Genomic DNA, 57,671 nt, shown 5'->3' with positions numbered 1-57,671 from the left:
CGGACATGACCGGCGTCGCGCGCGGCAAGATCGTGCCGAAGAACCTGTTTCTCGCGGAAGGCAAGATGCATATGTCGAATGCGCTGCTGATGATCACCGTCAACGGCGAATTCGCGAATTTCGAGCGCTTTGTCGGGCCGAGCGACCCCGACATGGTCTGCATTCCCGATCCGAACACCGTGCGGCTAGTGCCGTGGGCGATCGAACAGGTTGCCGTGGTGATCCACGATTGCGTCGGGCTGGACGGCAAGCCGATCGGCATCTCGCCGCGCGCGGTATTGCGCCGCGTGCTGCAGCTTTACGAAGCGCGCGGCTGGCGCCCGGTGGTGGCGCCGGAGATGGAGTTCTACCTGATCGCGCAGAACAAGAATCCACATGAACCGCTGCGCCCGCCGCTCGGCCGCGCGGGGCGCCACGAAGCCGGCCGCCAGTCGTTTTCGATCGACGCGGTCAACGAATTCGATCCGTTCTTCCAGGACCTGTCGCGCTTCTGCGAGATGACGCAGCTCGGCGTCGAGACGCTCGTGCACGAAGTCGGCGCCGGGCAAATGGAGATCAACTTTTCGCACGGCGACGCGCTCGACCTCGCCGACCGCGTGTTCCTGTTCAAGCGCGCGGTGCGCGAAACGGCCTTCCGTCACGGCATTTTCGCCACCTTCATGGCCAAGCCGATGGAGCACGAACCGGGCAGCGCGATGCATATTCATCAAAGCATCGTCGATCGGGAAAGCGGGCAGAACATTTTTTCGTTGCCGGACGGCTCGGCGAGCCCGCTGTTTTTCAACTATATCGGCGGCTTGCAGAAGTACATGCCGCAAGCCATGCCCATGTTCGCGCCGTACGTGAACTCCTACCGGCGCCTGTCGCGCTTCACCGCCGCGCCGATCAACGTGCGCTGGGGTTACGACAACCGCACCTGCGGGATCCGCGTGCCGAACTCCGGGCCGGACGGTAGGCGGCTCGAAAACCGCGTGCCGGGCGTCGACGTCAACCCGTATCTCGCCATGGCGGCCACCCTCGCCTGCGGCTATCTGGGCATGGTGGAGCAGCAGGAAGCGTCGGCGCCGATGATCGAAAGCGCCTACGACCTCGAGTACGAATTGCCGCGCGGTCTCGAAGATGCGCTCAAGGCGCTGTCGAAATGCAGCGAACTCGCCGAGGTGCTCGGCGACAGCTTCGTGCAGGCGTATTGCGCGGTGAAGGAAAAGGAATTCGAGACCTTCTCGCAAGGCATTACCGCGTGGGAACGCGAGCATCTGCAACTACTCGTCTGAACGCGGGACGCGGCCGATAACCTGATTGGAGAGCGTGAAATTGTCATTGAATACCCGTCACGGCATCAACTGGGCGCGCGCGCAAGCGCTTGTCGAGCGCGAACGCCGCGCGTTCGTCGAGGCCATGCCGAAGTCGCGCGCGCTGTCCGAACGCGCGGCGCGCCACCTGCTGTTCGGCGTGCCGCTGCACTGGATGAACGACTGGTCGACACCCTTCTCGCTGTATGTCGACGAAGCGCGCGGCGCTGCGTTCACCGACGTGGACGGTCACCGCTATGCGGACTTCTGCCTCGGCGACACCGGCGCGATGTTCGGCCATTCGCCGGCGCCGGTCGCACGGGCGCTCGCCGCGCAGGCGCAACGCGGCCTGACGACCATGCTGCCGGGCGAAGACGCCGCGTGGGTCGGAGAAGAACTCGCGCGCCGTTTCGGGCTGCCGTACTGGCAGTTCGCGATGACCGCGAGCGACGCCAACCGCTTCGCGCTGCGCTGGGCGCGCGCGGCGACCGGGCGCAAGCAGATCGTGATTTTCAACGGCTGCTATCACGGCACGGTGGACGACGTCTTCGTCGATCTGGTCGACGGCGAGCCGCAACAGCGCGACAGTTTGATCGGCCAGGTGCACGATCTGCTCGGCAGCACACGCGTGATCGAATTCAACGACCTCGCCGCGCTGGAACACGCGCTGAAAGATGGCGACGTGGCGTGCGTGCTCGCCGAACCCGCGATGACCAACATCGGCATGGTATTGCCGGAGGCGCAATATTGGCGCGAGGCGCAGGCGCTGACGCGCCGCTACGGCACGCTGCTCGCCATCGACGAAACACATACGATCAGTTGCGGCCCCGGTGGTTATACGAAGGCGCACGGGCTCGAACCCGATCTGTTCGTTCTCGGCAAACCGGTCGGCGGCGGCTTTCCGTGCGCCGTGTACGGCTTCAGCGCCGAACTCGCCGCGCGTGCGCAACAGGCCAAGCGCAGTGCACCGCCGGGACACTCCGGTATCGGCACGACGCTCACGGCGAACATGCTGGCCATGAGCGCGATCCGCGCCACGCTCGCCGAGGTGATGACCGACGCTGCCTACGAGCATATGTTCGCGCTGGCCGGGCGCATCGAGAGCGGACTGCGGGACGCGATTGCGCGGCACGGCCTCGCATGGTGCGTGACGCGGGTCGGCGCGCGCAACGAATTCCAGTTCATGCCGACGCCGCCGCGCAACGGCAGCGAAGCCGGACGCCAGCTCGATCCGGAACTGGAACTCGTCTTGCACCTTTATTTGCTGAATCGTGGCGTGTTGATCACGCCGTTTCACAACATGATCCTGGTCTGCCCGGACACGTCGGTGCAAGACGTGGACAAGCTGGTTGCCGCGTTCGACGCCTGTCTTGGCGAACTGATCTGAGGTCGCGCCGAAACTTCGGCTTTTTTTGCCCCATTTTCCATGGGGTTTTGCATCGAGCTTTATGAAAACTTCGCGCCATCACACGCTGCAGGACCAGACCTACGACACGCTGCGGCAGTGGCTGACGATCGGACGCTTCGTGCCCGGCGAGCGCATCAAGATCCGCCACGTCGCCGCCGAACTCGGCGTGGGCGAAATGCCGGTGCGCTCCGCCTTGCAGCGCCTCGCAGCCGAATCGGCGCTGGTCAACGTGCCCAATTGCGGCGTGACGGTGCCGCATCTATCGAAGGAACAGTTCGACGATGTGCTGCGCGTGCGTCTGATCCTCGAAGGTCAGGCCGCCGAACTCGGCGTGCCGCATCTCACGGCGCACGACGTCGATACGCTGGAAAAACTGAACGCGCAGATGGCGCAGGCGTTGCGCAGTGCCGACGCCAAAAGCTATCTCGACGCCAACGAGGCATTCCATCTGATTCTGTACCGGGCGGCCGGCTCGCCGCTGCTGCTGGAGCTGATCGAAACCGTGTGGCTGCAGGTTGGGCCGATTTCGAATTTGCTATTCGGCGAGGCGCTATTCGCCGATACGCTCAACGACGCGCACGACGATCTGCTGAATGCCGCGAAAGCGCGCGATGCGGCTGGCGTGCGGCGGGCGATCGAGAATGATTTGAATCATGCGGCGACATGTCTGCGCAAGCAGTGCCTGTGAGCGCATGAAGGGTGATCGAGCGCAATTTGGTAAGGCTGGCGGCGAGGTGGTTGCGGACGCATTGCCCCGAGGCGCTCACTCGGTGGCGCGCGTGCGTGATTGAACGCTAATCCGCCAACCTCTTATCCGCCAAAGCATTCTGACAATCGGCAATGACTTGCCGCACGAGCCTGGCCTGAGGATCGAGTTCATCAGTATCGAGAATCTCCTCGACCGCATCTCTCGCCCAGTCCGCCTCGACAAACTGCGCGTGGCGCCGCGCGATCTCCACTGCGGTAGCAGTCAGCTTGGCGACCGTCAGCCAGTCAGCCTCCCGCGCCCGGCGGTCGAGCCATTTGTGTGCGGCCTGCACGTGGAACGCCGCGTCGGGCCAGTCCTCATTCAGGTAATAAGCGCCAAGACTCCCGCATGTGAGCCAGCACAACAGCTCCAGACGGTCCCGTGGACTCAGATGATGGCGTACATCACTCATGGCGACGCTCGCTGCGGTGGATTGCGTTCCGGTGAGGCCGGCGTGTCGCCGGCCCCCGCTTCGATAGAACAATATCACGCAGAATTCAAGCGCGGCAATTCCTGAGTACCCTGGCGGGGCGGCGCCACAACCGGCGCGGCAGCCCGCTCGCGGACCGCACCACGCCTCGCTCGCGGGTTGGCGCCGCTAGCGGGTAGCGACGATGAACAGGCGCGGAAACGGCAGCAGCACCGTGCCGTCGGCGAGCGCCGGATGAGCCGCGGCGATCGCCTCGCGGTAACGCCCCAGGAAAGCGGCTTGCTCCGCGTCGTCGAGTTCGGCGAGGAACGGCCGCAGCGCGCTGCCCTTGAACCATTCGACCACCGCGTCCGCGCCACCCGCGAGCGGGTGGTGGTAGACGGTGCGCCACACGTCGACCCGCGCACACAGCGGTTCGAGCAACGCGTAATACCAGCCGGCGCCGTAGCGCATGGTGCGCTCGATACCTTTGAGCTTGTGCGCCCACGGGCCGTCGGCAGCAATCTCGCGCAGCAGACGGTGCGCGGGTTCGTCGAGATTGTCCGGCATCTGCACGGCGAGGCTGCCGCCCGGCGCGAGCTTCCCGACGAGCGACGGAAACAGCCGATCGTGGTTGGGCACCCATTGCAACACCGCATTGGCGAGGATCAGGTCGTAGGGTCCCGGCGCGTCCCACGTGGCAATGTCGCTCACGTCGAACTGGAATTGCGGCAGGCGCTGGCGGGCCGCCGCGATCATGTCCGGCGAACTGTCCATGCCGCTGACCGCCGCGCCCGGCACGCGCGCGGCGAGCGTCTCGGTCGAGTTGCCGGGGCCGCAGCCGATGTCCACCGCGGTCTTCACATCCGCCGTCGGCACGGCCGCCAGCAGATCCCTAACCGGACGCGTGCGCTCGTTTTCGAACAACACGTACTGCTTCGCGTGCCAATCCTTGTTCGACGTCATCTGAGACTCCTTGTGTTCGGGGTGGCCGGACCGGTAACGGCCGATCTGAACTGCGCGGCCTCCCAACCGATCCAATCCGCCCATTCTCGGCGGCACGACGCGCGGAGTAAAATGAATTTATCTCTCCGATTCCTCAATTTTTCTAATGAAAATCGACACGCTCGGCGTTCAGGCGTTCGTCGCCATCGCGGATCGCGGCAGCTTCCAGAGCGCCGCCGATTCGTTGCACGTCACGCAAACGGCTATTACGCAGCGTCTGCGCAAGCTCGAAACCTATCTCGGCGTCACGCTGATCGAGCGGACCACGCGCTCCATGGCGCTCACCGAAATCGGGCGCAGTTTTCTGCCGCAAGCGCGCCGATTGCTCGGCGAACTCGCCGATGCGCTGGTCGAAATCCGCGAGACGGGCGTGGCGCGTCGCGGCGATGTGTCCATCGCCTGCGTGCCGACGGTCGGCGTGCAGTATTTGCCACGCATTCTGCAGGCGTATTCGGCGAGTTATCCGCATAACCGCATCAGGATTCTCGATCACGCGTCGTCCGCGGTGGAAGCGGCCGTGCTGCGCCGGGAAGTCGAATTCGGCATCAACATCGCGCGCGAGCATCATCCCGATCTGGCGAGCGTGCCGCTCACGGAGGACCGCTATGTTCTGATCTGCCATCAGGATCATCCACTGGCGAAGCGGCGCCGCATCGCCTGGCAGCAGTTGCAATCGTATCCACTGATCTTTGCCGGCGAGGTGAGCGGCAACCGTGCATTGCTGGACGTCGCGCTGGAGCCGAGCCAACTGGCGCTGCGCTCGTTCTACGAAGTGCAACGCAGTTCGACGGCCGTCGGGTTGGTCGCCCAAGGTGTGGGCGCGGCCGTGGTGCCGGCGCTTGCGTTGCAGAAGGGCGCGTATCCGACGGTGCGCATTGTCGAACTCACGCATCCCGTCGTGTCGCGTACGCTCGTGCTCGTGGCGCGCAAGACCGCGCAGTTGTCACCTGCCGCGCAGGCGCTCTACAACATGATTCTGGAGCAGGCGACGTTCAAAGGGTGATTTCAAAAATTATGCCGCAAGCCCAGAACCACGGAAACCTGCCGATCCGTATCCGAATTCACCACGTTCGGAATCTGCGCCAGGTTCTCACTCGCCCCGGTCACCGGATCAACCCCTAACCCGGCACCAGAAGACTTCTGCCCAATCGCCACAGCATAAACGGCAGTCCGCTTCGACAAGCTATACACCGCGCCGAGATTGATCTGATGCACGCGGGTCGAGCCACTTCCACTCGGCTTAACATCGTTGAAAATATAAGCCAGCCCAAGCTGCAAATCCGGCGCGAGCGCATAGGTGGTGTTCAACTCGGCGATATCGAATGAAACATCAGCGCCAGCAGGCCGCGCCGCGCTCGCAAAGTACTGACTCTGCGACAGCCGCGTATGCGTATAAGTCACCGCTACATTCGCCTTGCCGAATGAATACGAGCCCCCTGCCCCAAATATCCGCACCTTGCTTGCATCCTGCAACAGACAATAGGACGCGTCCGCGTTCGCACAACTGAAGTCACCGATATACCCACTCGTGCCCCCCAGCGCCGCCTGCAATGGCTGATTCAATTCCAGATACCCCGCGCTCAACGACAACGGCCCCTGCGCGTAATTCGCCGCCAACGCCCAGCCCTTGTTCTGCGAAAAATTCCCCGCCACGCCGCCCAGGCTGAACAATCCCCCAACCGTCAATCCACCAAAACTCGGACTGATGTACTTGATCGAATTGTTGAAGTTGAACGCCTCGTTCAGATTGTCGACGTCGCCGAAATGCGAACCGTACAGCGTCGCCCAATTATTGCTCGACGCATACGCACCCATGTAATCCGAGAACGGATCGTATTGACGGCCGAACGTCAGCGCGCCATACGTGGCGTTATTCAAACCGACCCACGCATTGCGATTGAACAGCGTATTCGATTGCAGCATCGCGCCGCTGCCGATCAGAAAACTGTTCTCCAACGCGAAGTTGACCGTCGTGCCGCCGCCGATGTCCTCCGTACCCATCAAGCCCCAGCGCGACGGCACCAGATTGCCGCCCCCGAGTTGATAGTTCGCATGTCCGTTGGTGCTGCCGTTGGCGAGCGTCGTCTGCTGGTTGCTTGTGTAGATGAGGCCGGCGTCGACCGTGCCGTAAAGCGTCACCGAAGATTGCGCGTGCGCGCCCATCGAAAGGCCGAACGCGGCCAGCGCAAGCGCCGAGCGCTTGACGAAAGTGTCTGCCATGATTGTCTTGTCGAGAAGTGAGGTAGGTGGTTGTCGCGCGGTTGGCGCGATTCGCGCGGTTCGCTCTTACTGGCCGAAGCGTGCGTAAATATCCGGGCGTTTCTTGCGCAGGATGAGACCGATCAGCACGCCGACCAGCGCCACCGTGAACACGATCCAGGGAAACGATTTGACGATCGGACTATCGGAGCCGCTGAGCGCGTCGAGGTTGCGCACCAGAATCACGCCGATATACAACAGGCCCAAACCACCCACCAGCGGCGCGACCAACGAATGCCACACGCGCGTGTCCTTACGCGTCTTGTGGAAGTACGCGATCACCGAAAAACTCGTCACCGCCTGCAACATCACAATGCCGATCGTGCCGAGCGCCGAACTCCAGCTAAACACGATGTTGAACACGTCGCTGCCCGCAGCGATAAAGAGGCCGAGCAGCACGCACACGGAGAGCGTCTGCAGATAGCTCGCCATATACGGCGACCGATATTTTTCATGCACACGGTTGAGGACTTGCGGCAGGATGCCTTCAAGACTCAGCGCGTGGATATAACGCACCAGCGTGTTATGAAACGACAACAGGCTCGCGAAGATACTGCTGAGCAGCAGGAAGCTCATCACCGTCGTCACTGCGCCGCCCAGATATTTGCCGGACTGAATGAACCAGAAATCGCCGGGTTGTTTCGTCGCGACCGAGACCACATCGGCGAGGCCGTACGCACAAACAATGGTCCACGTGACGAAGGCGAAGAACACGAGAATCAGCATCACGGATACATACGTGGCGCGCGGCACCGTCACCTTCGGATCGCGACATTCCTTACCGTATATCGCGGTCGCTTCGAAGCCGATGAACGAGGCAAAGGCGAACATCACCGCAATGCCGAGGTGGCCGCTGAACACATGCTGCGGTGTGAACGGCGCGAGCGTGAGGCCGTTCGGTCCGCCGCCATGCACGACGATCGCGATGGCGAGCACCAGCAGAATGCCCAGTTCGAGGCACATCAGCACGCCGAGCAGGCGGCTATTCAGATCGATACCGCGAATGCCGGTGAATTGCACCACGGCCACGCAGATCAGCGAATACCCGTACCAGGGCAACGCGGTATGCAAGAGCGGCGAGAGGATCACCGTGCAGAAGAAACCAAACAGTCCGTACAGCGCGATCTGGATGAAGGTGTACGACATCAGCGCGACGAGCGCGCCAGCCATGCCCAACGGCCGCCCGAGTCCGGCGGTGATGTACGCGTAAAACGCACCGGCGCGCACCACATGCCGGCTCATCGACGCAAAGCCCACGCTAAAAATCAGCAGCACCACGCCGGCAATCACGAACGCGCCCGGAATGCCCGCGCCGTTGCCCAGACTGATCGCGGGCGGAACCGCGCCGAGCATGCCGGTCAGCGGCGCGGCCGCCGAAATCACCAGGAACACGATCTGCCATAAGCCCAGCGTATTGCCTTTTAATTCCACGGGGTTCTCCGCGTCGACCGCTCGGGTCGGAGAATAGGGTTCACTCATCGCTGCCTCTGTTGTGTTGGCTAGTCTGGGACTCGCCTGAACCCTGCACTGCTGATCCAGACGCTCGCTTGACCGATCTCCGATGCTTCGGTGTGAGCGCATGGTAGGTAGCTAAAAAATAAAGCGACTTCGCGAACCGCGCCAAATTTTCGATAATTTGCGCCAATGCGGGGAAGCCCGAATACGGCCGTTTGCGGCAAATATTTAGGAACCTGAACTATTTCCATACGATACTTTCAGGTTGAAAGAAAATGCGACCACGTCACGCCTTATTTTTCTTCCAGCTACGCGTGGCGCGCCACAAGACAGTGGCATCCGCATAACCGACGGCGCGTGCGATCGCGGCATTGGTGAGTTCTTCCCGTTCGAGCAGGCCTTCGACGCTGCGCTGCCGTTCCTCACGCACGATCTGCCGCACAGAAGTGCCCTCTTGCGCGAGGTGCCGTTGCAACGAGCGATGCGAGAGACCGAGATCCTTCGCAATGTCGGCGACGATCAGCTTTTCGTGCGCGAGCCGCCGCGTCACCAGATCGCGAACCTGCTCGGCAATGCTGTGCGGCATCGCATCCCGCGCGATCAGATCGGTGGCGTGGCGCTCCATCATGCGCGCCATTTGCGAGTCGGCGCTTTTTAGCGAAGCGTCGAGATCCTGCGGTCGCAGAATCAAGCCATTGAAAGGCTGCTGAAAGCGCACCGGCACGCGAAAGATGCGCGCATACGGTTTGAGATCGGCGGGCGCGGCATGTTCGAAATGCACTTCGACCGGATTCCACGCCGCGCCGCGCACGAGGCGCACCATGTGGCACATGGTCGAGAGGCTGTATTCCGCATCCTGCCGGCGCGGCCAGATTTGCGGACTAGCGATCTGGTAGGTCCAGATCGGCCACTCGTCGTCGCGCAGCAATTCGCAGGTCGTGGTGTTTTGCCACGACGCTAGCGCGAGCACGAACTTGCGCATGGCCGCGTTCAAAGTGGGCGATGAAAGAAACACCAGACCCGCCGGCCCGAGTTCCGTCAACTGCAATTCACTGCCTAAGCGCAGGCCGAGCGCGGACTCGCCAAGTACCTCGGCGGCACGCTCGAACGCCGCTACGTAGCGCGTAAGCGGCAGAATTTCATACGGATTCGACAGGAGCTTGCGGCTCATCCCGAACTCCTCCAGCAGCGCGTCGCATTGCGCGCCGGATGCATCGAGTGCGCGCACAACCGGCCCCATGACCGCGGCGCGGATCATCGGGAAACTGCCGTTGAGCGTGACTTTTTTCATGCTGAGCGTCTCCTCTCCAGTCTTCGCTGATGGTTGCTCGAGTCAGTGCTCTTGGCGCACTTTATCGTTCATTTGGCGCGATACGCAAGCGCGAAAATATTATTGGGTTCCTACGATTTGCCATCGACTCAGCGTTCGCCGCGCCTCAATGACTTCGCGAGCACGCTGTCCGGTCCAGCAACTCCTTACGGGAATCTTATGAACACGAATGCCACGAAAGCCGCTCACGCCCCCGTTCATCCGCTCGATCCGCTGAGCGGCGCAGAAATGCAGCTTGCGTGCGATCTCGTGAAAGCCGCGGAAAAACTCGACTCGCACGCACGTTTTCCGATGGTCGAATTGCGCGAGCCGCCGAAAGCCGACGTGGTGGCATTCAAGACCGGTGAATATTTTTCGCGCACGGCCTTCGTGCTCGCAATCGATCGTACGAATGGCGCGACGATCGAATTCGAGGTGGACCTGAGAGAAAAGAAAATCGCCGCGCGCCGTGTGATGCCGTTCGGCGAGGCGCCGTACGGTCAGCCGCCGATCATGATCGACGACTTCATGAACGCGGAACAGATCGTCAAGAGCGACGAAGCATGGCGCGTGGCCGTCATGAAGCGCGGCCTCAGCGAAAAAGATCTGGAACGCGTCCAGGTCGATCCGTTCTCGGCAGGCTGCTTCGATCGCGAGAACGAAAACGGCCGGCGTCTCGTGCGTTGCGTGAGCTACTACCGCGAAACGTTGACCGACAACGGCTATGCGCACCCAATTGAAGGCGTGATGGCCGTGGTCGATCTGCTGGAAAAGAAAGTGATCGAACTGGTGGACGACGGCCGCATCATTCCGATTCCGCGCGCCAGGCACAACTACGACACACCGAGTCTCGGCGAGCCGCGCAGCACGCTCAAGCCGCTGTCGATCAACCAGCCCGACGGCCCGAGCTTCACGATCGACGGCTGGCACGTGAACTGGCAGAACTGGAACTTCCGCGTCGGCTTCACGCCGCGCGAAGGGCTGGTGCTGCATCAACTGTCGTGGGACGACGGCAAGAGCACGCGCCCGATCATCTACCGTGCGAGCGTCACGGAAATGTGCGTGCCCTACTCCGACCCGACCACCAACCACTACTGGAAAAGCGCGTTCGACGCGGGCGAATACGGTCTCGGCAAACTGGCGAATCAGCTCGAACTCGGTTGCGATTGCCTCGGCACGATCCGCTATTTCGACATTCCGTCCGCGGACGATTTCGGCAATCCGTTCGTGATGAAGAACGCCGTCTGCATGCACGAAGAAGACTACGGCACGCTGTGGAAGCACTATGAATTCCGCACCGGCGTGTTCGAAATGCGCCGCTCGCGACGCCTCGTGATTTCCTTCTTCGCCACAGTCGGCAACTACGACTACGGCTTCTACTGGTACCTGTATCAGGACGGCACGATTCAACTCGAATGCAAGCTGACCGGCATTGTGCAAACGTCGGCGGTGGCCGATGGCGACACCTATCCGTGGGGCGGCATGATCACCGAGAACCTCGGCGGCCCGACTCACCAGCACTTCTTCAACGCTCGCATGCACATGATGGTGGACGGCGAGCGCAACACGGTGACCGAACACGAATTCGTGCCACGTCCCATGGGCGAGAACAATCCGTACGGCAATGTGTTCGACACGACCAAACGCGTGTTGAAAACGGAAAGCGAAGCGGCACGTAGCGCGAACGGCAGCACGGGACGCTACTGGAAGGTCAGCAACCCGAACGTGAAGAATGCCGTGGGTGCGAATCCGGGCTACAAACTGGTCGTGAACGACTCGCCGCTGATGCTGGCCGACGAACGTTCGAAGGTGCGTCAGCGCGGCGGCTTCGCCACGCGTCACGTGTGGGTCACGCCGTTCGATCCGGCTGAGCGCTATGCGAGCGGCGATTATCCGAATCAGCATTCGGGCGGCGACGGCCTGCCGCGCTATATCGAGGCAAACCGCAACATCGAGAACGAAGATGTCGTGCTGTGGCATAGCTTCGGCCACACGCATGTATGCAAGCCCGAGGACTTCCCGGTCATGCCGGTGGAGTACGCCGGCTTCATGCTCAAGCCGAACAACTTCTTCTCGGCCAACCCGACGATGGACTTGCCGGCCGAGCGTGATCCGAACAGCGTCGAAGACGGCAAGTCCACGGATCATGGCTGCTGCAAGCACTGATCCGGTTATGCCTCGTGCACGGCACGCCGCTCTGGCGCGCAGGCTGTGCGCGAGTGCGGCATGCGTGTGCCTCGCGGGCGGCGGCGCTGCGCTGTTGCTGCAGGCCGGCCTCGGCCGGCACGCCACCGCGTTATGGATGAGCGCACTGATGCTGGCGGCCATGATGAGCGTGCCGCTGCTGTCGCGTTCATCGGGTCGAACCACGATGCTGGCGAGCGCCGCAACGCTCATCGTGACGATCAGCGCAATGAACAGCGTGCCGGCGTATTTGAATGGTTCGGCGCACGGCATCGCAATTGCCGTGCTGATGATCGCGACGGGCGTCGGCATGTTGCTCAATCGGCCGCGCGCCAGCGCCGAATCGCGTCACGATGTGGATCGCGGCAGCACGCACGACTCTGCCCCGGTCAAGGCGGCGACTCCTTCAAGTGCAACGGCTCTCCTCGCCTTGCTCGCGGGACTATCGAGCGGCAGTCTCGCCCGTTTCCAGCTCTTTGCGATTTGCGGCGTCAGCGGCGCACGGCCGTTCTGGCAAATCGCGCTTACGCTTGCCGCCGTCTGCGCGCTGGCATTGATCGCCGATCGCTCGCGCGGCAATCGCATGCTGATGGCGTTGTACATCGCGCGTGCGGTGCTAATCGGCGCGCTCGCGGCGAACGACAATCCCGCGCTCGCGCCGGTCGCGGCCGCGATCTTTCTGATTCTCGACTGCCTGACGATTCCGGCGCTCGTCAACTTGCGCGGCAACTCGACCAGCGTATTGAGCGCGAGCTGCCCCGGCGTCGCGCATCACGTCGGCATGGTGTTAGGCGCGGCGTTGTCGACCACGCCCTATTTTTTCGGCGATGGATTCGTCGTGCTGTACGCGTTAAGCGCGACGGCCAACGTGATCTGCGCCGCGTCGTTAGCCACGCATTGGCGCGCAAGGCAACACGTCCACCCGCACCTGAACCCATACCGCCGTCAGACGAACCCTTCCGGCTAGCGCCACGGCCACTCAACCTCAACGGAGACGAACCACCATGACGGAACACAAGCTAGCGGCCACATTGCCGCACACCATGTTCATCAACGGCGAAAAAACCGGCAGCGCCGCGGGCAAAACCTTTCCGGTCTTCAACCCGGCCACCGCTGAAGAAATCGCACAGATCCCTGACGCATCGGAAGCGGATATCGATCACGCGGTCAGAACCTCGAAGGCAGCCTTCGAATCCGACGCCTGGCGCAGAATGCCGCCGGCCGTCCGCGAGGGCCTGCTGCTGAAACTCGCCGACCTCGTCGAGCGGCATAGCGACGAACTCGCCACGCTGGAAACGCTGAATCAAGGCAAGCTGATCGGCTTCTCGAAGATGCTGGAAGTGGCCGGCAGCGTCCAATGGCTGCGTTATATGGCCGGCTGGGCGACCAAGATCGAAGGCACCACGTTCGATCTGTCGATTCCGTTCCCGCCGGGCACGCGCTACAACGCGTCGACCAGACGCGTGCCGGCCGGCGTGGTCGCCGCGATCGTCCCGTGGAATTTTCCGCTACTGATGGCGGTATGGAAAATTGCCCCGGCGCTGGCCTGCGGCTGCACCGTGGTGCTGAAACCCGCTGAAGAAACGCCGCTGACGGCCATCCGTCTCGCCGAACTGGCGCACGAAGCGGGTTTCCCTGCCGGCGTATTCAACGTGGTAACGGGGCGGGGCGAAACCGCCGGCGCGGCGCTCGTGCGGCATCCGCTGGTGAACAAGGTCACGTTCACGGGATCGACCGAGGTCGGGCGCATCATCGGCCGTCAATGCGCGGACGATCTGAAGCGCGCGTCGCTCGAACTGGGCGGCAAGAGCCCGGTGATCGTGCTCGACGATTGCGACCCGCGCAAGGCGATCGAAGGTGCGGCCGGCGCGATTTTCTTCAACCACGGCCAGGTTTGCACGGCGGGCTCGCGCCTGTATGTCGCGCGCTCCATTTACGACGAAGTCGTGCAAGGCATTGCCGCCATCGCCGACGGCATCACGCTCGGCTCCGGTTTCGACGCGGCGACGCAGATGGGCCCGATGGTCTCCGCGCGGCACCGCGACAAAGTGGCCGGCATGATCGCGCAGGGCAAGGACGAAGGCGGCGAGATCCTGTCGCGTGATACGCGCGTGGAGCGCCAGGGCTACTTCGTGCGCCCGACGGTGATCGCCAATCGCGCCTGCAAGCCGCTTTCCGTCGTCAAGGAAGAGGTGTTCGGCCCGGTGCTGGTCGCCATGCCTTACGACGACCTCGACGAAGTGCTGGCTCAGGCGAACGCCTCCGAGTACGGTCTCGGCGCGAGCGTCTGGACCAACCAGCTCGACAAGGCGCTGCGGCTCGTGGACGGCATCGAGGCCGGAACGGTGTGGGTCAACACGCACAACATGGTCGACCCGGCCATGCCGTTCGGTGGCTTCAAGGCGTCGGGCATCGGCCGCGAACACGGCAAGTCGATCATCGACTCCTATACGGAAAGCAAGTCGGTCTGTATTGCTTATTGACGCTGCAACGCCTGCGCGGCGCATCATGGGCGAGGCGCCGCGCAGGCAAACCAGTAAAATACCGGGACATCGCGCCACCGCGCCTTACCTCCCGGTCGAACATCTTGAAACGCAAAATGCCCGCGCTGAATGCGCTGAAAGCCTTCGAAGTCGCCGGCCGCACGGGCAGCTTCACCCGCGCCGCGGAACTGCTCAACGTCACGCAAAGCGCGGTCAGCCGGCAAGTCCGGCAACTCGAAGCGCAACTGGGCGAGACGCTCCTGCAGCGTCACCATCACCACCTGGAACTATCGGCCGCTGGCCGCATTCTTCTGCAAGCGCTGCAGCAATCCTTCGACCGTATCGAACTCACGGTTCGCGGCTTGCAGGAGAAGACCCATCGTAATCGCCTGCGCATCAATGCGCCGCCCACCTTCACGAGCCGCTGGCTGATGCCGCGTCTTGGCCGCTTGCGTGATGCGCATCCGCAACTCGAACTGAGTCTGTCGACCCGTGTCGACGACAACCTCGCGGAATCCGGCGTGCTCGACTGTGCGATCCGTTTTGGCAATGGCGAGTGGGAAGGGGTCGAAAACCGTCTGTTGATGAGCGAGCGGCATATCGCGGTCTGTTCGCCCGCCTTGCTCGCACGCCAGGCGGGTAGCGCGGCAATCGACTTGAATCAGTTCACGCTGTTGCATGTGCTGGCGAGCGCCGATCAGCGCTACCTCACCTGGCAGCACTGGCTGAAGGCGGCGGGGATTGAGAATGTGGATACGCGCGGCGGTTATGAGTTCGATCTGCTCGATCACGCGATTCGCGCGGCAATCGACGGGCTCGGCGTGACCATCGCCGACCGTCACATGATCGCTCGCGAACTGGCCGAAGGCCAGCTCGTGCAGGTGTTGAACGTGCACGTGGACGGGCACCAGTCGTACTGGTTCGTCACACGCGCGGAACAGGACGAACTGCCGCACGTCGCGTTGTTCCGCGATTGGCTGCAACAGGAAATCTGGTTGAGCGGACGGGCGCTCGATGCGTCGGAATCGGCGCCCCTGAGCGACGCGGGTTGAAGCGCGCGTTACCGCATCAAGCCGCCGCAGCCATCTCCGCGGTCACAGGCCGATACGCAACTTCGCTAGCGGCGTCTTCGAGAATCATGTCGGCGCCCTTCTCCGCCACCATCATGGTCGGCGCATTGATATTGCCCGACGTGATGTTCGGAAAGATCGACGCATCCACCACGCGCAAGCCGCCAATGCCGTGCACCCGCAACCGCGCATCCACCACCGAGGTGCGCGGATCGTCGCCCATCGCGCACGAACCGCACAGGTGATAGATCGAACCCGATTGCTCGCGGAAGTACTGCAGGAAAGCTTCACGCGTATTCACCCGCGGCCCCGGCGAGATTTCCTCGACCGTGACCGCCTTCAATGCCGGCGATGCCATTACCTTGCGCACCAGTTCGCAGCCCTGAATCACTTCGTCGATGTCCTTCTCCGTGGTCAGCGCGTTGATGCGGATCTTCGCGGCGTCTTCGGCGCGATTCGACGCGATCTCGATCGAACCGCGGCTCGTCGGCCGGCACGGATTGAACGCCAGCAGAAAGCCCGAGTACGGTTCCGGTTCGAGATTCGCCTTGTTGCTCTTCGGAATTCGGTACGACAACGGATTGAAATACAACTGCAGGTTCGGCTGCGCTTGCTGATCGTTGCCTTTGAAGAAGCCGCCCGACTGGTTCACGCTCATCGCGAGCGGTCCCTTGCGCGTCAGCAGATATTGCAGCCCGAGCTTGAGCTTGCCGAGCAGCGGCCGCATCTCGTCGTTCAGCGTCTTCATGTTCGCGCGATAGTAGAAGCTCACGCACAAATGGTCTTGCAGATTCTGGCCCACGGCGGGCAGTTCCTTGACCATCGCGATGCGATGCTGCGCCAGCAATGCGCTGTCGCCCACGCCGGAGAGTTGCAGCAGCTTCGGCGAATCGACCGCGCCGGCCGACAGGATCACTTCGCGCGCCGCCATGAATTGCCGCGTGGTGCCGTTCTGCGTCACGCTCACGCCGATCGCGCGTTGGTTGCCGTCGAATAGAACGCGGCTTGCCAGCACGTCGCGCTCGACGGTGAGGTTCTTGCGCGACAGCACCGGATGCAGATACTCGAAGCTGCTCGACGAGCGCTGACCGTTGCGCGTATTCACGTCGTAGATGCCGGCGCCTTCGAATTGCGCGCCATTGAAGTCGTCGCTGCGCTGATAGCCGGCTTGATCGCAGCCTTTCAGAAACACGTGGCAGATCGGATGCACCGCGTCTTTCATCGGCGAGATGCGGATCGGGCCGTCGGCGCCGTGATAGTCCGTGTTGCCGAGCGGATGCGATTCGAGCTTGCGGAAGTACGGCAGCACGTCGCGAAACGCCCAGCCCGTGTTGCCGGCGGCGGCCCAATCGTCGAAATCGTGCGGCTGGCCGCGCACGTAGATCATCGCATTGATCGAGCCCGAGCCGCCCTGCACCTTGCCGCGCGGGCAATAGATCGGCCGGTTGTCGAGTTCCTTTTCCGGCTCGCTGTAGTACATCCAGTTGTAGGTTTCGTTGTAGTACGTCTTGGTGAAACCCACCGGAATCTTGAACCAGAACGAGCTGTCCTTGCCGCCCGCTTCGAGCAGCAGCACCGAATATTGGCCCGACGCCGACAGGCGATTGGCGAGAATGCAGCCCGCCGAACCCGCGCCGACGATGATGTAATCGTAGTTCATGCTCTATATCGCCAGACGGCGCTCAATCCATTGAAACGTAGTGGTGAAACCCGCCAGATGCAAGGCGCACTCAACCCTTGGCCGGCGCGAGGTCCTTCACGTCGGCCGGTTGTGCCGCCATCTGCAGATGCAGACGCTCGCCGGTGTACGGCGTGTGCTGCCTGACGACCTCCATGTTCAACTCGACGCCGAGACCCGGTTCCTGCGACGGAATGATGTAGCCGTCTTCCCATTGAATCGGCTTCTTCAACACGGCCGCATGAAAACCGTCCCACGTGCCGATGCTTTCCTGAATCAGGAAGTTCGGCGTGCACGTCGCGAGCTGAATGCTGGCCGCCGCGCCGATCGGCCCGTTGTACAGATGCGGCGCGATCTGCGCGTAATACACCTCGGCCAGGGTCGCGACTTTCTTCGCTTCGAGCAGGCCGCCCACGCGCGCTACGTTCAATTGCAGAATCGACGCGGCGCCCGCTTCGAGCAGCTTGAAGAATTCGTACTTGGTGGTGAGGCGCTCGCCGGCGGCAATCGGAATGCTGGTGTGCTTAGCGACCTGCGCCATCGCGCTTTCCTGGCCCGGCGGCACCGGCTCTTCGAACCACAGCGGATCGTACTTTTCGAGGCGTTTCGCGAGTCGGATCGCCGACGAAGGCACCATCTGCCCATGTGTGCCGAACAGCAGATCCGCCTTGCTGCCCACTGCTTCGCGCACGCGCCGGCAGAAGGTTTCGCAACGGTCCAGCACTTCCATCGACAGTTGATGGCCCGAGTACGCCGTGTACGGTCCGGCCGGATCGAACTTCACCGCGGTGAAGCCGCGCTTGACGTTTTCAAGCGCGCATTCGGCGGCCAGATCGGGATCGTCGTAGTCGTATTCGCCGCGGCTGTTCTTCGGATACAGATACGTGTACGAACGCAGGCGCTGATTCACCATGCCGCCAAGCAACTCATACACCGGCCTATTAGCCGCCTTGCCGATGATGTCCCAGCATGCCATTTCCAGGCCGCTGACCACGCCCATCATCGTCAGATCGGGGCGTTGCGTGAAACCGCTCGAATACGCTTCGCGCCAGAGCCGCTCGATGTGATGCGGGTCCTTGTCGAGCAGATAGCGGCCGAATACGTCGTCGATGATGGGGGTCATCGCTTTCGGATGGAAGGTCGCCGAATAGATTTCGCCGACGCCTTCAATCCCGCAATCGGTCTTGAGCTTGACGAAGATCCAGTACATGCCGCCCACGTGCGGCGGCGGTACGGCGACGATATGCGTTTCGAGCGAGACGACTTTCATTTACGCACCTTCTTTTCTATTGAGCATGTTTCTCAGCGCGAGCCCGGCAAAACCGCCGAGCGCCGCCATGACGGCCACATAGCCGAAGTAGAGCTGATAGCCGAAGACGCCCGGGAACGTCTGCGTCAAATAGCCGTTGATAAGCGGCAGGAACACGTCCGGCGAATAACCGAGCACCGAGATCAGGCCGATCGCGAGGCCCATCGTGGCAACCGGAATGTTGCAGCGGTCCAGCAGCGACCAGTACAGGCCGCGAATCGCGTAAGTCAGAATGCCGATGAACAGCACGAGGAACACCAGCAGCACGTGGCTCGAAATACGCGGCGCCGCCATCAGGCCCAACAGCGACAGCGCGGCGAGAAAGAGCGCGATCACGAGCACCGACACCTTCGAATAGCGATCGCCGAGAAAGCCGCCGCCGATGCCGCCGATCGGCCGCATCCACAGCTTGAGCGTGGTGATCGTGCCGGCCATCACGACCGTCAGGCCGATCTCGCCCTCATGCAGATACGCGGAGAAACTGTAGGTCGCCCAGAACACCTGGTAGCCGCAGAACACGATGGCGGCGACCAGCCACAGTTCGGGAATCTTCGCGAGCGTCTTCAGATCGACCAGCACGTTGTTGCGTTGGCGCGCGGCGCGATTGGCGGCCGCGTCTTCGGTGCCCTGCGGATCCTTGACGAGCGCGAGCACGACGCCGAGCGCGATGCAAAGAAACGCGTACAGGTAGATCACCAGCTTGAAACCGGCCGCGACCGGTTCGCCTTTGGTCTGCGTCATCCATGCGAACAGCGTGATCGCGATGGTCGCGAGCATGGCTTCGATCAAACCGCGTCCGCCGTCGAGCAGGCCGAAGAAACGGCCCTGCTCATGCGTGCCGGCAATCATGGTCACGCGTTTGATGACCGCGGCCCAGAACGTCAAACCGGTCGACAGACCCCAGCCGCCGAAGATCATCATCAGCATCGGAAACGATGGCGCGGTGGAATACCACAACCCGAGCAGACCGGTGGCGATCAACGAAAAACAGATCAGTAAACGCGGCGCGATGCGGTCCGCGAGCCAGCCGCTCGGCAGATAACTCAACAGAAAAATCGTGCCCAGCGACGAATACAGATAGCCGAGTTGGCTATCGGTGATGTGGAAGACTTCGAGCATCGTCGGCTGATACACCTGCCGCAGATACAGAATTGGGTAGATTGCGCCGGCTGCGATCACCAGCAGGATGAGCTGGATATAACGCTGCGTCTTGTTGCTTTGCAGGGCGGGCTGCTCGTCGCCTAAAGCGAGCGAAGCGTCGGTTCGAACGGGTTGGGATGACACGTGAGCGCTCCTCAGAGACACAGCGCCAGCCCTTCGGGCTGCCCGGTCTCCAATATGTTTTGTTATGGACTGGCAGCAGATTCGCTGCACTTTTCAGGTTGCAAGGGAGACACGCGCCGTCGTTTCAACGTGCGGCGCGTGCCGGTTCACTTCAGTACTTCATGACCACGAGACGGGTCTGGGTGAATTCGAGCATGCCGTGCTTGCCGTCGTCGCCGCCGAGGCCCGAACGTTTCCAGCCGGCGTGAAAGCCCTGATACGGATCGGCGGGCGTACGGTTCACATAGAGTTCGCCAGCTTCGATGCCGTTGGCGATCTTCATCGCGCCGCGATAGTTCTCCGTATACAGCACCGACGAGAGACCGAATTGATGGTCGTTGGCCATCTCCAGCGCTTCGTCGAGCGTGCGGTATTTGACGACCGGCATGATCGGACCGAAGGTTTCTTCCTGGATGATCTCCATGTCCTGACGGCAATTCGACAGCAACGTGGCCGGATAGAAGAAGCCTTTGCCTTGCGGCAGCTTGCCGCCGGTTTCGAGCGTGGCGCCCGCCGCGACCGCGCGTTCCACCATCGCGTGAATCGACTGGCGCGACGCCTCGTTGACGAGCGGACCCATCAGCGACGGCTGCTCGCTGCGATCGCCGCTTTCCACCGCACTCATGTGCTTTTTCAGCAGCGCGACGAAGCGGTCATGCACGCTTTCCTGCACGTAGACGCGTTCGATTGCCGTGCACAGTTGACCGCAATGCGTAGTCTTCGAAGCGACCAGATCGCGTGCGGCTTTCTCCAGATCGGCATCGGCCTCGATGATCGCGGGCGTCTTGCCGCCCAGTTCGAGCGACGGCTTGGCGATGTTCGCCTTGCAATAGTCGAGCACTTTGCGGCCCGCGCCGACGCTGCCCGTCAGCGTGATCATGCCGACCTTGGGATGCGTGCAAAGCGCCTCGGCGGTGGCATGGTTCATCGCGAGAATGTTCACGACGCCCGCGGGCAAACCGGCCTTCTCCACCGCCTTGGCGATTTCGAATGCGGAAGTCGGCGTGTTGTTGCTCGGGCGCACCACCACCGTGTTGCCGGCGATCAGTGCCGGCGCCACTTTGCGCATGAACGTATAGACGGGGTAGTTGAACGGAATCAGACACGCGACCACGCCGATCGGCTCGCGATGCAACACGAGGTTTTCGTCGGGCGTATCGCTCGGAATCACTTCGCCTTCGATGCGGCGCGCCCATTCGGCGTGGTAGCGGGTGATCTGGCCGGCGTAGATCGCCTCGTTGGTGGCGTCGGCCACGCTCTTGCCCGACTCCAGCGCGAGCGCCGCGCCGATGGCGGGCGCGCATTCGGTCAGCGCATCGGCGAGCTTGTGCAGATAGACCGCGCGCTCGGCCGACGGCAGCTTGCGCCAGCCCTTTTGCGCGGCGGCGGCGGCGTCGACCGCGGCGATGGCTTCGGCCTCGGTGGCGCCCGTGACATGGGCGATCTCGGCCTCGGTGGCCGGGTTGTAGACGGCGATGAGCTCGCGGCTAGCGTTGTCAGACGCGGGTTCGATGAACCGGCCGTTAGCAAAATTCCGATCGAGTCGCATGGTCGTCTCCTGAAAAGCATGGTGCGAAAAACGCATTGCCCTCGGCTATGGCCTTCATGCCAAAGGTGCATGAACGGAATTTTTCTCCGGGTCACTGCCCGCCACAAGCGAATAATTCGCGGGACAAACATTCTAAAAAATCACGTTTATCCAGGGATGTGCCTCATTCGCGATTCGCATCTCGAATAGCAGAATCCGGGCTTTGCCAAAAAGCAGCGGGTGTCGAACGCCTTCGGGTTCGTCCGAAGAATTCGGTCCGCTCACTACCAAGGTCTGGAGCTCATGATGAAAAAGAACCGCATTGCTACCGCCGCATTCACCACACTCGCCTCGCTGGCGGCGTCGTCGGCCTTCGCTCAAAGCAGCGTCACGCTGTACGGCGTGCTCGACGAAGGCATCGACTACACCAACAACGCGGGGCACGGCGCGGTCTGGGAAATGGCGAGCGGCTATGCGCAAGGCAGCCGCTGGGGCATGAAGGGTTCGGAGGATCTGGGCGGCGGCCTGAAGGCGGTGTTTCAACTCGAAAACGGCTTCGACGTGAGTTCGGGGCGGCTCGGCCAGGGCGGCCGCATGTTCGGCCGCCAAGCCTATGTGGGACTTAGCGACGGCCGCTTCGGCACGGTCACGCTCGGGCGCCAGTACGATTCGGTGGTCGATTACCTCGCGCAGACCACGGCCAACGGCAACTGGGCCGGCTACCTGTTCGCGCATCCGTATGACAACGACAACACCGACAATTCGTTCCGACTCGGCAACAGCGTGAAATACGCGAGCCCGGAGATGGCGGGCTTCCAGTTCGGCGGCGCTTACGCCTTCAGTAACGACACCAACTTCGCGAACAACCGCGCGTACAGCTTCGGCGGGCAGTACGCGAACGGCGGCCTGCTGGTCGCGGCGGCCTATATGCAGGCGGACAATCCCGGCGTGGGCTCGACCGGCGCGATTACCGCGAACGACGCAAGCTTTATCGCGGGACGTATGCGGGTGTTCGGTGGCGGCATCAACTACACCTTCGGCTCGGCGACGGCCGGTTTTGCCTACACCAACTCGAACTACAAGAATCCGACGGGCAACGGCTATATCGGCATTCCGCTGGCCGCGCCGGGTGTCACGTTGAATACGCTGAAATACCAGAACTTCGAACTGAACGGCAAATACCAGTTCACGCCGGCGTTTTTCGTGGGCGCTCAGTACGTGTACACGATGGAAAACTACGATGCGTCGTCAGGCAGCGTGAAGCCGAAGATTCACTCGGTGGGTTTGATGGCGGATTACAACCTGTCGAAGCGTACCGACGTGTATGTGCAGGGTGAGTATCAGAAGGTGGCGGGCGATACGACTCACTCGATTCTCGACGACGCGTTCATTCCGGGTGTGCAGGCGCCATCGTCGACGGGCACCCAGGTCGCTGTTCGGGTTGCGCTGCGGCATAAGTTTTAAGCGGCGGAGGCTGGCGCGCGTGGATGGTTGTGCGGGCGCCAGTATGCTGAAGTGTTCAGATTTTTTCTTTGTTCACGCTACGTGTACATTCGTTTTTTTTGAACGACCGCATCAGCGTTCCTCGCTCCTCCACGGCCGCCTTCAACCTCGACAACGCGTGATCCCACTGCCGCGAGATCGCGTCGAGCGCGCGGCGCGCTTCGTCGAGATGGGTGGCTTCGAACGCCCACAAGCGCTCACGACCGACCTTGACATCGCGCACCAGACCCGCATTGGCGAGCACCTGCAAGTGCTGCGTGACGGACTGCCGCGTGATGTCCGTTCCCGCAGTGAGCTGCGCGATCGACATCGCGCTGCCCGCGCACAACACCGCGACCAGACGCAGACGTGTCTCATCGCCGAGCGCCGCGAAAATCGACGCGGAACTGCGCAGCGCCGACGCCTTCAGATTCGCTCCGCCAGACGCCTTCTTAACCCTTGGCGACATGCTGTTCGATGTTGGTCATCTGTTCTTCCCACCCGCCGCTATTCATACGGAACGCTTCTTCGCGGCGGCCGGCGGGAAGCTGATCGAAGCCCGACTCGACTACGCGCAACAAGGTGCCCGACTCGACCTCGGTCAGCTCGAAGACGACCAGGGTAGTCGGCTCCGGCGAGTAGTCCACCGTGACGTCGACCGCAGCCGGATGCCAGCGCCACGACAGGTGATGCTCCGGCTCGACGCGCTCGACATGCACGTCCATGACGAGATACTCGTAGCCCGGATAGGTAATATTGCCCTGCACGGACTGGCCGGCCACGAACTGTTTGCCGGTGAGATTCACGCCGAACCAGTTGCCGAATTCCTCGGCATTGGACAACGCGCGCCAGACGCGCGAGCGTGGCGCCTTCAGCAGAATCTGTTTTTCGATGCGATCGGTCGATGAGTTCATATGCAGCCTCCTGACTGCATATTAGAAGTAGCATTGTCAACATGCCAGTAATTGCCTGCATGTTCTCATCGTGGTTTGTCGTAGGATAGAGAGCCCGCCGCGCCCTTACTTCTCTTCCTGTTCGCGGCTCTTGAACAGGCGCGCGCTCGACAGAATAGCCAGCGCGATCGCGACGCTGAGAATCGCCGTGGCCTCGCGTCCGAGCCCCGCCGCCACGCCGACGCCCGCGCTCAGCCACAGGCTTGCCGCAGTCGTCAGACCGCGTACCTCGCGCTCGGCGCTGAGCTTGATGATGGCGCCCGCGCCGAGAAAGCCGACGCCGGACACGAGTCCCTGCAAGACCCGGCTCATGTTGTCCTGCGAGAAACCGGCCTGCAGCGGCACGACCACGAACAAGGCCGCGCCGACCGACACCATCATATGCGTGCGCATGCCGGCATCGCGCCGTGACATCTCACGCTCGAAACCGAGTATGCCGCCGAGTATCAACGCCAGCCCGAGGCGCATCAGGACCTGAGTGACGTCGGCCGCGCTGCCGAGATCGGAAAACTCTGCCCGGGCGGTTGCCCACACCGTGTGCCACCAGTTGTCCATTACATTTGCCCGACGTTCCGGAAAACGCCAAGCATACGGCAATAAGGCCGCACTACGTGGTTCATCCCGCCGACGTTTTCTTCACGAATGCGCTCACCACGTCCTCCAGTTCCTTCGTGATCGACGTCATCACACCGGCTACCACGGCGAACTCGCGACCGGTCACATGCGCGCGGCTCGCCACGATCTGACCGTTGAACGAGACGATGTGCGCTTCTTTCGCGATGGCCTTGATCCGCTCGATCAACAGCTGCTGCTCTTTCTTCTGCAAACGCGCTATGCGCCGGCTTTCCTGTTCATAGACAGCCGTGACGCCGTGCAGATGCGTCAGCAACGGATCGACGGAATCGACCAGAGCCTTGAGCGCATCGGCCGCGCGCGGCGAAGCGCGCCCGATCGCCTCCAACGCCGTCGAAGCCAGCGCGATAAAGTCCGCGATCTTGCTGGCCACATTCTCGCTGCCGTGAAATGCTTCGCGCAACGCCGGCGAGCATAGGCCGGGCAAACCGTCGCGGCCTTGAAGCAGCGCCGTATGACTGTCGGTAAATGTGTTCAGCGTGTCGCGCGCGATCGCCAGCGCGCCGTCGAACTGTTGAAGCGCCAGCATCGCTTTCAACACGATGCGCTGCGAAAGCATCCGCTGCCGCCCCGCCATATTGATCAACGAGCTCAACACCTCGCTGGAGACGTCCGCGTCGGACGGTGGTGCGTGAACCCGTTCTGTCGTGATGCTCATGTCGACTTCTTATGATTTTGATCGGCCCCGTCGCACGATCCGCGCCGCCACGTCAGCGTGGAAGCCGGATCGCGCGCGTTACTGCGTTACTCCATTACTCCGTTGCGTGCGCGTGCATCACACCGGTGTGCATCGACCACGCCATCCACGGACGGCGCAGCGCGACGATTGCGACGAACGCGCATGCAGCCAGCGCGCCGAACGTCGCAAAGCCCATCTGATAGCTGCCCGTGCTTTCCTTCGCGATACCCATCACGACAGGCAGATAGAATCCGCCGATGCCACCCGCGGCGCCGACGATGCCCGACATCAGCCCCGTGCGGCCCGCCCAGCGATGCGGCACCAGTTGGAAGGTCGCGCCGTTGCCAAGACCGAAGGCCACATACAGGCACAGCAGCAGCGTGATGCCACCGGCCATGGCCGGCATAACCGCGGCGAACACGAAGTCGCACAGCGAGATGATCGCGAGCAGCAAGGTCAGCGCGCGCACGCCGGACACCTTGTCGGCGATCAGGCCGCCGAGCGGGCGCACCATCGCGCCGGTCGCGGCGAGCAGCGCCATGAATAGGCCCGCGTCGATCTTCGAGAGCTGATAGAGGTTGGTCAGCAGCAGCGTGACATACGAGGACATGCCGACGAAACCGCCGAACGTAATGCTGTACACCAGCATGATCGCCCACGTGTCACGCTCGGCCAGCACCGCGCGATAACGCTTGGGCAGCACCGCGATCGCGAGCAAAGCGCCGATCACCGGCAACAGCAGCACACCCGTCTTGCCGGAGCCGAACATGCCGGCTTCGACCAGCAGCACCAGCACGATCAATCCGACCAGCGTCACCACGAAGCTGCCGAATGCGCGCAGCACGCTGCCCGTTTTCACGCCGGAATCGTTGGCCCAGAAATACAGCGTGATCGCGGCAATCGCGAGCAACGGCAGAGCGCCGCCAGCGGCCATCTGCCAGCCGTAGTGCGTCGCCAGTTGCGGGAACAGAAAGCCGTCGAGCACCGCGCCGATATTACCGGCCGCGGCGAGGCCCAACACGAGGCCCTGCACCTTCGGCGGATAGTTGCTGCCCGCCATCGGCAGCGCCACGGCGAAACTGGCGCCGCCGACGCCGAGGAATACGCCGAGCACCAGCAACACCGTGTACGACGGCACGGACGGCATCAACGGCAACACGATGGTCGGCACCGCCGACAACAGCACGCCCATCAGCGCAATGCGCTTGCCGTGCGCGGATTGATACAGGTTACCAAGCGTCACGCGCAGAATTGCGGCCGACAGCACCGGCACCGCGACCAGCAAACCCTGTTGCGCGGGCGTCATCGCGATGCTCTTGCTGATGAACGGTGCGAGCGGTCCATACAGGACCCAGACGGTAAAGCCCGTGTCGAAATAGAGGAAACACGCCACTAGCGCGCGCCAGTCCCCACTCTTTAGGGAGCTCATCACGTTTTTCATCAGATATCCTCACAAAACTGATTTTTCGACTATCCGGCAGATCGCGCTATGCATCACGCACCGGAATGATCACGATGTTGAAAACCGGCATAAACATGCAACCTCCATGCCATGCGGCTCCTTCTTTTGAAGCTGTATTGCGTACTCTTTGAAACCTTGAAATGGCGAGCGCACTCGTGGCGCTGAAAACCGCGTGACTATCAATAAACGTCGCGTGCGTAGCGCTTTTCCTGCGCGAGGCGGTTCACGTATTCGATGGATTTTTCATCGCTCATGCCGCCGTGGCGGCCCACCACTTCCTTGAGCGCCGCGTCGACATCTTTCGCCATCCGGTTGGCGTCGCCGCATACGTAGAAATGCGCACCGCCTTCGAGCCACGACCACAGTTGCGCACCCTGTTCGCGCATGCGGTCCTGCACGTAGACCTTGTCCGCCTGGTCGCGTGAGAACGCGACGTCGAGCCGGGTCAGCACACCGGTGTCGCGCATCGATTCGAGTTCGTCGCGATAGTAGAAATCCGAGGCGGCGTGCTGCTCGCCGAAGAAGAGCCAGTTGCGTCCCGTATCGCCGCGCGCACGCCGCTCGTGCAGAAAGCCGCGAAATGGTGCAATGCCGGTGCCGGGACCGACCATGATCATCGGCGTGTCCGAACCGTGAGGAGGACGAAAGTGTGCGGACTTCTGCACGAACACGGGCACGTTGACGTCGCCCGCGCGGTCGGCGAGAAACGTCGACGACACGCCTTTGCGATGACGGCGGCCATTGCTGTAGCGCACCGCGGCAACGGTCAGATGGACTTCGCCCGCATGCGCTTTCGGGCTCGATGCGATCGAATACAAGCGCGGCTGCAAACGCTTGAGCATGCCGGTCAATTCGGCGGCCGTGAGGCTCACCGGAAATTCGTGCAGCACGTCGGCAATCTGCTGGCCCCACAACCACTGCTTGAGGTCGGCCTTGCGCTCGGGCGACAGCAGATCGCGCAGTGCGCCGTTATTGCTGCGCGCGCCGACGAACGCGAGAAGATCGGGGCTCGGCCGCGCGATCTCGTAGTGCTTGCCGAGTGCATCGGCAAGACGCATTTCGCCCACGCCCGCCACGTTCACCGCAGCATCCGCGCTCGCGCCGCTCAGTGTGATCAATTCGTCGACGAGTTCCGGGCAGTTGCTCGGCCAGACGCCGAGCGCATCGCCTGCTTCGTATTCGAGTCCTGAGTCGCCGGTGCTCAGCGAAAAGTAGCGCGTGTCTTTTGCAGCGCCCTGCTTGTTCAGGCGTAGATTGCTGACGAGCCGCGACGCGGCCGGCCGCGTTTTGGTCGCCACCGTGCCCGGCACCACCGCGTTGATCATGCCGCCCGGCGGCACGGCATACAGCGCGGCATCCTCTTCCTTGATGCGCACGATGATGCGTTCGAGCCATGCGTCCGCGCTTTCCTGATACTCGCTATCGCAATCGACGCGCTCCATCAAGCGCAGCGCGCCTTGTCCGGCGAGCCGATCGTCGAGGCGGCGGCCGTGGCCGCAAAACTGGTCGTAGTTGCGATCGCCGAGCGCGAGCACCGCGAAGCGCACGCCGTCGAGTCGCGGCACGCCCTCGCCGCTCAATTGCGTCCACAAACTTTGTGCGTTGTCGGGTGGATCGCCGTCGCCGAAGGTACTCGTCATCAGCAGCACGTATTGAGCTTTGGCGAACGTCGCGGCCTGATAGTCCGCCATGCACGACGTGCGGATTTCGAAGCCCGACTCCATTAAACGGGTGGCGTAGCCTTCGGTCAGCGACTCGGTGTTGCCGGTTTGCGAGGCCCACAGCAGTGTGACTTTCGGCCGTGCGCGCACGATCCGCACGCCGGACGCGTGCGATGCCTCTGCGTACGGCGCGGCATGCGGCGTTGTCAACGCAGCAGCCGGAGCGGTCGCGCTGCGGCTATAAAGACCGGCTAACAAACCGTCGACGTAAAGACGGCTCGTCGTATCGAACGGCGCGCTACCCGGCAGAACCGGCGCGCGGTCGATACCTTGCGCTTCCGCCGAACGCAGCCCATTCACGAAGCCGGCCAGATAGACGCGCTCCTGATCGGTGAGTGAAGGCGCGGGTGTCGGCGGCAACTGCAACAGGCTGGTGAGTGCATCGATACGGGGCATATCCAGATCCTCGGCGCTTGCCGATACGGTGTTGGCTGGCGCCGCGCTCGCAGCGACTGCAACGGATGCAACGGATGCAACGGATGCATCAGCCAGCGATACATCGTCGCCATTCAGGAAAGGCTCGACGCGCTCGGCCGCCACCGGGCTCAGCGCGACCGCGCAGAACTTCAGTTCGGGCTGCTGCGAGACCGGGTCGATGGCGTCGCTCGTCACGGCATTGATGCACAGGTCGTCGCCGAATACGTCGTTCCAGTGCATCGGCGCGAAGCACTGGCCCGCGCTCACGCGCTCGGTCACGACCGCCGGCAGCACCGCGCAGCCACGGCGCGAACGAATCTCCACCGGGTCTTTTGCCTTGATGCCAAGCGTGGCGGCATCTTCGGGATGAATCTCGACGAATGGGCCGGGGTTCAGCTTGTTGAGCATCGCGACCTTGCCGGTCTTGGTCATCGTGTGCCATTGATGCTGCAGGCGACCCGTATTCAGCACGATCGGAAACTCACGATCCGGCAACTCAGCCGGCGCCGCGTAGGCGCGTGCAAAGAACATCGCCTTGCCGCTCCCCGTCGGAAACACGAGCCGCGGACGGCTGCCGTCGGGCCGTTCCTTGAGCGTTTGACTCACGCCGTCGTTGAGGTAGCGAACCGGATTGCGATCGGCTGAATCATCCGATGCAAGCGGCCATTGCAACGGCGTTTCCTTCAGGCGGCGATGGCTCGCGCCGCGCAGGTCGTAGCCGGTTTTCGGATTCGACGCACGGGTGATTTCCGCGAAGACTTCCTCGGCGCTCGTGTAGGTGAATGCATCGGCAAAACCCATTTCACACGCGACCCGCGCGATGATCTGCCAGTCCGGCAGCGCGGCGCCCGGCGGCTCGATGCCCTTCTGCATCAGCGTGAGATTGCGCTCGGAGTTGATCATCACGCCTTCGGCTTCGGCCCACAGCGCGCCGGGCAACAGCACGTCGGCGTAGCGGTTGGTCTCGGTATCGAGGAACGCGTCCTGCGCGATCACGAGTTGCGCCGCGCTCAATCCGTCGATCACGTTCTGACGATTCGCCACGCTCGCCACCGGATTCGTGCAGATGATCCAGCACGCCTTGATCTCGCCCGCCGCCATGCGCGCGAACATATCGATCGTGCCGTTGCCGAGCCTGGGCTTGAGCGTGCCCTTCGGAATGCGCCACAGGTCTTCGATAAACGCGCGGTCTTCTTCGACCAGCACCGAACGCTGGCCCGGCAGGCCAGGTCCCATGTAACCCATCTCGCGGCCGCCCATCGCATTGGGCTGGCCCGTCAGCGAAAACGGGCCGCTGCCACGCCGGCAAATCCTGCCCGTCGCCAGATGCAGGTTGCAGATCGCGTTGGTGTGCCACGTGCCGTGCGTGCTTTGATTCAGGCCCATGGTCCAGCAACTGATCCACTCTTTGGCGGTGCCGATCATCTGCGCGGCCTGGCGGATATCCTCGACAGCGAGGCCGGTGATTTGCGCGACGTTTTCCGGCGTGTAGTCGGCGAGAAACGCGGGCATCGCGTCCCAGCCTTCGGTGGTGTCGGCGATGAATGCGGCGTCCGTCTGGCCGCTTTCGTGCAACAGATGCAGCAGGCCGTTGAGCAACGCGAGATCGGTGCCCGGCTTGATCTGCATGAAGAGATCGGCCTTCTCCGCGGTGGTGTTGCGGCGCGGATCGACGACGATCAGTTTGGCGCCGGCCTTCACACGATCCATCATGCGCAGGAACAGAATCGGGTGACAGTCGGCCATATTCGCGCCGATCACGAAGAACAGGTCGGCGTGATCGATGTCCTCGTACGATCCCGGCGGACCGTCCGCGCCGAGCGACAGTTTGTAGCCGCTGCCCGCGCTCGCCATGCACAGGCGCGAATTGGATTCGATGTTGTTGGTGCCGACGAAGCCCTTGGCGAGCTTGTTGACGAGGTACTGCGCCTCGATCGACATCTGCCCGGAGACGTAGAACGACAGCGCGTCCGGTCCATGTTCATCGAGCAGGCCGCGCAAACGCGCCGCCGTCGTGCTGATCGCCTGCGCCATCGGTAGCGGCGCCGGGTCCTGACCGCGCACGTGACGCACGAACGCGCCTTCGAGACGTCCCGACTTGCGCAACGCCACGTGCGCCGACTGACCCTTCGTGCACAACCGTCCGAAGTTGGCCGGATGCTCCTTGTCGCCGGAGATTTTCACGACCTGGCCGTCCTCGACGTGCAAAACCATACCGCAGCCAACGCCGCAGTAAGGGCACACGGTTTTTACGCTAGTAGAGGACATGGTGGGCAACGTCGTTCGAAAGGGTTTCAGACAATCAGCGGCTTAAACCGCGACCCACACCTGGCCGTTTTCCACGCGCGCGGCGAACGCGCCGACGGAATGGGCCGGTGTTTCGAGGCACTCGCCGGTGCGCAGATCGAAGTGATGCTTGTAGATCGGCGAGGCGACCACGATGCGTTCGCCGAGGCTGCCGATCAGTCCGCGCGAGAGCACCGCCGCCTGCGAGCCCGGATCGAAGTTTTCGATCGCGTACACGATGCTGTCCGCGTCGCCCTTGTTCACGTGAAAAACCGCAACCTGTTCGCCATTGACGAGCGCGCAAACACCCGTGTTGGGCACGATGTCGTCGAGCGGGCAAACCGGCGTCCAGGAGCGTGGCAGGCGATCGTTGTTCATGGCGGAAGTCCTCGGTGAATGGTGCGGTTCAATCAAACGGTTTCAACGACAACGGGAATCGCCGCGAGCTTCGAGCGCCGCTCGGCGGGCGTGGCCGGCCGGATCTGGCCGCGCTCCTCGACGAAGGCGACGTTGCTGTCCGACTCGCCGCTGTTGACGAAATGGCGGAAGCGCTTGCGCGTTTCGGGATCGGTGACGGCCTTCTTCCATTCGCATTCGTAGGTGTCGACCACGTGCTGCATCTCCGATTCGAGTTCGTCGACCACGCCCAGGTGATCGTTGACGACCACGTCGATCAGATAGTCGAGCCCGCCTTCGAGGTTCTCGCGCCACACGCTGGTGCGTTGCAGACGGTCGGCGGTGCGCACGTAGAACATCAGGAAACGGTCGATGTAGCGCACCAGCGTTTCCTTATTGAGGTCCGACGCGAGCAGTTCGGCATGGCGCGGTTTCATGCCGCCGTTGCCGCACACATAGAGATTCCAGCCCTTCTCGGTCGCGATGATGCCGACGTCCTTGCCTTGCGCTTCCGCGCATTCGCGGGTGCAGCCCGACACGCCGAACTTGATCTTGTGTGGCGTGCGCAGGCCCTTGTAGCGGTTCTCGATCTCCACCGCGAGACCCACCGAATCGCCGACGCCGTAGCGGCACCACGTCGAGCCGACACACGACTTCACGGTGCGCAGCGACTTGCCGTACGCGTGGCCGGATTCGAAACCGGCAGCGATCAGTTCTTCCCAGATGAGCGGCAATTGCTCGACGCGCGCGCCGAACAGATCGACGCGTTGACCGCCGGTGATCTTCGTATAGAGGCCGTATTTCTTCGCTACCTGGCCGACCGCGATCAAACCGTCCGGCGTGACTTCGCCGCCGGCCATGCGCGGTACGACCGAATAGGTGCCGTCGCGCTGAATGTTGGCGAGGTAGTAGTCGTTGGTGTCCTGCAGCGAGGCGTGCTCCTTCTTCAGCACGAACTCGTTCCAGCACGACGCGAGCACACTTGCCACCACCGGCTTGCAGATATCGCAGCCGAGGCCGTGACCGTGCTTCGCGAGCAGTTCGCCGAAGCTGCGCACGCCTTCCACACGCACGATGTGATACAGCTCCTGGCGCGAATACGCGAAGTGCTCGCAGACGTGGTTGTTGACGGCGAGCCCCTGCTTCTTCATCTCGGCCTTCATCACCTGGGTGACGAGCGGCACGCAACCGCCGCACGACGTGCCGGCGGTCGTCGCGCATTTCAAAGCGCCTATGTCGGTCGCACCTGCACAAACGGCGGCGCACAGCTCGCCCTTCGAGACGTTGTTGCACGAGCAGATCTGGGCACTGGCAGGCAAGGCCTCGACGCCGAGCGCGGGCTTCGCCTTGCCGTCCGCTTGCGGCAGGATCAGGAATTCAGGCGACGCCGGCAATTCGATGCGGTTCAACATCATTTGCAGCAGCGTGCCGTATTCGCCGGCGTCGCCGACCATCACGCCGCCGAGCAGATATTTGCCGCACTCCGACACCACCAGCTTCTTGTAGACCTGCTTGCGCTCGTCGCTGAACTGGTAGGCGCGGCTGCCCGGCGTGTTGCCGTGCGCGTCGCCGATGCTCGCCACGTCCACGCCCATCAGCTTGAGCTTGGTGCTCATGTCGGCGCCGGCGAATTCCGCCGTGTCGCCGAGCAGTTGTTTCGCCACCGCGCGGGCCATGTCGTAGCCCGGCGCCACGAGGCCGAACAACTGGCCGTTCCACAACGCGCATTCGCCGATCGCATAGATGTCCGGATCGCTCGTGCGGCACGCGTTGTCGATCACGATGCCGCCGCGCGGGCCGAGCGTCAGGCCGCTTGCGCGCGCCAGGTCGTCACGCGGACGAATGCCCGCGGAGAACACGATCATGTCGGTGTCGAGATGGCTGCCGTCGGCGAATTGCATGCGGTGCGTGCCCTGCTCGCCGTCGACGATCGCCGTGGTGTTCTTCTGCGTGTGCACCGTCACACCCAGTTCTTCGATCTTGCTGCGCAGCACGCGGCCGCCGCCGTCGTCCACCTGCACGGCCATCAGACGCGGCGCGAATTCGACCACGTGCGTTTGCAGACCCATGTCGCGCAGCGCCTTCGCGCATTCGAGTCCGAGCAGTCCGCCGCCGACCACCGTGCCCGTCTTCGAGCGCGCGCCGCATTCGCGCATTGCTTCGAGGTCGTCGATGGTTCGGTACACGAAACAATCGGTGCGCTCACGGCCCTGCAGGGGCGGCACGAACGGATAGGAGCCGGTGGCGAAGACCAGCTTGTCATAAGGCAGCGTTTCGCCCGTCGATACCGTCACGGTGCGCGCATCGCGATCGATCGCCACGGCCTTCGCGTTCAGCAAGAGCCGCACATTCTGGCGTTCGAAGAAGCCCGGTTCGACCAGCGACAGATCGTCCGCCGTCTTGCCCGCGAAAAACTCGGACAGGTGCACGCGGTCGTAGGCCGGCCGCGATTCTTCGCACAACACTGTGATATCGAGGCCGTGCGCGGCGTCCTGGGCGAGGCACTCGACCAGTTTGTGACCGACCATCCCGTGACCGATAACGATGATTTTCATGACCGCGGTTTCCTCAATGTGCTGGTTGCGAGCGACGCCGTATGGCATGTGGCGAAAACGATTCTGGAAATAAAAACGGCGTCCCGCGAACCCAGTCGATGACTGAATTCGGGGGACGCCATTGTCCTGACCTGTCCTGCGGCGAGCACTTGGTGTTGCACTCGCGCCGGATCCACGTTGATCCGATGGTAAGGCTCAATGCAAAGCCTGTGCCAGTTGCACGAAATGGCCGTGACGAGGCCGTGGTACGGGGCTTTGCGGTGAATGGCACGCCTGTGCGGCAAAGTGGGCGCGCGACGCGTTTTGATGCAGCGGGGCACATGGATGGTGCGACGCAGCACCCTGCGCGTGCGAGGTGCGGGCCCGCGAACGGTGCGGAGCGCGAGCGTCGTCGGCGTTATTGACGAGGCGTGGCAAGGCGTGCAGCGCGCTTGGTCGATGGATGGCGTAGTCCTTGCATAAGCCGTGGCGAGTGCGTAGCGGCAACGCAGCCGACACGACACGCGGCACATACCCATGCCGACGAAACACAACGCTGTGTTTCGCCGCGCCTGAAGCGAAACGGCAGCACACCAGGCAGTAAACGGACAACGGCGTCCCCTCGTGACCATCACGAGCGGACGCCGTTTTTTATTGGGCACGGGCGCGACAGCGATCGCCGGCCGACACAGAAGCGAAGGACACCGTGATAGATACCGCGATGAACACGACCACCGGCAAGGTCACCTTATTGAGCGCCGGCCCCGGCGATCTCGATCTGCTCACGCTGAAGGCCGCCAAAGCGCTGGCCGCCGCCGATGTCGTGCTGCTCGACGACCTCGCGAATCCCGAGATCGTGACACTGGCGCCGCAAGCGCGCGTGATTCGCGTCGGCAAACGCGGCGGCTGCCGGTCGACGCCGCAAGCGTTTATCGAACGGCTGATGCGGCGCTATGCGCTCAAGGGCTTGCACGTGGTGCGGGTGAAAGGCGGCGAAGCGCTGTTGTTTGGACGCGCCGGCGAAGAACTCGCGGTCTTGCGCGGCGCCGGCATTCCGGTGGAGATCGTCAACGGCATCTCGTCGGGGTTCGCGGCCGCCGCGGGGCTCGGCATTTCGCTCACGCATCGCCGCCATTGCCATGGCGTGAGTTTCGTCACCGCGCATACGGAAGATCACGGCGAGCCGGACTGGGCCGCGTTGGCCGCGACGCGCACCACGTTGGCGATCTATATGGGGATGCGGCGCATCGACAGTATCGCGGCCGCGCTGCTCGCGAGTTTGCCGGCCGATACGCCCGCAGCCGTCGTGCAATGGGCCGGTGGCAGCAACGAACGGCGTCTCGTGAGCCGCCTTGATCGGCTCGCCGTGGATGCGACGAACGCCGGCTTCGGCAGCCCGGCGGTGATTCTGGTGGGCAGCGCGATCGGCGAGAGCGCCGAGCGCGTGTGGGCGGGAGATAACGCATGGCGCGACGAAGCGGCCACGATGCAAACCGACGTGCCGAACGCGCGCGAGGCAATCGCACAGGCCGCGTGAGCGGTCCGCGCGGTTCTCAACCGCTTAGTCCGCCCACGATGCTCAAACGCCCGTAGGCAGCCTTACGACGAAGCACGTGCCCTCTTCCGCGGACGATCTGACTTCCAGCGTGCCGCCATGCGCGCTCACGATCTGCTTGCAGATATAGAGGCCGAGCCCGAGGCCGCCGCCTGGCTTGCTGGTCGCCGGCCGCCAGTAAGGTTCGAAGACCTTGCTCAAGCTCTCCGTGGCAATCGCGTTGCCGCCGTTCAGGACACTCAGCATAAGCTCGCCGTTTTCGATGCAGGCCCGCACCCGCACCGGAAACTCAGCCGCGCCATGCGTGACCGCGTTGCCGAGCAGGTTCGAGAGCAACTGCTGCACACGGGTGCGGTCGCAGCGCACCCGTGCGGGGATGGCGATATCGTCGGCGAGCAGCCGGTCCGGATTGGCCTCGCGCACTTCGGCGACGACTACCCGGAGCGCTATCGCCAGATCGTCGACGTCGTCGATCGACACGCCGATACCCGAGCCGAGCCGGCCGCGCGCGAAATCCATCACGTCGTCGATCAGGCGGGCCATGCGGAAGGTGGTGGACTTCAGACGCTGACCGATCTTCACGAGGTCGGGCTCGTTTTTGCGCAGCGACAGCAGTTCGGCCGTCGCGCTCACCGCCGACAAGGGATTGCGCAGGTCGTGTCCCAGCACGGCGATGAACTGCTCGCGCAGGCTGGAGTTTTCCCGCTCGTGGCGCAGCGCGGCCTCGGTGGCCTGGTGGCGGCCTTCGTTGGCGAGCTGGATCGCGATCAGTTCGGCAAAGACCTCGAACATGCGCAAGGTGCGCGGATTGGAAACCTCGGCCGGATTCGGGTCGATCGCGCAGAGATTACCGAAATAGCTGCCATCGGGAAGAATGATCGGTACGGAAATATAACTGCCCAGCTTGTAGATTTGCGCGGTGTGATGGCCGCGATAAACCGGATCCGTGTGGAAATTGTCAATGACGATCGAGGCTCGCGCGGCGCGCGACTCGAAACACAGCGTGGTGTGCAGGTCCAGATCGCCGCCGGCCGCCAGACCGAAGTTCACTTCGTCCTGCACCGCGCACGCCGTCCAGCGCTGCTCCGTGACGCGGGCCACGGCGGCAAAGCCCATGCCGGTGTTCTTGCAGATCATGCGCAGGATGGACGGCACGGCGTCGATACGCTGGACCGCCTCGATAGCGCGCGCGATCTCAGCGTCTGCGTCGTTGCCGATCGGTAAATTATTCATAAGAAGCGGAGCCGCGCACCCTTGCCGATCTGGCCTTGAAAAACACTTTGTCGAGCATTGATTCTAGCGGGACTTCAAATTGCTCACTATCAGGAGCATCAAGGACCACAACCCGAGGGAAGTCCGATGGCTCATCACTCCGCCGTACGCCTTCTGATCGCCGACGACGACGCGAATCTGCTGGCCGCCTACGTGCTCTATTTCAGCGCGCACGGCTTCGAGATCCGGACCGCGCGCAACGGCCTCGACGCGTTTGCCCAATACTGCGACTGGCATCCGCAGGCCGCGCTGCTGGACGTCGAAATGCCGCGTCTGGACGGGCGCGCGGTGGCGCGGCGAATCCGCTACGTGGGCGATATTCCGGCGCCCACGCTGGTCGCGGTCACCGGGCTCGAACGCGCCGAGGAAATGAGCGAATCGCTGCGCTCGGGCTTCGACCATCATTTCGTCAAGCCAGTGCCGATGCCGGTGATTCTCGCGGCGTTGACCGCGCGTGTCCGGCATTAACCCTCAATCGCCGAAGCCCAATTCCGCTTCCACTGCCTGCCCCACGCGCAGCCACGTCCCGGCGCCACTCGCGACGAGCGCATTGTTGCCGAACGTGATCGCCCCATTTCGCTGCGGATTCGCGCGATAGACGCTCATGGTATCGGTCGGCTCGTTCGGCCAGTCCGGATCGGGCGTGCCTTTTGCCTGATCGATGGTCGGCATCGGACAGCGCGTGCACAGCTTGACCAGTTGCAGTTGCACGCCCCCGCCCGTTTCTCCATCGACGCTCAGCGTCTCCACATAGTCCTCCTCATACGCGTCGAGCCCGGTCAGCACCACGTTGGGACGGAACCGGTCGATCGGAATCGACGGCGCGCCCTTGCCGTTCAGGCGCGTGTTCAGATCGTCGAGCGACGCCTGGCCGATCACCAGCAGCGGAAAACCATCGGCGAAATGGGTGGTCGCGCCGCCCACGCTCTCCGTGTAGTCCGGATCGACAATGCGCTCGCGTTCGGGATTGAAGCGCAGGAGGCGCGCGGGCACGCCGAGAAACGTCGAGAACCACGCAGCGCATGCGTCGCCGGTATCGAGCCCGTAGGCCGCGTCGCGCCAGACTTTGGTCTGCACGGCGGGCGGCGCCTCGAGCCGCGCGCTCGCCAGCGGCGTGCGCAACTCGCTCATGCCGGGCGCGCGGATCACGAGATCCTCGACACCGATTTCGACCTTGATCAGCGCCATACGCGGATACGCGCGCTGCGTGAGCATGGCGCCGGCCGGATCGGTGACCATCCAGCAGCGGTCGTATTCCAGGCCGGTGGCGAGCAGCCGCGCCTCGTGCAGCGCAATGCCCGCGCAGGATTTGATCGGATAGACGAATAGCTCGCTGATGGTCGGCATGGCGTGGGGTGTGCACGCGGGGAGCGTGCGAATTCTTGTGTTTGATGCCTGATTGTAAAGCCCGCCACGCTCTTCGTTCCAGCCGGAATGTCGGCCAAACGAACCGCTGAAGACCGGACCGCGCGATGCCGCCGTTTCTTCCGGCGGCGCTTGGACGTAAAATCCCCAAGCAAAGCGCTTGGGCAAGGACAAGGCCGGCGCCGCGGCATCCGCGCACAATGCGGATGCTGGAAGGCTGCGTGCAACCCGCGCTGTCACCGAACATCAACGCGGCCGCCGCACGCGTGCACGGCGTAATACCCGTGCGTGGCGGCCAGCCATCGAGGCCGAAGCCATCGTGCAAAGCGCGAGTGGCGACGTGGTCGAGTCGATCCTTACCCTAAACGAACCAGGAAATTCATTATGCTGAGCAAACCCGTGTTGACCGTCGCCGAAACGACCCGCATCCTCGAAGCCGCCCGCGCGGAAGCCGACAAGCATCAGTGGGCCGTCGCCATCGTGGTAGTCGACGATGGCGGCCATCAACTCGGCATGCTGCGTCTGGACGGCAGCGCGCCGGCCAGTTCGTACATCGCGACCGAAAAGGCCCGCACTTCGGCGATCGGCCGCCGTGAAACCAAGGTATACGAAGACATGATCAACAACGGCCGCACCGCCTTCCTGAGCGCGCCGCTGCAAGGCACGCTGGAAGGCGGCGTGCCGGTGATCGTCGACGGCCAGGTGATCGGCGCGGTCGGCGTGTCGGGCGTCAAGTCGGAGCAGGACGTGCAGATCGCCAAGGCAGGTATCCAGGCCATCGCCGCTTGAGTTTGCGAGCCGTTCCGTTCGCAAGCCGACCAGAACGGCGGCCATGAAGTAAAGAAGCTAACCGTTGCACAACGCGGGCCGATGCCCCCTCATCGGCCCCATTCAGATAGATGGAGCAGTCGATGACTCAGATGAACACGCGCGGCGGACTGCAAGTCGCCGCCAACCTCGACCAGTTCGTCGAAACCGAAGCCCTGCCCGGCACCGGAATCGACAGCGCCGCATTCTGGTCAGGTTTCGACGCCCTCGTGCACGAGCTGGCGCCCAAAAACCGTGCGTTGCTCGCCGAGCGTGACCGCCTGCAAACCGAACTGGACAGCTGGCATCGCGCCAATCCGGGTCCGGTGCGCGATCTGCGAGCGTACCGTGCGTTTCTCGAAGGCATCGGCTATATCGTGCCCGTGCCCGCTGGCGTCATGGCCACGACCGACAACGTGGACACCGAAATCGCCGAACAGGCCGGCCCGCAACTCGTGGTGCCGCTGTCGAATCAGCGCTATGCGCTGAACGCGGCGAACGCGCGCTGGGGCAGCCTGTACGACGCGCTGTACGGCACCGACGCGATCCCCGAGAGCGGCGGCGCCGAAAAGCAGAAGGCCTTCAATCCGGTGCGTGGCGCCGCGGTGATCGCCTATGCCCGCAAGTTCCTCGACCAGGCCGCGCCGCTTGCGAACGGCTCGCACGCCGACGCCACACGCTATAGCGTCGAAGCAGGCAAGCTGGTCGTCACGCTGAAGAACGGCACGAGCGAGCTGAAGACGCCGGCGCAATTCATCGGCTATCAGGGCGAAGAAAGCGCGCCGTCCGCGCTGCTGCTCAAGCACAACGGCCTGCACTTCGAAATCCAGATCGACGCGAGCGATTCGATCGGCAGGACCGATTCGGCGCATGTGAAGGACGTATTGGTCGAAGCGGCGGTGAGCACGATCATCGACTGTGAAGACTCGGTCGCGGCCGTGGATGCGGACGACAAGGTTCTGCTCTACCGCAACTGGCTCGGCCTGATGACCGGCGACCTGACCGAAGAGGTCACGAAGAACGGCAAGACCTTCACGCGCCGGCTGAACGCCGACCGCGTGTACACCGCCGCGAACGGCACGGCGCCGGTGGTGCTGCATGGCCGCTCGCTGCTGTTCATCCGCAACGTCGGTCATTTGATGACCAATCCCGCGGTGCTGACGAAAGACGGCCACGAGATTCCCGAAGGCATTCTCGACGCCGTCATTACCACGCTGTGCGCGTTGCACGACCGCAAGCACCAGTTGAATTCGCGCACCGGGTCGATCTATATCGTCAAGCCGAAGATGCACGGCCCGGCCGAAGTCGCCTTCGCCAGCGAGCTGTTCGCGCGCGGGGAAGACCTGCTGAAGCTGCCGCGCAACACGATCAAGATGGGCATCATGGACGAGGAGCGCCGCACCAGCGTGAACCTGCTCGCCTGTATCGCCGAAGCGTCGGAGCGTGTCGCGTTCATCAATACGGGTTTCCTCGACCGCACCGGCGACGAAATGCACTCGGCCATGGAAGCCGGCCCGATGATGCGCAAGGGCGACATGAAGTCGAGCGCCTGGATTGCCGCTTACGAGCGCAGTAACGTGCTGGTCGGTTTGAGCGCGGGCCTGCGCGGCCGCTCGCAGATCGGCAAGGGCATGTGGGCGATGCCCGATCTGATGCACGCCATGCTCGAACAGAAGATCGCGCATCCGAAGGCCGGGGCGAACACCGCATGGGTGCCCTCGCCGACCGCCGCCACGCTGCACGCGTTGCATTACCACCAGGTCGACGTGCAAGCAGTTCAGCGGGAACTGGAACGCACGGATTATGCGAAGGTGCGTGACGAACTGCTCGACGGGCTGCTGACGATTCCGGTCGTCGCCGAGGCGAAGTGGAGCGACGACGAGATCCGCAGCGAGATCGACAACAACGCGCAGGGCATTCTCGGCTACGTGGTGCGCTGGATCGATCAGGGCGTGGGTTGCTCGAAGGTGCCGGACATTCATGACGTCGGGCTGATGGAAGATCGTGCCACGCTGCGTATTTCGAGCCAGCACATTGCCAACTGGCTGTATCACGGCGTGGTGAAGCGTGAGCTCGTCGAAGAGACGTTCAAGCGCATGGCGAAGGTGGTCGACGAGCAGAACGCGGGCGACCCGCTCTACAAGCCGATGGCGCCGGGCTTCGACACGATCGCTTTCAAGGCCGCGCAGGCGCTGGTGTTCGAAGGACGTCAGCAGCCGAGCGGGTATACGGAACCGTTGCTGCATAAGTTCCGGCTGGAGGTGAAGAAGGAAGGTTGAGGGCGGGTTTGCCGGGCCGCGTGTGATGCGTGGGCCGGTTGAAAGAAAGACGGGCGCCGCGTGGTTTGCGGCGCCCGTTTTAATGTGCGCGATGCTGCTGCGCGTTACCTCTGCGTGATGAGTGTTGCGGCGGCTATCGTCCTCGCGCTTTTGAAGTTCGCGTCGCAGCCGCCAAAGCTCGCCCCAGCGGCTGACGTTGTGCTTAAGCCGCTTCCGCCGCAAACTGCTCCGGCACCCCATCCTGCATATTGTTCTGCATATAAGCCTGCAAATACGCTTCAAAATCCGCCTTCACCTCCGGATGACGCAGCGCGAATTCCACCGTCGCCTTCAGATAACCGAGCTTGCTGCCGCAATCGAAACGCGTGCCGAAATAACGATACGCGAGCACCTGCTCTTCCGTCAGCAGCGATTGCACCGCGTCGGTCAATTGCAGTTCGCCGCCCGCGCCCGGCTTCAACGCGCGGATATGCTTGAAGATGGTCGGCATCAGCACATAGCGGCCCACCACGCCGAGATTCGACGGTGCCTTGTCCGGCGCCGGCTTCTCGACGATGCCCGACAGCTTGATCACGTTGTCTTCCCACTCGCGGCCATCCACCACGCCGTACGACCGGCTGTCTTCGCGCGCGATGGTTTCGACGCCAATCACCGAGCTGTGATAGTGATTAAAGGTGTCGACGAGCTGGCTCATCACCGGCTTCGAGCTGTGCAGCAGGTCGTCGGCCAGAATCACGGCGAACGGGCTCTCGCCCACCAGTTTCTCGGCGCATAGCACCGCGTGGCCGAGGCCGAGCGCTTCGGCCTGACGCACATAGAAACAGTCGACGTTGGCCGGCTTGATGCTGCGCACCAGATCGAGCAGCTTCTGTTTGTTACGCGCCTCGAGTTCGGCTTCGATCTCGTAGGACTTGTCGAAGTGATCTTCGATGGCGCGCTTGCTGCGCCCCGTCACGAAGATCATCTCGGTGATGCCGGCGGCAATCGCTTCTTCCACCGCGTATTGAATCAGCGGCTTGTCGACGATCGGCAGCATTTCCTTAGGACTTGCCTTGGTAGCCGGCAGGAATCGTGTCCCGAGGCCCGCTACGGGAAACACGGCTTTGGTGACTTTCAGCATGGTAGGCATTCCCACATCGGTTAGAAATTGGTGTGTTCGCGGGCCTGGCGGCCAATCGATGTCGCCGGAAAGACTAGCAAAAAATGACGCCAGTACGCATGTGAAATTTCCTCAATTCGAATAAATAAATCCATTCTCTTTCGATATGCCGCATCGCGATAAGCGGCGGGCAACAATTACGCACGGAATCGATTTATTTTCCGGCAATTCCGAAAATTTTACATATCCTGACAACTGGCCTCAGACGCGCCAGGCGCGCCGGCGGATGGACCGCGGGCGCGCCTCGTGTTTCTTCGAGCCCGCGTTATTCGTTTTCGTCGAGCTGCGGCAGCTTGCCGGGGTTCATGCGAAAACGGCGAATGGGCTCATTGCGCAGCGCCTCCCGATAGGCGGAGGCGGCGACAAGGATCAGTAGCACGGCAATGCCGGCGAGTAAATGCAGGTTCATGACTTCACCTCGGGTCAAGAGAATCCGTGGCTTAAATTAGCACGACAAAAGCGGTAAATAATTCGCGGCTGCATCTGCTTATGCTCAATTACAATTAGTCACAAAATCGCCGCTTAATTCAATTCATTACGCAATTTTTTATCGATTTTTTACCTGCGTCGTGCACTAGCATGTCATGCACCGCGGGCGCGTACGGCGCCCGCGCGAATCCGCCGAATCTGCTTTTCCCTTCGTCAAAATAAGGACCGCGCATGAGCGACTCAGCACTGGATGCCGCCGGCTCATCCCTGCCCCTCTCCCCGCCTCGCACAGCCGCCGCGCCGCGCGCCCAGAGCGAAGCGCGCGCCGACAGCGCCGGCAAGGAGCATGTCATCGACGCCATGCGGGGCTTCGCCGCGCTGCTGGTGGCGTATTTTCATTGCCGCCAGGTGGAATGGGTGGGCATGCAGGCATTTCACCAAAGCGTGGGCCATGTATTCAGTCTGAATGCGATCGCCGCGTATCTGACGTTCCCGATTGCATGGGGCTCCGCTGGCGTGCCGATTTTCTTCGTGATCAGCGGTTATTGCATTCACCGCGGCGGCGCGCTGCGGCTCGCCGGCAATCCCGCTTACCGGCTCGATACGGGCAATTTCTGGGTGCGCCGCTTTGCGCGCATTTACCCCGTGCTGCTCGCAGCGCTGGTGCTGACCTTCGCGCTCGACTGGTTCAGCCTGCAACTGCCGCCCGTCAATCACAAGATCCGCGAGATCGGCCTGCAGGCTTTCCTCGTCAATCTGTTTTCGCTGCAAGGCGTGGCCGGCAAGACATTCGGATCGAACGGCGCGCTCTGGACGCTCTCGCTCGAAGTGCAGTTCTACGCGATCTATCCGCTGCTGTTCGCACTGCGCCGGCGCATCGGCATGACCTCCGTGCTGGCGATCGTCGCGCTGGTCAACGTGGTATCCGCCTATGTGCTCGAGCGCCACGACATCCAGTTCTTCACGTCGTACTGGTTTTCGTGGACGCTCGGCGCGTGGATCGCCGACGCCCGTGCGCATCGCGCGCCGCAGGCCCGCTCGTCGATGTGGCTCTACGCGCTCGCCGCGGGGTTCGTCGCGCTCGGCTGCGCCGCGTTTCATTTCGGCCAGTACGGCGCGTTCCAGCTCTGGGCGGTCGGCTTCGCGTTCTACCTGTACAAGGCGTTGGAGCGCGGCAACGCGGATCGCGGCCCCGCCTTCGGCACGCGTCTGCTGTCGCGCTTCGGCGACTTCAGCTTCTCGCTCTATCTGATCCATTTGCCGATCTTCGTGCTGCTGTCGTCGCTGTTGTTCCACTCGTCGCTGCAGATGTCGATCTGGCCGTCGTTCGGCTACATGCTGGTGGCCGTGCCGGTCGCTTACGTGTTCTACCGGCTGGTCGAACTGCCTGCCATGAAGTGGTCGGCCAGTTTCAAGCCGAAAGCGGTTTTGAAAAAGGCTTGAACCAACGCAGCAAAACCACGCGATAAAAAAACGGAGCGAATGTCGTGAGACTTTCGCTCCGCTGCGCCAACGACAGGAACCGGCCGAGTCCCTGCCTACCCCCGCGTAGAAACCGTCCTAAGCCGTTTTCGGCCCCGTCACACGCTTCAGAATCCGCTCGACACCCTCGACATAGGCGGCGGTACCGAACCGGCTCAGCGCCGTCTGATACCCGTTCCTGACCAGCCGGTTGCGCAGTTCGTCGTTCGAGCGCAATTCGGCGAGCGCGTCGGCAAGGCCGTGCGCGTCTCCCGGCGTGCACAGCACGCCGTTCTCGTAGTCGTCGATGATCTCCAGCACGCCGCCCGCCCGCGCCGCCACCACCGGCCGCTGCGCCAGCATGCCTTCGACGATCACGCGACCGAACGGCTCCGGCGTGATCGACGTATGCACGACCGCGTCGACCGCACACATGCACGCCGCGATATCGTGCTGGAAGCCGAGAAAATGCACCCGGCCGCCGAGGTCGTGCGCGGCGACGAACGCGTGCAATTCGATCTCGTACTGGTCCTCGCCGAAGAGCGGCGCGCCCACCAGCACGGCATGCATCTGCGGATTGAGCACCATCGCTTCGAGCAGCACGTGCTGCCCCTTCCAGCGTGCGAGACGGCTGAACGAGCCGACCAGAAACGCGTCCTGCGGCAAGCCGAGGCGCTGGCGCAATGTCGCTTGCGGCACCGTGCGCAAGGCGTCGAACGGCGCGGCGGAAATGCCGTTGAATACCACGTCGATGCGCTTTTCGTCGAACTGCGTGAGCTCGGCGAACGCGCGCGCCGACGCGGCCGAATTGGCGATCACATGCGTGAGGCCAAGACGCGCGCACCATTTGATGATCGCCAGTTGCTTGCCGCCGAAATGCTCGGGGCTCACGATATCGCGTAGATGCCAGACGACCGGGCGCCGCGCCAGCTTGCCGGCGAGCGCGCCGATCACCATGGCGCGCTGGGTGTTCGCATAGATCACGTCGGCCTTGCGCGCGCGCTTCGCCGTGGCGCGCACGAGCGATATCAAACCCTTGAGCGCCTGGCCCTTCGGCATCGACCCGCCCTGCTTGCGAACATGGCGCAGCGCGCCTGCCTCCAGCACGTCGACGGCCACGCCGGCTTTCGCGAGCGCGGTGCGGAACGGACCGTCGTCGAACAGCACGACCTCAATGCGCGAGCGCAACGCCTTGACGATTTCGAGCAGCGACAGTTCAGCGCCGCCGAGCACGCCGCTTTGATCGACGGCCAGAATGCGCGGGCCGTTCGCAACGGTTGGCGCTTTATACGGCACGTACGGCGGCAGCGTCGCCGTGCGCAGCGCCGGCACCGCCGCCCGCACATGCGCGAAGAAGCGCTCGCGGAAATGGGCGGCGGAGAACTGCTCGGCGTTCGCGCGGCAATCCAGCGGCGAAAAACGCTTCACGTGGCCGTCGAAACGCTCGACCGCGGCGATGATCGACTCGGCGTTCTGTTCGTCGAAGAACATGCCGGTGGGCCGCGGCTCCGACAGATCGCGCACGGTTTCGAGCGCGCCGCCCTTGCCGTAGGCGATCACCGGCGTGCCGCACGCCTGCGCCTCGACCACCGAAATACCGAAGTCCTCTTCCGCGGCAAACACGAAGGCCTTGGCGCGGCTCATCTTTTCCTTGAGTACCTTGAACGGCTGATAGCCCATGATCTCGACGTTCGGCCCCGCTTTCGCGCGGATCTTCTGCATGTCGGGACCATCGCCGATCACGACGAGCTTGCGCTCCGGCATGCGCGCGAATGCCTCGACGATCAGATCGATCTTCTTGTACGGCACCATCCGCGAGGCGGTCAGATAGAAGTCGTCCTTATCGGTGCAGAGCGCGAAGGCTTCGACATCGACCGGCGGAAAGATCACCTGCGCGTCGCGCTGATAGACCTTCTTGATCCGCCGCGCAATGAAGTCGGAGTTGGCGACGAAGCCATCCACCGCATTCGAGGTGCGGATATCCCAGTTGCGCATGTAATGCAGAATCAGCCGCGCCATGGCCGACTTCGGGCCGTTGGTCAGCTTCGACTGCTTGAGATATTGATGCTGCAAGTCCCACGCGTAGCGGATCGGCGAATGCACGTAGCTGATATGCACCTGGTCGGGGCCGGTCAGAATGCCCTTGGCGACCGCGTGGCTGCTCGAAATCACTACGTCGTAAGCCGACACGTCGAGTTGTTCGATCGCGAGCGGCATCAGCGGAAGATACGCGCGGTACTTGGTGCGCGCGAGCGGCAGCTTCTGGATAAACGACGTCGTGACGGACTTGCCGCGCAGGAAGCTGCGGTCGTCGAGAAAATCGACAAGGCTGAACAGGTCTGCGTCCGGAAAGCACGCGACGATCTGTTCGAGCACCTTCTCCGCCCCCGCATACGTGACGAGCCAGTCGTGCACGATCGCAACGCGCACTGTCTTATCGGCGCGCAACGCGGCGCGGCGCGGCGGCGCCTGAACGCCGGGAACGGTAGTGAGCTCGGCCAGTGCGCTGCGCGTCGCGGGTTGCAGCACGGCTTCTTCAAGGACTTCGTGGTTCATGCGCTTTTCCTCGGATTCAGTCGCAACAGCAGTGAACGCGCGAGATCGCGCAAGGCGGGTGTCATCGTGATCGACCAGGCGACATTCGCGCCTACCATCAATACGCCGGCAACAATCGCCACTGCGAGACCCGGCAGGAAGCTGGCGAGCCACAGGCTGGCCAGCAGGAAAGCAAGGTGCGCGAGCATGTCGAGCGCGATCTGCTTCGCGCGGATCGCGGACAGTCGCAGCAGCACCGCGTAGTCGAATAGCGCGCGGCCAGCCACCGCCACTGCCGCGCCGGTCAGGCCGAAATGCGTGATGCCGAACCACAATGCCCCCGCAAACAGGGGCAATTCGAACAAACCGACGCGCGCGGCCGTGGCCGGATTGACCTGCGACTGAATCAGAATCCGCGTGACGTTCGCCTGGCCGACGAGCCACACGGCGACGATCATGATGCGGCCCACGGGCGCCGCCACGGTGGCGATCTCATTGCCCACCCACAGATGCAGGAACGGTTCGAGCACCAGCATCGCGACCAGCGCGACCGGCGTGAACACGCCGTTGAGAAATTCGAGCGACTGCTGGGTGATGGTGTCGGCGTCGGCGCGTCCGACTGCGGAGAGCCGCGGAAACAACGTGCGCACCAGCGCCGTCGGCACGATGTTCAGACGCGTCACGAGGTTCTGCGGCACCGTGTAATACGTGACGAAACGCGCACCGAGACTCGTACCGAGCATCACACGATCGAGCGAGTCGGCGATCATGGTGGTGACGCTCGCAATCAGCATCCAGCCGCCGAAATTGAAAAGCCCTTTGGCCACGCCGAATTGCGGCGGCAGAATGCGGCGGATTTCCAGCACTTTCAGCGCGGAGCGGCCCAGCAAAAACGCGGCCACGATCCGCGCCAATACCGCGGCGGCCAGCACGTTCTGCAAGGTCGCGCCCATCCACAGCGCGGCACCGAGCGGCAGCAACTGGAACAGAAACGTGCCGATGGTCTGATTGGTGTTGTAGACGCCGAAGCGTTCCGCACCGTTGATCGCGCCCGCGAACACCCACGACACGTTGGCGATCGGAATCGCCACCGCGAGCCACGGCAGCGCCATATACACCTCGTGCTGCAACTCGGGCGACACCTTGGTGAAATACGCGGTGTAGAGAAACGCGCCGAAATAGATGATCAATCCGCCGATCACGCCGGTCGCGAGATTGAGCCACGTCGCGCTCCAGAACACACGCGCGCTCTCTTCCTTCTCGCCCGATGCGCGCGCCTTCGAGATGTGATTCTGCGCGGCCATGCTCATGCCGAGATCGAGAATCCCGAAGTAGCCGATCAGCGTCCACACGAGGCTGATCACGCCGTAGCGCTCGACGCCGAGCAGCTTGATATACGACGGCACGGTCACGAGCGAGACGAAAGTCGGCAGCACCAGCCCGAAGAAATTGATCGCTACGTTCTTGAGAATGCCTTTGTCCATCGGATGCCTTGGGTTTGACTACGTTTGCCTGCGGGTTGCCTTGTCATGCGCCTGAAGCGCGCACGCTTCGTTCATCAAGGTTTCCAGCGGTACATCATCACTTTGCCGCGCGCGTCTTCCTCGACGAATACGAGGTACTCGCCATTGGCGCGCTTCGCGGCGCTGATGCCGTTCGGCACATCGACCCAGCCCGACGCGCGGCCCACTTCCGGGCCCGGCCGGATCACGCCGACCTCCTTGCCGCTGTCCTTGTCCCACACGTGCACCGCGCCGACCGGCTCGACGCCGAAAAGGTATTGCCCTTCGACCGTCAGGCCGATGATCGTGGCGATGGGTTTGCTCTGCGTCTGCCACGGCAGCGTGATCGCATAGCGCTGCACGGGATTGCCGCTCGACCATTTGTCGTAGCGCACCAGCACGCGGCCCACTTCTTTCCAGAAGCCGCGATCGACCGGTGTATCGGGCGTGTAGCCCGTCACGTACATCGTGTCGGTGTCCGGGTCGTAGATCGCGCGATGCAGTTCCGTGAACGGCTGCGGCACCGGGTACTGCGTCATGTTCGAATACGAGTAGACCGGATTGCCCTTCGCATCCAGCCCGCCGAAACGGAAGCGATAGATGCCTTTGGTGTCGCGCGTGCGCCAGATGTCGCCGGCGGTGTCGACCCACCAGCCCCAGCCGCCCGCGAGCTTCGTGCCGGTCGTGTTGAGCGTGAATTCTTCGGTGTTGAATTTGCCGTCGCCGTTCGCATCGCGCCAGATCCAGTCGCCGCCCGGCGGCGCATTCGGCACCTTCGCCACCGCGCGCTCGCGTCCCGCGATGAAGCCGGAAGGAATCGCCGTTTCGCCATCGTGCTGCGGGTCGAAGCGATAGATCTTCAGATGGTCCGCATACATGTCCGTGAGGTACAGGAAAGTGCGGCCCTTTAATTTGCGGGCGATTGGCAGGCCCGGATACTGATCGGTATGGAACACCGGATCGTCCGGATACTTGAAACGGTTCGACAGGAAACCTGCGTATTTCCAGTCCTGTCCAGAGGGCTTCGACAGATCGAGTTCGAAGCGCTTGTTGCCGGTATAGACGCTGTCCGGGCGCGACGGATCGATCCACGCGCCGTCGACGAACAAGAGCCCCTGCACCTGCCAGTTCTGCTTACCATCCGGCGCGTAGCTTTCGAGCGTCGCCCCGAGGCCCGCGCCGATCGGCTCATAACGCGGCCCGATGCCATTGGTCGACACATACACGTTGCCGCGCGCATCCACGCCCACGCCAGTGAGTCCGTTGAAACGCTGCGGGCCCGGTTTACCGGCGACGCCGCTGAAAATGCCGCCGCGCTCGCCGAGCGAGCCCGACTCGGTATAACGGCCGTTACTCCTGCTGAAATACAGCACCTGCTGGCGCGGACCATTGTCGGCAATCAGGATGCGGCCTTGCGCATCGACGGCGAGATCCACTGCGATCGTCCCGCCAGGCAGCGTCAAGTTTTCGTCGATTCGTTTGCCCGCCGCCGTGTAGTGCTCGACATGCGGCTCACGATCGTTCCGCGTGCCGCTCAACACCCACAGCGTGCCATCCGGCGCCAGCGCGAGTCGGCCCGGCTCGTGCACGCTCCAGGTGGTTTTCTGCTGCATCGATTCCGCGTCGTACACCTCGATACGATCGCGCGCCGTGTTGGCCGCGTACAGCGTGGTGTCGTTCGCGGCGAGGCCACCGATCTCGGCGCTCGTGCCGGTCGGCACTTCGTTCATCATCAGGAAGCCGGCCGCCAGTTGCGCATGCGGGTCGGCGCTTTTCGCCGCGGGCTGGAACGGCGCGGCACGTTTCGGATCGGCGATCTGCCGCCGCGAAATGCCGTACCACTGCTTGCCCTTCTCCGGCCACACGCCCTGCTCGACCAGCCGTCCCTTCTCGTTGCCGACCGCGATCGCGACGAACGCGTACTTGCGATTCACCGCGACCGCGTTGCCGCCGCCGTTGCCCCAGCCATGCGTGCCGCCCGCAAAGCCGAGCATCTTGCCGCTCTGATAGACGCTCGCTTCAGCGCCGCTTTCGTCCCACGGCGCGTTCGTATAGACCTTGCCGTCGGACGCCACCGCGATCGCGGTGATGTTGATCTGCGCCCACGTGCCGTCGCCGAAACCGAAGGTATTGCCGATCCACGACGTTTTCGCGTTCAACGCGGTTTCCGCATGAGCCGTGAAACTGGCCGCTCCCGCAGCCAGTCCGGCGGCGCACGCGACCACGGCGAGCCAGCTTTTGAACGTGAAACGGGGCAAGGTAATTCCTCCAATCAGCGCCGCGCGCGGGCAATGAGGCTCGCGCGGAAACACAACTCAATGAATGACGCTACGAATCGCGGCCGATCTCGTGATGCAAACCGCTAGAAGCCGTGCAAGGACGTATGACAGATTCGTGCAGGAACAGGACTCGGGCACGGCGTCGACAGACGAACGCCGCGAGTCCGAGCGCCTTGACAGCAATCAGAGCGTGAAGCCCACGCGCCGTCCTTGGCCACCCAATCCGCACGGCTCACATTACGCGGAAAAAACGCCGCAACGAAAATAGAAAATAATTCAAAAATATTCGAGGCTTTAAGCATCGTGAAAGAAACCAATTAAAAATAGATTAAAACGAAATCAGCTATGGCGGGCATGCCCGCGCACCCCCGACATCCATCCTTACCGATGCGCAGCAAAGCAATCCGCACTTATTACATATCCCGTCATCCGTTCGACACAAGCATAAAAATCCACTGTGAATGGATAACGAAACACCCTGTTGCAATCTGATTCACTTATCCAATTCATTCCCGTTTTTTCACGATTTTCTTTTCCCTAGAATCGATTGCACTTCCGTTGCAATGCGAAGCGAGCGCGCCTGCTCCACGAAACCCTCGCGCGATCCTTCGCCCGGCCCATCTGCTTCACACCATGGACGGTTCATGACTGCCAGCGCACTGCCCTTAGCGCCTTCCCACTCCCGCCGCATCGTGCAGCTCGACGGCTTGCGCGCCATCGCCGTACTCGCCGTGTTCGCGCAGCACGCGTTGAAAGCGCCGCTGTGGATGGGTGTCGATCTGTTTTTTGTTTTGAGCGGTTTTCTGATCACCGGCATCCTGCTCGAACGCAAGGCGCGTCAGCAATCGTATTTCGGCTATTTCTACGCACGCCGGGCGCGCCGCATCCTGCCGCCCTACGTGCTGCTGATGGTGGTGTCGTCGCTTCTGTTTGGCCTCGGCTGGGCAGAGCACTGGCAGTGGTACGCGTTCTTCGCGACCAATATCGGCGACGCGCTCAATCAGAGCGGTCACGACAGCCTGAATGTGCTGTGGTCGCTCGCCGTCGAAGAGCAGTTTTATATTGTCTGGCCGTTCGTGATCCTGCTCCTGCCCGAGCGCGTGCTGGGCTACGTGGCAGCCGCGTTGATCCTGCTGGTGCCCGTGCTGCGCGCAGTGGCCACGCCCTGGTTCGATTCGTTCTGGCCGATCTATTACCTCACGCCATTCCGCATGGACCTGCTCGCGGCCGGCGCGCTGCTGGCGGTTGCCGTGCGGCGTGACCGCAATGCGCTCGAACCGTTCAAGGGCGTCGCCGTGCTGGGATTGTTCGCGGCGCTCGCCATTCTCGCGTGGCTGCATCTGCACTTTCCGCGCTTTCGCGCGGCCAATACGCCGCTTTCGAATGCCGCGCTCTACAGCGTTTCGTTGGTGCTTTGTACTTCCGTCGTGGTCATCGCCCTGCAAAGCAAGGGCATCGTCAAACGGCTGTTGTGCAATCCCGTGCTGGTCTATATCGGCACCATCAGCTACACGATTTATCTGATTCATCTGAGCGTGTTGTATGCGCTGTGGCCGCTGCATCTGAACCGCTTCGTGACCGCCGCGCTCGCGCTCGCGATCACGCTCGTCTACGCCAGCATCACGTGGTTCGCGTTCGAGAAGCGCCTGATTTTCGGCTCGGCCGGCAATGTGCATGCGCCGACGCAACCCGTCAACGGTGGTGGCGTCAGCACGGCGCCGCAAGCGCCGCAAAGCCGCGCATGAAGTGCGTGAAGTACATGACGCGCCGTGCATGGCTCGCTGCAAGCGTATGCGCTGCTGCATCGCTGCTCGCATCCGCCGCGTTCGCCGCGGCGCCGGGCCCGCGATCGCAAGTGCTGATCGAGGCCTACGGCGATTCGACGACGCTCGGCATTACCTGCAGCGAAGGCCATTGCGGCCCGCAGACGCACAACGCGGTGGCGTATCTGCAGGACGAATTGCAGGCGCGCCATGGCGAACGGGTGCGCGTCACGAACTACGGCGTGGGCAACACGATGGCGACGCAACTGCGCGACGGCACCGGCAATCGCCGCGCCGGACCGACGGCGGGTTTGCCGTGGCAGGAGCGGCTCGCCGCCTCGTCCGCGCAGATCGTGCTGATCAACTACGGCATCAACGAAGTGATGCAGAACCAGACGCCCGAGCAGTTCTACGCGGCCGAAACAACGCTCGTGAAAACCGCCCGCGCACTCGGCAAGCAGCCGGTTCTGCAGACCGCGAACCCGATGCCCGACAACCGGCTCAACGCGCGGCTCGCGACGATGGTCGCGATGACGCGCCGCGTGGCCGCCGAACAGCAGGTGCCGCTCGTCGACCAGTTCGCGTACATCAGCAGCCTGCCGGACTGGAAAACGCTGATGTCCGACGGTGCGCATCCCAAGCCAGAGTTGTATCGCCTTAAGGCTGAACAGGATTGTCAGGTCGTCGAACCATTGGTGCGGCGACTGTTGGACGGTACGCCCTGAAACGCTTTTTCTTTCTCTTTTAACAATCACGAAGGCAAGCTATGAGCCAACCACGCAAAGCGATCATCACCGGCGTATCCGGACAGGACGGCGCCTATCTGACCAAACTGCTGCTCGACAAGGGCTATATCGTGACCGGCACCTACCGGCGCACGAGCTCTGTCAATTTCTGGCGCATGCGTGAGCTCGGCGTGCTCGATCATCCGAATCTGCGTCTGGTCGAACACGATCTGACCGACCTCGGTTCGACGCTGCGCCTGCTCGAAGGCGCGCAAGCCGACGAACTGTATAACCTCGCCGCGCAGAGCTTCGTGGGCGTGTCGTTCGACCAGCCGGTGACCACCGCCGAAGTAACCGGCATCGGCGCGTTGAATCTGCTCGAAGGCATCCGCATCCTGAATCCGAAGACCCGTTTCTACCAGGCGTCCACTTCGGAAATGTTCGGCCTCGTGCAGGCCGTCCCGCAACGCGAGGACACGCCCTTCTATCCGCGCAGCCCGTATGGCGTCGCCAAGCTGTTCGCACACTGGTCGACCATCAACTATCGCGAGTCGTACGGCCTGTTTGCGAGCAGCGGGATTCTGTTCAATCACGAATCGCCGCTACGTGGCCGCGAATTCGTCACCCGCAAGATCACCGACACCGTCGCCAAGATCAAGCTCGGCAAGCAGGACGTGCTCGAACTCGGCAACCTGAGCGCCAAGCGCGACTGGGGCTTCGCGCTCGAATACGTGGAAGGCATGTGGCGCATGCTGCAAGCCGACGAACCGGACACCTTCGTGCTCGCCACCGGCCGCACCGAAACGGTCCGCGATTTCGTGCGCATGGCGTTTGCGGCGGCGGGCTATCAGCTCGAATGGTCGGGTAAGGACGAGCGCGAGTCCGGTATCGATGTCGCCACCGGCAAGACCTTGGTGCGAGTGAATCCGAAGTTCTATCGCCCGGCCGAAGTGGACCTGCTGATCGGTTGCGCGGACAAGGCTCACGAAAAACTCGGCTGGAAGCCGGAAACCACGCTGGAACAGCTGTGCCACATGATGGTTCATGCGGATCTGGGACGTAACGAGCATAACGAGACGTTTTGAGTCCCAACGAAGATGCACGACCGCGGTCGCGGTCGTGCATCTTCAATGCAAAAAAGACGCGGAGCCTGATCGAAATGATCGAGGCTCCGCGTCTTTTTTATTTCATCGTGTTGCGGGTATTACTCAGTGCACTCCGCCCGCCGCAATCGCCTCGCCATACACCGAGGCCACCCGCTTCGCGATCACCGAGTTATCGAAGTTCTCGCGCGCATAACGGCGGCATGCATCGGCATCCGGCAATTTCAGCGTGCCGTTGAGCGCGCCCGCGAGTCCATCCGCAATCGCCTTCGCGCCTGTCTCCGGCAGCACCAGATTCGGCGACAAACCGGCCACCGCTTCCGGCAGACCGCCGACCGGCGTCACCAGCACCGGCGTACCCGAAGCCAGCGATTCGACCGTGATCAGGCCAAAGCCCTCCAGCGCCACCGTCGGCACGACGCTGATATTCGCCGCACGGTACAGCGCCGCCAGATGCTGATCGGGCACGAACCCCAGCAGTTTGACGTTGTCCTCAAGACCCGACTCTGTGATGCGCGCCTGCAGTTCGCCCTCGAGCCGCCCCTTGCCTGCGATCAGCAGCAGCACATCCGGCGCCGTGCGCTTGAGCAGCTTCACCGCGTCGATCAGATCTTCGAGACCCATGCGGCGCACCAGACGCCGCACCGCCAGCACGATCGGCCGGTCTTGCGGCAATTGCAGCTTCAGCCGCGCCTCGGCGGGCGTGATCGGCAGATTGAACTGCTCGACATCCACGCAACCCGGCACGACGCGCACACGGTCCGGCGCAATGCGATAGCGCGAGGTCAGAATCTTGCCGAATGCTTCGGACAACACGATCAGCCGCGACGAGCGCGCATAGACCGATTGCTCCAGATAGCGCTTGGCGCGCTGACCGAGCGAATCGGCGCCTTCCACATGACTTTCGTCGGCCCACGGCCCCTGAAAGTGCGAAACCTGCGGAATGCCGCGCGTCACGTCGAGACCCGGAAAGGTGTAAAGCGCGAAGTGCGAGGAAATCACGTCGGGACGCGACGTGCTGATTTCCTGACGCAGCGCGCGGCGCGCCGCCATCAGCCGCAGCGGCAGCGATTGCGCGGCGGAGCCGAAGCCGTTGATCGCGCCACCGGTGTCGGCGGCTACTTTCGGCGAGCCGGCCACCACGCCGCGCACCGCGACGCCCGCGCCCGGCAGCGCGCCGACCAGCGAGTAGTACATGCGGTCGAGGCCGCCCGCGCGCTCGGGGAACCAGTGCATCCCGATCTGCAGCGATTTGATAGAACTCGTCGTCATAGTTGTGACCCCTGTGCGTTCTGAGAGTTGTGATGGTCGAGCGATGAATACGTCAGCCGGTTTGATGAAATCCGCCGCGTCATTCCGCGCTCTTCTGGCCGGCCAGCGTGTTCAGCGTCAGCGCGTCGGTCTTGGCGACCGCTGCCGCTTCCGCCTCGCTTTGCCGGCGATTTTTTTGCTGCCCAGCCAACTGGCGATACAGCGCGATGTATTGCGCGGCCATGCGCGCCCAGCCGAAGCCGGTCGCGAGTTCGTTGGCGGCGACGCCCATGGCGCGGCGCGCCACGTGGTTCTCGGCGAGGCGCGCGACCGCGCGGGCTAGCGCCTTGGGATCGTCCGGATCGTCGAGCACGATGCCGCATTCCGGTGTGATGATTTCCGCGCCGCCCGCGGTGCGCGCCGTGACCACCGGCAAGCCCGCCGCCATCGCTTCGAGCAGCGACAGGCTCATCGCTTCATAGCGCGATGGGAACACGAAGGCGTCGACCGAATGCATCAGCACCGGCATCTCTTTCACGAGACCGAGAAAATGCACGCGATGCGCGATGCCGAGTGCCTTCGCTTCTTCCGGATACGGACTGCCCGGCAGGAAACCCGCCACTGCGATCTGCACGTGCTCGGGCAGATACTTGAGCGCGGCTAGCACGGTGCCGAGGTTCTTGCGCGGCGTGCGCAGATCGCCGACGAACAGCAGCAGGAACGCGTCCTTCGGCAAACCGAATTTCTCGCGATCGCCCGTGGCCGCGGCGAAGCCTTGCGTATCGACGCCGTTGTAGATCACGTCGACACGGTTATCGGGCGTGAGGCCGATCGCACGGATTTCGTCGGCGACCTTTTGCGACACCGCCGTGATCACCTTCGAGCGCCGGTAGGCCCAGCGTTCGAGCAGCGCATTGCAGCGCGTATAGACCGATTGATACGCGGACCACACGCCCTTGGTGAGCCCGAATGGATAGTACTTGCTGCCGAACCAGCCGCTATGCACGAAGTGCGAGGTGTTGACGTCGGCGGGCATCCACGTGATGAAGCCGTTCACGTGCAGCACGTCGTATTCGCGGCGATGCGCACGCAGCCACAGCGCGCTCTTGAACGCGAACACCTGCTGGCGCAGCAGATTGGTCGGCCACCAGCGGCCGATTTTCATCGGCACCCAGCGGACGTTCGGATGCGCGAGCAGATCCGGCGCGACATGCGAGGCGACCAGCGTGACGCCGATGTTCTCGTCGAGAGCCGCGCGCGCGATCTCGTGGTTGACGCGCCCCTGGCCGTCGTTATGGCGCACAACGTGCGTGACAATGGCGACTCTCAATCAGTGCCTCCGTGGAAAAATAGCGTGTGCCTGCGGTTGATCTTCTCGTAATGCACCGCGGAAAGGATCGAAAAAACACTCATGAAAAGCAGCAGCCCGCCCGTGCCGACCAGCGAATTGGTGAACACCAGCATCGCGAAGGTCGCGAGACTCAGGCTCATGCAGGCGGAGACGAACTTGTCGTTGCGCAGCTTGAACGACGCGAGCACCGCGCGTGTCACCAGCCAGATGATTCCGGACATGTAGAGCAGCGTGCCGGGCCAGCCGAGCACGAACGGAATGTTCATCACGCCGCTGTCGAAGTTGCCGTACTGGCCGAGCTGGCCGCCGTCGTTCGAGAGCTTGGTGGAGGTGCCCGTGGCGCCCATGCCTTCGCCTGAGACATCGGTGAAGGCCGTTTTGGCGAAGGTCGCGTAGAACTCGTTACGCGCGGCGTAGCTCTGGTCGTCGTTCAGGTTGACGATGGTCGTGAGACGCGCCTGCATCCGCTCGGCCACCGGACCAACCGCCAGCAGCGGCACGCACAGCCCGGCCAACAGCACCGCGCTGGCGACAATGCGCACCCGCACCTTGTTGTTCGATTTGACGAGCTGGATCAAGAGCGCGATGACCCAGCCGCCCCATGTCGAGCGCACGAGGCTCAGCGCGAACGCAAAGAAGCCCAGCGCCGCAGCCACCCAGCGCACCCGGTGCGTGGCCGCCATGACGAACACCATCGCACCCATCATCGCAAACGCGAACGGTCCCGACGAGTTCATCGTGCTGAACACGCGCACGCCCATCGGCACCGGGTCGCCTTGCGAGTTCATCTGCGAGCCGAGCATCCACAGTGC

General features: G+C 62.9%; 43 protein-coding genes and 1 pseudogene (2 of these 44 only partly in view). 17 read left to right on the top strand and 27 right to left on the bottom strand.

The genetic code is table 11. The annotated features are described in order from the left end of the window. The 3 genes from HF916_RS37840 to HF916_RS37830 form a co-directional block, all read left to right on the top strand. Positions 1-1,274: the 3' portion of a glutamine synthetase family protein gene (locus HF916_RS37840; RefSeq protein ID WP_168795780.1), read on the top strand. It extends 40 nt beyond the left edge of the window; 1,274 of the gene's 1,314 nt are visible here — the last part of the coding sequence; its start codon lies off the left edge, out of view; it ends in the stop codon at positions 1,272-1,274. Between the two features lie 46 nt (positions 1,275-1,320). Next, positions 1,321-2,679: an aspartate aminotransferase family protein gene (locus HF916_RS37835; protein ID WP_168795779.1), complete on the top strand. Its 1,359-nt coding sequence runs from the start codon at positions 1,321-1,323 to the stop codon at positions 2,677-2,679. A 61-nt stretch (positions 2,680-2,740) separates the two neighbouring features. After that, complete coding sequence (locus HF916_RS37830) at positions 2,741-3,388, top strand: GntR family transcriptional regulator (protein ID WP_168793856.1); 648 nt, start codon at positions 2,741-2,743, stop codon at positions 3,386-3,388. A 106-nt stretch (positions 3,389-3,494) separates the two neighbouring features. Here the strand turns inward: HF916_RS37830 and HF916_RS37825 are convergent, their stop codons facing one another. Both HF916_RS37825 and tam read right to left on the bottom strand, forming a co-directional pair. After that, complete coding sequence (locus HF916_RS37825; RefSeq protein WP_168793855.1) at positions 3,495-3,860, bottom strand: hypothetical protein; 366 nt, start codon at positions 3,858-3,860, stop codon at positions 3,495-3,497. Between the two features lie 186 nt (positions 3,861-4,046). Beyond that, the gene (tam, locus tag HF916_RS37820; protein WP_168793854.1) at positions 4,047-4,823 is read right to left on the bottom strand and encodes a trans-aconitate 2-methyltransferase; all 777 of its coding nucleotides are present in this window, start codon (positions 4,821-4,823) and stop codon (positions 4,047-4,049) included. 145 nt (positions 4,824-4,968) lie between these two features. Between tam and HF916_RS37815 the strand changes: the two genes are divergently transcribed. Further along, positions 4,969-5,865, top strand: a complete 897-nt coding sequence (locus tag HF916_RS37815; RefSeq protein WP_168793853.1) for a LysR family transcriptional regulator — start codon at positions 4,969-4,971, stop codon at positions 5,863-5,865. Positions 5,866-5,867: 2 nt separating this feature from the next. On the opposite strand, the gene HF916_RS37810 is transcribed toward HF916_RS37815, so the two are convergent. The 3 genes from HF916_RS37810 to HF916_RS37800 all read right to left on the bottom strand — a co-directional run bounded on the left by HF916_RS37810 (position 5,868) and on the right by HF916_RS37800 (position 9,867). Beyond that, entirely contained in the window at positions 5,868-7,082 is a 1,215-nt protein-coding gene (locus HF916_RS37810) for a porin (RefSeq protein WP_168793852.1), read from the bottom strand. 66 nt (positions 7,083-7,148) lie between these two features. Next, positions 7,149-8,600, bottom strand: coding sequence for an APC family permease (locus HF916_RS37805; protein ID WP_206002044.1), 1,452 nt, complete (start codon positions 8,598-8,600; stop codon positions 7,149-7,151). A gap of 262 nt (positions 8,601-8,862) precedes the next feature. Next, positions 8,863-9,867 (bottom strand): AraC family transcriptional regulator, encoded by a 1,005-nt coding sequence (locus tag HF916_RS37800; RefSeq protein WP_168793851.1) that lies wholly within the window; start codon positions 9,865-9,867, stop codon positions 8,863-8,865. Positions 9,868-10,065: 198 nt separating this feature from the next. Between HF916_RS37800 and HF916_RS37795 the strand changes: the two genes are divergently transcribed. From HF916_RS37795 to HF916_RS37780, 4 genes are all read left to right on the top strand, one after another. Then, positions 10,066-12,051 carry a primary-amine oxidase gene (locus tag HF916_RS37795; RefSeq protein ID WP_168793850.1) on the top strand — a complete coding sequence of 662 codons (1,986 nt, stop codon included), beginning with the start codon at positions 10,066-10,068 and terminating at the stop codon, positions 12,049-12,051. A gap of 7 nt (positions 12,052-12,058) precedes the next feature. Continuing rightward, positions 12,059-13,036, top strand: a complete 978-nt coding sequence (locus HF916_RS37790) for a hypothetical protein (protein ID WP_168793849.1) — start codon at positions 12,059-12,061, stop codon at positions 13,034-13,036. A 37-nt stretch (positions 13,037-13,073) separates the two neighbouring features. Next, positions 13,074-14,552, top strand: a complete 1,479-nt coding sequence (styD, locus tag HF916_RS37785; RefSeq protein ID WP_168793848.1) for a phenylacetaldehyde dehydrogenase StyD — start codon at positions 13,074-13,076, stop codon at positions 14,550-14,552. A 116-nt stretch (positions 14,553-14,668) separates the two neighbouring features. Beyond that, on the top strand, positions 14,669-15,604 hold the full coding sequence (locus tag HF916_RS37780) for a LysR substrate-binding domain-containing protein (RefSeq protein WP_168793847.1): 936 nt from the start codon (positions 14,669-14,671) through the stop codon (positions 15,602-15,604). A 16-nt stretch (positions 15,605-15,620) separates the two neighbouring features. Here HF916_RS37780 and HF916_RS37775 read toward each other — a convergent pair whose 3' ends face one another. From HF916_RS37775 to aldA, 4 genes are all read right to left on the bottom strand, one after another. Beyond that, positions 15,621-17,282, bottom strand: coding sequence for a GMC family oxidoreductase (locus HF916_RS37775; protein WP_168793846.1), 1,662 nt, complete (start codon positions 17,280-17,282; stop codon positions 15,621-15,623). Between the two features lie 70 nt (positions 17,283-17,352). Beyond that, on the bottom strand, positions 17,353-18,570 hold the full coding sequence (locus HF916_RS37770; RefSeq protein WP_168793845.1) for a mandelate racemase/muconate lactonizing enzyme family protein: 1,218 nt from the start codon (positions 18,568-18,570) through the stop codon (positions 17,353-17,355). Next, positions 18,571-19,893 carry an MFS transporter gene (locus HF916_RS37765; RefSeq protein WP_168793844.1) on the bottom strand — a complete coding sequence of 441 codons (1,323 nt, stop codon included), beginning with the start codon at positions 19,891-19,893 and terminating at the stop codon, positions 18,571-18,573. It abuts the gene before it with no gap. Between the two features lie 151 nt (positions 19,894-20,044). Then, positions 20,045-21,481: an aldehyde dehydrogenase gene (gene aldA / locus HF916_RS37760; RefSeq protein ID WP_168793843.1), complete on the bottom strand. Its 1,437-nt coding sequence runs from the start codon at positions 21,479-21,481 to the stop codon at positions 20,045-20,047. A 285-nt stretch (positions 21,482-21,766) separates the two neighbouring features. Between aldA and HF916_RS37755 the strand changes: the two genes are divergently transcribed. Then, positions 21,767-22,924 carry a porin gene (locus HF916_RS37755; protein WP_168793842.1) on the top strand — a complete coding sequence of 386 codons (1,158 nt, stop codon included), beginning with the start codon at positions 21,767-21,769 and terminating at the stop codon, positions 22,922-22,924. A 127-nt stretch (positions 22,925-23,051) separates the two neighbouring features. Here the strand turns inward: HF916_RS37755 and HF916_RS37750 are convergent. The 8 genes and pseudogenes from HF916_RS37750 to nirB form a co-directional block, all read right to left on the bottom strand. Further along, positions 23,052-23,411, bottom strand: a pseudogene (locus HF916_RS37750) (ArsR/SmtB family transcription factor); the annotation flags it as partial. Then, the gene (locus HF916_RS37745; RefSeq protein ID WP_168793840.1) at positions 23,395-23,856 is read right to left on the bottom strand and encodes an SRPBCC family protein; all 462 of its coding nucleotides are present in this window, start codon (positions 23,854-23,856) and stop codon (positions 23,395-23,397) included. The pseudogene HF916_RS37750 and the gene HF916_RS37745, both read right to left, overlap by 17 nt. Positions 23,857-23,961: 105 nt before the next feature. Next, on the bottom strand, positions 23,962-24,450 hold the full coding sequence (locus HF916_RS37740) for an MgtC/SapB family protein (RefSeq protein WP_168793839.1): 489 nt from the start codon (positions 24,448-24,450) through the stop codon (positions 23,962-23,964). Between the two features lie 61 nt (positions 24,451-24,511). After that, positions 24,512-25,186, bottom strand: a complete 675-nt coding sequence (locus tag HF916_RS37735) for a type IV pili methyl-accepting chemotaxis transducer N-terminal domain-containing protein (protein ID WP_168793838.1) — start codon at positions 25,184-25,186, stop codon at positions 24,512-24,514. Between the two features lie 94 nt (positions 25,187-25,280). Continuing rightward, complete coding sequence (locus HF916_RS37730) at positions 25,281-26,648, bottom strand: MFS transporter (protein ID WP_168793837.1); 1,368 nt, start codon at positions 26,646-26,648, stop codon at positions 25,281-25,283. A 200-nt stretch (positions 26,649-26,848) separates the two neighbouring features. Then, positions 26,849-31,075, bottom strand: a complete 4,227-nt coding sequence (locus tag HF916_RS37725) for a bifunctional nitrate reductase/sulfite reductase flavoprotein subunit alpha (RefSeq protein WP_168793836.1) — start codon at positions 31,073-31,075, stop codon at positions 26,849-26,851. A 42-nt stretch (positions 31,076-31,117) separates the two neighbouring features. After that, positions 31,118-31,471 carry a nitrite reductase small subunit NirD gene (gene nirD, locus HF916_RS37720; protein WP_168793835.1) on the bottom strand — a complete coding sequence of 118 codons (354 nt, stop codon included), beginning with the start codon at positions 31,469-31,471 and terminating at the stop codon, positions 31,118-31,120. Between the two features lie 32 nt (positions 31,472-31,503). Next, positions 31,504-34,044 carry a nitrite reductase large subunit NirB gene (nirB, locus tag HF916_RS37715; protein WP_168793834.1) on the bottom strand — a complete coding sequence of 847 codons (2,541 nt, stop codon included), beginning with the start codon at positions 34,042-34,044 and terminating at the stop codon, positions 31,504-31,506. Positions 34,045-34,744: 700 nt separating this feature from the next. Between nirB and cobA the strand changes: the two genes are divergently transcribed. Beyond that, complete coding sequence (gene cobA / locus HF916_RS37710) at positions 34,745-35,560, top strand: uroporphyrinogen-III C-methyltransferase (RefSeq protein ID WP_168793833.1); 816 nt, start codon at positions 34,745-34,747, stop codon at positions 35,558-35,560. 42 nt (positions 35,561-35,602) lie between these two features. Here cobA and HF916_RS37705 read toward each other — a convergent pair whose 3' ends face one another. Then, a complete protein-coding gene (locus HF916_RS37705) occupies positions 35,603-36,811 on the bottom strand; it encodes a GAF domain-containing sensor histidine kinase (RefSeq protein WP_168793832.1) in 1,209 nt (402 codons plus the stop codon). 126 nt (positions 36,812-36,937) lie between these two features. Between HF916_RS37705 and HF916_RS37700 the strand changes: the two genes are divergently transcribed. Next, positions 36,938-37,318, top strand: a complete 381-nt coding sequence (locus HF916_RS37700) for a response regulator transcription factor (RefSeq protein WP_168793831.1) — start codon at positions 36,938-36,940, stop codon at positions 37,316-37,318. 3 nt (positions 37,319-37,321) lie between these two features. Here the strand turns inward: HF916_RS37700 and HF916_RS37695 are convergent, their stop codons facing one another. Beyond that, the gene (locus tag HF916_RS37695; RefSeq protein ID WP_168793830.1) at positions 37,322-38,197 is read right to left on the bottom strand and encodes an MOSC domain-containing protein; all 876 of its coding nucleotides are present in this window, start codon (positions 38,195-38,197) and stop codon (positions 37,322-37,324) included. 402 nt (positions 38,198-38,599) lie between these two features. On the opposite strand from HF916_RS37695, the gene HF916_RS37685 reads away from it, so the two are divergent. Next, positions 38,600-39,004, top strand: a complete 405-nt coding sequence (locus HF916_RS37685) for a GlcG/HbpS family heme-binding protein (protein ID WP_168793829.1) — start codon at positions 38,600-38,602, stop codon at positions 39,002-39,004. A gap of 122 nt (positions 39,005-39,126) precedes the next feature. Next, the gene (locus HF916_RS37680) at positions 39,127-41,301 is read left to right on the top strand and encodes a malate synthase G (RefSeq protein WP_168793828.1); all 2,175 of its coding nucleotides are present in this window, start codon (positions 39,127-39,129) and stop codon (positions 41,299-41,301) included. A gap of 202 nt (positions 41,302-41,503) precedes the next feature. On the opposite strand, the gene galU is transcribed toward HF916_RS37680, so the two are convergent. Both galU and HF916_RS37670 read right to left on the bottom strand, forming a co-directional pair. Beyond that, a complete protein-coding gene (gene galU / locus HF916_RS37675) occupies positions 41,504-42,421 on the bottom strand; it encodes a UTP--glucose-1-phosphate uridylyltransferase GalU (protein ID WP_168793827.1) in 918 nt (305 codons plus the stop codon). Between the two features lie 304 nt (positions 42,422-42,725). Continuing rightward, positions 42,726-42,869, bottom strand: coding sequence for a hypothetical protein (locus tag HF916_RS37670; protein WP_165923841.1), 144 nt, complete (start codon positions 42,867-42,869; stop codon positions 42,726-42,728). 251 nt (positions 42,870-43,120) lie between these two features. On the opposite strand from HF916_RS37670, the gene HF916_RS37665 reads away from it, so the two are divergent. Next, positions 43,121-44,332 (top strand): acyltransferase family protein, encoded by a 1,212-nt coding sequence (locus HF916_RS37665; protein ID WP_168793826.1) that lies wholly within the window; start codon positions 43,121-43,123, stop codon positions 44,330-44,332. A gap of 117 nt (positions 44,333-44,449) precedes the next feature. Here HF916_RS37665 and HF916_RS37660 read toward each other — a convergent pair whose 3' ends face one another. The 3 genes from HF916_RS37660 to HF916_RS37650 all read right to left on the bottom strand — a co-directional run bounded on the left by HF916_RS37660 (position 44,450) and on the right by HF916_RS37650 (position 50,645). Beyond that, positions 44,450-46,906 carry a glycosyltransferase family 4 protein gene (locus HF916_RS37660; RefSeq protein WP_168793825.1) on the bottom strand — a complete coding sequence of 819 codons (2,457 nt, stop codon included), beginning with the start codon at positions 46,904-46,906 and terminating at the stop codon, positions 44,450-44,452. After that, positions 46,903-48,369: a flippase gene (locus HF916_RS37655; RefSeq protein WP_168793824.1), complete on the bottom strand. Its 1,467-nt coding sequence runs from the start codon at positions 48,367-48,369 to the stop codon at positions 46,903-46,905. The genes HF916_RS37660 and HF916_RS37655 overlap by 4 nt, the downstream gene beginning before the upstream one ends. 74 nt (positions 48,370-48,443) lie before the next feature. Continuing rightward, positions 48,444-50,645 carry a hypothetical protein gene (locus tag HF916_RS37650; protein ID WP_168793823.1) on the bottom strand — a complete coding sequence of 734 codons (2,202 nt, stop codon included), beginning with the start codon at positions 50,643-50,645 and terminating at the stop codon, positions 48,444-48,446. A 665-nt stretch (positions 50,646-51,310) separates the two neighbouring features. Between HF916_RS37650 and HF916_RS37645 the strand changes: the two genes are divergently transcribed. Genes HF916_RS37645 through gmd form a run of 3 tightly spaced genes read left to right on the top strand, consistent with a single transcriptional unit; the run spans position 51,311 to position 54,239 of the window. After that, positions 51,311-52,411 (top strand): acyltransferase family protein, encoded by a 1,101-nt coding sequence (locus tag HF916_RS37645; RefSeq protein WP_168793822.1) that lies wholly within the window; start codon positions 51,311-51,313, stop codon positions 52,409-52,411. A gap of 14 nt (positions 52,412-52,425) precedes the next feature. Then, positions 52,426-53,154: an SGNH/GDSL hydrolase family protein gene (locus HF916_RS37640; protein ID WP_168795777.1), complete on the top strand. Its 729-nt coding sequence runs from the start codon at positions 52,426-52,428 to the stop codon at positions 53,152-53,154. Between the two features lie 41 nt (positions 53,155-53,195). Further along, positions 53,196-54,239 carry a GDP-mannose 4,6-dehydratase gene (gmd, locus tag HF916_RS37635; RefSeq protein WP_168793821.1) on the top strand — a complete coding sequence of 348 codons (1,044 nt, stop codon included), beginning with the start codon at positions 53,196-53,198 and terminating at the stop codon, positions 54,237-54,239. 123 nt (positions 54,240-54,362) lie between these two features. Here gmd and HF916_RS37630 read toward each other — a convergent pair whose 3' ends face one another. From HF916_RS37630 to HF916_RS37620, 3 genes are all read right to left on the bottom strand, one after another. After that, positions 54,363-55,529: a glycosyltransferase family 4 protein gene (locus HF916_RS37630; RefSeq protein WP_168793820.1), complete on the bottom strand. Its 1,167-nt coding sequence runs from the start codon at positions 55,527-55,529 to the stop codon at positions 54,363-54,365. A 79-nt stretch (positions 55,530-55,608) separates the two neighbouring features. Beyond that, positions 55,609-56,838 carry a glycosyltransferase family 4 protein gene (locus HF916_RS37625; RefSeq protein ID WP_168793819.1) on the bottom strand — a complete coding sequence of 410 codons (1,230 nt, stop codon included), beginning with the start codon at positions 56,836-56,838 and terminating at the stop codon, positions 55,609-55,611. Further along, on the bottom strand, positions 56,835-57,671 hold the 3' portion of the coding sequence (locus tag HF916_RS37620; RefSeq protein WP_168793818.1) for a glucose-6-phosphate isomerase. 633 nt of this gene lie beyond the right edge of the window; only the last 837 of its 1,470 coding nucleotides appear in the window; its start codon lies off the right edge, out of view; the stop codon is at positions 56,835-56,837. Before HF916_RS37620 ends, HF916_RS37625 begins: the two co-directional genes overlap by 4 nt.

The sequence above is a fragment of the Paraburkholderia aromaticivorans genome (assembly GCF_012689525.1).
Classification (GTDB): Bacteria; Pseudomonadota; Gammaproteobacteria; order Burkholderiales; family Burkholderiaceae; genus Paraburkholderia; species Paraburkholderia aromaticivorans_A.
The sequence above is the reverse complement of the archived record's forward strand: the minus strand, read 5'-3'. Positions and strand labels throughout refer to the sequence as shown.

Bases quoted from the DNA above. Each gene is read 5' to 3' on its own strand.
- HF916_RS37830 (WP_168793856.1), top strand. From the start codon at position 2,741: ATGAAAACTTCGCGCCATCACACGCTGCAGGACCAGACCTACGACACG.
- HF916_RS37825 (WP_168793855.1), bottom strand. From the start codon at position 3,860: ATGAGTGATGTACGCCATCATCTGAGTCCACGGGACCGTCTGGAGCTG.
- tam (WP_168793854.1), bottom strand. From the start codon at position 4,823: ATGACGTCGAACAAGGATTGGCACGCGAAGCAGTACGTGTTGTTCGAA.
- HF916_RS37815 (WP_168793853.1), top strand. From the start codon at position 4,969: ATGAAAATCGACACGCTCGGCGTTCAGGCGTTCGTCGCCATCGCGGAT.
- HF916_RS37810 (WP_168793852.1), bottom strand. From the start codon at position 7,082: ATGGCAGACACTTTCGTCAAGCGCTCGGCGCTTGCGCTGGCCGCGTTC.
- HF916_RS37805 (WP_206002044.1), bottom strand. From the start codon at position 8,600: ATGAGTGAACCCTATTCTCCGACCCGAGCGGTCGACGCGGAGAACCCC.
- HF916_RS37800 (WP_168793851.1), bottom strand. From the start codon at position 9,867: ATGAAAAAAGTCACGCTCAACGGCAGTTTCCCGATGATCCGCGCCGCG.
- HF916_RS37795 (WP_168793850.1), top strand. From the start codon at position 10,066: ATGAACACGAATGCCACGAAAGCCGCTCACGCCCCCGTTCATCCGCTC.
- HF916_RS37790 (WP_168793849.1), top strand. From the start codon at position 12,059: ATGCCTCGTGCACGGCACGCCGCTCTGGCGCGCAGGCTGTGCGCGAGT.
- styD (WP_168793848.1), top strand. From the start codon at position 13,074: ATGACGGAACACAAGCTAGCGGCCACATTGCCGCACACCATGTTCATC.
- HF916_RS37780 (WP_168793847.1), top strand. From the start codon at position 14,669: ATGCCCGCGCTGAATGCGCTGAAAGCCTTCGAAGTCGCCGGCCGCACG.
- HF916_RS37775 (WP_168793846.1), bottom strand. From the start codon at position 17,282: ATGAACTACGATTACATCATCGTCGGCGCGGGTTCGGCGGGCTGCATT.
- HF916_RS37770 (WP_168793845.1), bottom strand. From the start codon at position 18,570: ATGAAAGTCGTCTCGCTCGAAACGCATATCGTCGCCGTACCGCCGCCG.
- aldA (WP_168793843.1), bottom strand. From the start codon at position 21,481: ATGCGACTCGATCGGAATTTTGCTAACGGCCGGTTCATCGAACCCGCG.
- HF916_RS37755 (WP_168793842.1), top strand. From the start codon at position 21,767: ATGAAAAAGAACCGCATTGCTACCGCCGCATTCACCACACTCGCCTCG.
- HF916_RS37745 (WP_168793840.1), bottom strand. From the start codon at position 23,856: ATGAACTCATCGACCGATCGCATCGAAAAACAGATTCTGCTGAAGGCG.
- HF916_RS37740 (WP_168793839.1), bottom strand. From the start codon at position 24,450: ATGGACAACTGGTGGCACACGGTGTGGGCAACCGCCCGGGCAGAGTTT.
- HF916_RS37735 (WP_168793838.1), bottom strand. From the start codon at position 25,186: ATGAGCATCACGACAGAACGGGTTCACGCACCACCGTCCGACGCGGAC.
- HF916_RS37730 (WP_168793837.1), bottom strand. From the start codon at position 26,648: ATGAAAAACGTGATGAGCTCCCTAAAGAGTGGGGACTGGCGCGCGCTA.
- HF916_RS37725 (WP_168793836.1), bottom strand. From the start codon at position 31,075: ATGTCCTCTACTAGCGTAAAAACCGTGTGCCCTTACTGCGGCGTTGGC.
- nirD (WP_168793835.1), bottom strand. From the start codon at position 31,471: ATGAACAACGATCGCCTGCCACGCTCCTGGACGCCGGTTTGCCCGCTC.
- nirB (WP_168793834.1), bottom strand. From the start codon at position 34,044: ATGAAAATCATCGTTATCGGTCACGGGATGGTCGGTCACAAACTGGTC.
- cobA (WP_168793833.1), top strand. From the start codon at position 34,745: ATGAACACGACCACCGGCAAGGTCACCTTATTGAGCGCCGGCCCCGGC.
- HF916_RS37705 (WP_168793832.1), bottom strand. From the start codon at position 36,811: ATGAATAATTTACCGATCGGCAACGACGCAGACGCTGAGATCGCGCGC.
- HF916_RS37700 (WP_168793831.1), top strand. From the start codon at position 36,938: ATGGCTCATCACTCCGCCGTACGCCTTCTGATCGCCGACGACGACGCG.
- HF916_RS37695 (WP_168793830.1), bottom strand. From the start codon at position 38,197: ATGCCGACCATCAGCGAGCTATTCGTCTATCCGATCAAATCCTGCGCG.
- HF916_RS37685 (WP_168793829.1), top strand. From the start codon at position 38,600: ATGCTGAGCAAACCCGTGTTGACCGTCGCCGAAACGACCCGCATCCTC.
- HF916_RS37680 (WP_168793828.1), top strand. From the start codon at position 39,127: ATGACTCAGATGAACACGCGCGGCGGACTGCAAGTCGCCGCCAACCTC.
- galU (WP_168793827.1), bottom strand. From the start codon at position 42,421: ATGCTGAAAGTCACCAAAGCCGTGTTTCCCGTAGCGGGCCTCGGGACA.
- HF916_RS37670 (WP_165923841.1), bottom strand. From the start codon at position 42,869: ATGAACCTGCATTTACTCGCCGGCATTGCCGTGCTACTGATCCTTGTC.
- HF916_RS37665 (WP_168793826.1), top strand. From the start codon at position 43,121: ATGAGCGACTCAGCACTGGATGCCGCCGGCTCATCCCTGCCCCTCTCC.
- HF916_RS37660 (WP_168793825.1), bottom strand. From the start codon at position 46,906: ATGAACCACGAAGTCCTTGAAGAAGCCGTGCTGCAACCCGCGACGCGC.
- HF916_RS37655 (WP_168793824.1), bottom strand. From the start codon at position 48,369: ATGGACAAAGGCATTCTCAAGAACGTAGCGATCAATTTCTTCGGGCTG.
- HF916_RS37645 (WP_168793822.1), top strand. From the start codon at position 51,311: ATGACTGCCAGCGCACTGCCCTTAGCGCCTTCCCACTCCCGCCGCATC.
- HF916_RS37640 (WP_168795777.1), top strand. From the start codon at position 52,426: ATGACGCGCCGTGCATGGCTCGCTGCAAGCGTATGCGCTGCTGCATCG.
- gmd (WP_168793821.1), top strand. From the start codon at position 53,196: ATGAGCCAACCACGCAAAGCGATCATCACCGGCGTATCCGGACAGGAC.
- HF916_RS37630 (WP_168793820.1), bottom strand. From the start codon at position 55,529: ATGACGACGAGTTCTATCAAATCGCTGCAGATCGGGATGCACTGGTTC.